Below are 54526 nucleotides of genomic sequence, written 5' to 3' on the forward strand. Positions count from 1 at the left end.
GCCAGAGCGGTCAGCAACTCCCGCCCGATCAGCTCCGAACTCGACTTCGCCGGCGACTTCTTCAGCGAACAACTCAGCACCAGCGCCCGTAAGGTCGTCATCTATCGAATCCCCATCCCGATCAGAAGCAGTGCGGCCCGAGCGGCAGCCGGGTGGCCGGGGCCGGATCTCCTCCCCTCAGTAGCCATTCGCCAATGGCCAGAAACCTGGCGCTCAGCAGTTCGCGGCAGGAGTCGGCCGGCGCCGGCGGGTTCGGCGTACCGGGCTCGCCTGGCGGTGCCGGGCAGCGGCTCGGATCGGGCGGGGAAATAGCACGCCTCGTGGGGAGAGGGTCGCGCGACCCGGCGCCCCGATCGAGCTGGCCGGTTGTTGGGGACCGACCGCCAGGCGAACATTTGCCACGGTATGCCTATTACGGAGTGAGCCAGTCCGGAATACCCCGATCGACCGCTTACCGGACAGGTCCGCTCAGCGGGGGAGTTTTCGGGTGTTGACCAGCTGGTTCGCGACGTCGCGGAGTTTGGTGTTGGTGTCCTGGGAGTAGCGGCGCAGGACGGCGAACGCCTGATCGGCGTCGAGGTCGAAGCGTTCCATCAGGATTCCCATCGCCTGTCCGACCAGCTTGCGGGCATCCACCGCCTGCGTCATCGCGACCTCGTGCCGGGCCGTGGCGACTGCGACCGAGGCGTGCCGGGCCAGGATGTGCGCGATCGCCTCGTCGTCGAAGGAGAACGCGTCCGGATGGTCGTTGTACAACGAGAGGACGCCGATGGTCCGGTCGCCGGCAGTCATCGGGACATGCAGCGCACTTCCGATCCCGGCCTCCGCGGCTGCGGTCTGCCAGTGTGGCCAGCGGTTGTCGGTCGCCACGTCGGGCACGGCGATCGTGATGCCGGTCAACGCGGCCAGAGTCGGACCGTGAGCTGCCGCGATCTCTACGCCGTACATGGTGTCGACGGCCGGATCGGTGACGACTCCGATCTCGGCGCGGCCACTGCGGACCGCCAGTACGACGCCTGCATGAGTGCAGTTCTCCGCCTTGAGCGCGAACTGGACCACCGCCTCGAGGGTCTCGTCCACCCCAGGAGCGTCGTGTAGGTCGATCGCCAACTGCGCGTACATCCCCGCGTCGGATGTGTTGGCGGGATCCAACAGCGTCATCTCGGTCTCCAAGCGAAATGTGGTTGGTGCGTGCGGAACCCCGGTTGGCCGATCCCCCCGTACCGTGGTGTTAGTTCTCGCCGCGCATCTCTTCGTTGATGCGTAGGGCTTCGGCGAGCTGATCTTCCAGGATGATGATTCGACAGGCCGCCTCGAGTGCGGTGCCCTCGTCGACGAGTTCACGAGCTCTGGTGGCCAGACGCAACTGGTACCGCGAGTAGCGGCGATGACCACCGTCAGAACGCTGCGGGGTGATCAGCTTGACCTCGTCCAGGCTCCGTAGGAACCCCGGCGTGGTGCCGATCATCTCCGCTGCCCGCCCCATCGTGAAGGCGGGGTAGTCGTCATCGTCGAAACTGGCAGGCCCGGTCTCCCGGTCTGAGCTCATCAAATCTCCGTACTCGGTCACAATGTCCTTCACTCTCAACACGAGAAACTCTACCCAAGCCGCGACCGAATATCTACCCCCATCACAGTAGATATTTCTGCCCGGGCAGATCCGGCCGAAGCTGACTCGCGGGAGGGTGGCGTGGGTACCTGAGGGGGATGGGTTTCCAGTGTGGTGACGAGGTTGCGGCTGCGATCGACCTCGGCGGGTTCTGGCAGGGAAAGATCCCGGCCGGCACCCCCGGCGTGATCGACGAGATCGACGAAACGGACGGGTCGCCGGTCTACACAGTGACGTTCACCATCGAGCAGGAGGACCTGCTCACCCCCCACCGAACGACGGTGACTGGGCTGACCGCTACCGAGCTCTCCGGTGGAGCCGGGTAACCGAGGCGCGCTGACTCACGAAGGTGATTGGTGCTCGGCATTCCTGGGTACCGGCCGGACAATAGAGCATCTGTTCGAGGGAGGAAATCATGGATGTGCACCCGGTGCCGGAGAAGGATCCCGCTGACTGGGCCACGGGGGACGAGCCGATGACCGGCCCGCAGGCGTCGTACCTCGGGACCCTCGCCCAAGAGGCGGGAGTCGAGACTCCGGGCGAGTTGACCAAGGCGGAGGCGTCCAGGCTGATCGACGAACTGCAGGCCAAGACAGGTCGAAGCAACCAGACCTGAGATCTCGCTGCCATCAATCACGAGCCGCTCACCGCTCTAACAGCCAAAAGGGCTAATGGCTGTTAGAGTGGGGTGCTGGAGGTGGTTGCGGGTGGTGTATCGGCCGGAGTTGATCGGTGGGCAGCTGGCGCTGGATCTGGTGAATACGGTGGCGTGGCGGTTCGATCCGGCGCGGGTTGTCGATCGGTTCGACGAGCTGGCGAACGTGGAGAGTTGGCTGGTCGCTGCCGGTGTGATCACGGATCGGGCGGTGGTGACGCGACGGTTGCGCGACGAGCTGGTGGCTGCGCGAGGTGTCGCGTTCGACGTACTTGGACCTCTCGCGGTCGGGGATCGGCCGGACCACACCGCGATCGATGCGCTGCACGGACTCATCTCCGAGGTCGTCGGGTCGGCAACCATCGACCTGCTTCCGTTCGGGTGGCGAGCCGATGATCCGGCCGGCGTGGTCCGGCTGGCGGTGTGGCGGCTGTTCGAGGATGAGGATCTGAGCCGCCTGCGTCGGTGCGCGGATGACGGTTGTGGCTGGTTGTTCCTGGATCGGAGCAAGAACGGCTCGCGGCGGTGGTGCAGTTCGGGTGACTGTGGCAACCGGGCTCGCGCTCGACGGCACTACCAGCGGAGCCGAGACGGAGCGACAGCATGACCGGGGCTACGCGGCGGTCGTTCACCCAAGGGCTTCGGCTCGGCGTCGGGCCGGCGCTCGCGACCGGCGTACTGGCGCTGAACTTCGGCGCCGAAGCGCGGGCACGAGGCTGGGGGACCGTCGTACCGGTGTTCTTCTCTGCGTTCGCGTTCACCGGCTCGGCCCAGTTCACGTTGCTCAGTTCGTTGTCTGGGGCAACGGTTCTGGCGGCGATCGTCGCGGCGATGGTGATCAACGTGCGCTATCTGGTGATGAGCGTGGCGATCACGCCGAGCCTGCACGGAAGCCGGCTGGCCCGCATGCTCCAGGCGCAGGCGATCGTCGACGCCTCGTTCGTGGCCGCGCACGACGAGGGCGATCGGTACGACGTCTGGCGGATGATCGGAGTCAGCGTCCCGCAATGGATCTTCTGGACCGGAGGCACCGCCGTCGGCGTGCTGGCCGCTCCGTCACCGGATCTCATGCACAAGCTGGGCCTCGATGTGGCGTTCCCGGCGTTCTTCATCGTCCTACTGATCGAGGAAGTACGCCGATCCCGCCGCGCAGTCGCTGCATGTCTGCTCGGAGCGGTGATCGCCGCCGGTCTGTTGTTCGTCACCAGCCCCAGCTACGCCTTGCTCGGCGCGGCTGCGGCCACCCTGATCGGCCTGATCGGAAGGAGATCTGATGAAGCTGTGGCTGTGCGTACTGGCGGTCAGCGCCGCTAACTGGTTGATGAAAGCCGCCGGCCCACTCGTACTCGGGAAGCGGAAGCTGCCGCCGGCCGTGGTCCGTGTCACCCAGCTGACTGCTCCGGCGCTGCTCGCCGGACTCATCGTCACGGACCTCGGCGGCCGCACGATCGACTGGACCCAACTCGTCGGCGTAGGCGTTGCCGGCGTACTCAATCTCCTGCGAGTGCCGATCCTGCCGGCCGCGGCAGCAGGCGTCGCCGCCACGGCCCTCGTCCGCCTGGTATCGGCCTAGTAGCCCGGGAAGACCTTGCGGAGGTCGTCCAGGGTGACGTTGCCGGTCACGGTTACGCCGGCGGCGTGGTCGGCGCCGAGCCGTCCGGTCAACAGCCGTGCCACGGCCTCTGCGGGACCCTCGAAGGTCGCCGTCGGTTCGTCGAAGGTGTCGGTCACGGTGACCGCGTCGGCGATCTTGATGCCGCCGCCCGGGATCGCCAGGCGGACCTCCTGCTCGACCTGATCCGCCTTGCCGGAGAAGCCGAGCAGAAAGGCCAGTGGTCCCTGCAGGAGTTCGATGAGCAGCTCGGCCGAGGCCGCATCCACGGTGGCCGACGGGTCGACCCCGACGCGTACGTCCCAGCCGTGGTTGGCGACCTCACTGACCCGCATGCCGAGTGCGACCAGCAGAGGTACCGGCTCGGGCATGAAGCCCAGGTCGACCCGGAGCTCGCGCTGCTCGGCATCCAGTGCTTCGACGGTGTCGACGTACGCCGCGTCGTGTTTGACGAACTCGGCCGCCTGGTCGACCGGAGGCAAGGCGTTCCACCGGTCCCAGATCGCCTGGTTGTCCTCGGCGTCGACCTGCTCGCCGGCGGCGATCGCGATGGGTTTGCGGTTGATCTCGGCACCACTTCCGAGGTGCGAGAGCGCATCCGCGACGGTCCACTCCGCCGCCCCACTCCGCCCCTTCAACTGTTCCTCGGACAAGGTCGACACCAGTGCGGCGAGGGTGTCGTGGTTGGAGCGCAGGACCGCGATGGCGCGGTCGACAAGTGTGGTCATACCGGACTGCAACCGCCCGGCCTGCGGCTTTCTTCCGGCTGACGAGGATCTGGCGCGAACGCAGCCGGCAGAGGATTGTGGGTGACCCGCACCTCAGGAGGCACGATGCCGGAGCTGTTGATCGTCGGTGCGGGGCCGTACGCGTACTCCGCGGCCGCCTTTGCCCGGGACAACGGAATCGAGACCCACCTCGTCGGCCGCCCGATGGCCTTCTGGCGCGATCACATGCCGGCCGAGATGTTCCTGCGTTCAGGCCCCGACTGGCATCTCGACGCACGCGGCGAGGACACGTTCGAGGCCTTCTTCGAGGACCGGGGGACGCTACCCGAAGACCCGATCCCGAGGTCGGTCTTCCTCGACTACACCGACTGGTTCCGCGCACGAAAGGGCCTCGATCCGGACGACCGCCTCGTGACCGACCTGACCAAGCCGGCCGCGAGCTTCGTGGCCACGCTGGCCGACGGTACGACGATCACGGCGGAGAAGGTACTCGCGGCACCCGGTGTCGGCTACTTCCACAACCTGCCGGAGTGGTACGCCGGCATCCCTCCGGATCGCCGGTCGCATACCCGCGATCTGGTCTCCTTCGACTCACTCGCCGGCGCCCGGGTCGTCGTCATCGGCGGCCGGCAAAGCGCCTATGAATGGGCGGCGTTGCTGTGTGACCACGCCGTCGAGCACGTGGACGTGGTGCATCGCCACAGCACGCCGAAGTTCGCCAAGGTGAGCTGGAGCTTCGTCGACCAGTACGTCGAGCAGACGCTGACCCACCGTGGATGGTGGCGAGGACTTCCGCTCGACCAGCAGCGAGCGATCGCCGCCGAGTTCTGGCAGGTCGGCCGGCTCACCCTCGAACCGTGGCTCGTGCCGCGGCTCACCGATGCCGTGACCAGTCATCCGGGCTGCGCGGTGGTCGACACGGCGGTCAGCGAACACGACGTGAGGCTGACGCTCTCCGAGGGCAAGGCGCTGTCAGCCGATCACGTGCTCTTCGCTTCCGGGTACCGAGCCGACCTTGCCCGCGTGCCCTACCTGAGCGGTGTCCTCGGTCGAGTCTCGGTCAGCGAGGGATTCCCCAATCTGACCGAGGGCCTCGAGACCTCCCTGCCCGGCCTCTACCTGACCGGATTCGCCGCGACTCGCGACTTCGGCCCCTTCTACGGCTTCACCAAGGGCTGCCCTTCAGCCGCCCACATCGCGATCACCGACATGCTGTCCCACTGACCTTCACGAGGAGGGTTGCTGGGTCAGGAGGTAGGAGTCGACGGCGGTGGGGCGGAGGGCGTGTTCGACGACCATCATGGCGGCGCCGTACAGGCCTGCGTCGGCGCCCATGGTGGCCGGTTCGATCCGGATGTCGCCGGCCGGGCCGGACTGGGCGGAGCGGGCGATGCTCTCGCGGATCCCGGCGATCAACTGTTCCTCGGCCTCGGCCAGGTAGCCCCACAGGCTGATCACCGCAGGGTTGAGCAGGTTGACGACACCGGCGAGCACCTCGCCGATATCCCGGCCTGCCATCCGTACGGCGTGACCGGCCTCGACGTGACCGGATCGGGCCAGCGCGGCAACGGCTCGGGCATTGGGTGCGTCGACCCCGTTCGCTCGCAGCCGCCGAGCCAGCGCGCCACCGCTCGCAACCGCGTTGAGGCAGCCGAGATTGCCACAGCTGCAGGGCTCCTCGGAGGCACCGACCCGCGTGTGCCCGATCTCGCCGGCGAGTCCCGACGTACCCTGCACGACCGTTCCGTTGACGACGACGCCGCACCCGATCACGGTGCCGACCTTGAGGCTGATGAGGACCTCGATGTCGTCGGCGCGGGTGCAGTGCTCGCCGAACGCGAGCAGGTTGACGTCGTGGTCGACGAAGATCGGGACCGGGAGCCAGTTCGACAGCTCGGCGCAGACGGCCTCGCTCGACCAGTCGGCGTCGCCGGCGTGCGGGGCCAGCTCGATCTTGGCCGGCATTCCGACGCCGATCCCGTGCACCTGCGCCGGATCCGTACCGAGATCCCGGAGGGTCTCGTCGAAGCTGGTGGTGACCAGTTCGAGGACGGCGGCCGGACCTGTGGTCAGGTCGATGTCGATCATCTTGCTGGTGAGGATCTCGCCGGCCAGGTCGGTGACGGCCAGCCGCACGCCGGAGATGCCTAGCTGCGCGGCGAGCGTGACACCGGACCGAGGGTTGAAGCTGAGCGTCGAGGCCGGTCGGCCGCGGGATCCCACGGAGGCCGCCGCGTCGAGCGTGAGCATGCCGGAGGCAAGGAGAACCTCGACCCGGTCGTTGACCGTCGACCGGGCGACGCCGAGCTGATCGGCCAGTTGGCCGGTCGTCCGCGCCTGGCCGTGCCGCACCAGCTCGAGGATCTCGCCTGCCCGCACGATGCGGGACGGCGACAGCCGACGCCGGCCGGCCTGGACCTGCCCGGCCTGGACCTGCTCAGTGCTCATCCGCATCCCCTCAGAACCAGAAGCCGACAGCGTACGACGAGCCAATTATGCCATCGATCTCCACCTTTCTGTTGACGGTCGACATTAAAGCTCCTACGCTCGCCGAAAAGCCTCCCGGCGGGTCCCGCCCGCCGCTCCAGGAACCGAGGAGCTCGCGATGACCAGTTCAGGATTGACCCGGAGACAAGTCCTGCTCCGGACCGGCGGTGCCGCCGTCGCCGCCGGACTGGGCCCGGCCCTGCTGGCCGGCTGCGGCGGATCGGATGACGCCGGCGGGAGCTCCGGCCCGCTCACGTTCATGTACTGGGGATCGGCCTTCGAGAAGAAGGCGATCGACGAGATGCTGAAGAAGTACGCCAAGGAGCACGACGGCGCGAAGGTCGACCCGATGTTCGTGCCGGTGTCGAACTACCCGACCAAGGTGTCCAGCCTGGTCGCCGCCAACACGCCCCCTGATCTCGGGTACCTCGGTACGTCGCAGATGTACGACCTGGCGCAGAAGGACCTGATCCTCAACCTGTTCCCGTACCTGGACAAGTACCCGGACCTGAAGGACCGGTTGCCGAGCAGCTACTTCTGGTACGGCAAGGACAAGCTGGCCGCCAACCAGCTCGCGATGGGCGTGCAGATCCTCTACTACAACACCGATGCCTTCAAGGCGGCCGGTGTCGACCCGGCGCCGTTCACCGCGGAGACGGCGTGGAGCTGGGACGACTTCGTCCATGCCGCCGACAAGCTGACCGTCGACCAGAACGGCAAGCACCCGTCGGAGGACGGATTCGACAGCGGCAAGGTGAAGCAGTTCGGCACCATCGCGCCCTTCGGCGGCGGTGGGTTGTACAGCCTGCTGCGGTCCAACGGCGCCGACGTCGTGAACGAGACCGGTACGACGTTCGCACTCGACTCGGCCGCGGCGATCGACGTACTGAAGAAGATCCAGGACCTGATCTACGTCCACCGGGTCGCCCCGACGCCGGCTCAGCTCGGCAAGAACGCACCGACCACCGCCGTGCAGTTGCAGACCAAGCGGGTCGGGATGGTGATCGACGGGAACTGGCAGATGCTCGACCTGATGGAGAGCAAGGTGCCGTTCGGCGTCGCCGTACTGCCCAAGTTCCAGGAGTCGCTCACGATGACCGGTGGCGCGGCGGGCGCGATCTTCGCGAAGTCGAAGCACCCGGAGGAAGCGATCGAGCTGTACCTCTACTACAACGACCCCGCACACGTCGACCTGTTCAAGGACGGGCTGTGGGCGCCGCTGCAGAAGAAGTACTACACGGACCAGGCGGAGATCGACAAATGGGTGCTGAAGGACAAGTACCCGCCGAACTTCCAGTCCGCCGTCGTCGAGGCCACGCTCAAGCACGGCGTGACCGACTGGGGTCAGCAGATGAAGAACTCCGAGCGGATCCATCAGGTGCTCGATCCCGCGATCGAGCAGATCAGCCTGAACAAGGGCGCCCCGGTCGACATCGTGAAGGCGCTGAAGCCGAAGATGCAGGCGCTGCTGCAGGGCAAGTGGCCCGTCCAGGAGCTGTGATGGCGAGCCCGATGAAGCAGGAGGCGCGCTGGGGCGTGCTGATGGCGCTGCCCGCGATCATCGGCTTCGTCGCGTTCACCTTCCTGCCGATGATCGCCTCCGCGGTGATCAGCCTGACCGACTGGACCATCGGTGCGACGCCGAAGTTCATCGGTTTCGCCAACTACAAAAGGATGTTCACGGCCGACGACAGCTTTTTCAAGTCGTTGTGGGCGACGCTGTACTACACGCTGGGCGCCGTACCCCTGCTGCTGATCGTCGCGTTCGCGGTCGCGTTGTTGCTGAACCAGCCGGTCCGTGGGCAGGCCGTGTTCCGGGTGATCTACTACCTGCCCGCGATCGTGCCGATCGTGGCGAACTCGATGCTGTGGATCTGGCTGTTCAACCCGGACTTCGGTCTGCTGAACACGCTGACCGCCAAGGCCGGGCTGCCCCGTTCGCAGTGGATCTTCGACGAGAGTACGGCGATCCCGTCGCTGATCCTGATGTCCGTGTGGGGCTTCGGCAACGTCGCTGTCATCTTCCTGGCGGGACTGCAGGGCGTGCCGCGTCAGCTCTACGAGGCGATCGCCGTGGACGGCGGCGGGGCGTGGCGGCGGTTCCGGCACATCACGCTGCCGATGATGACACCGACGATCTTCTACAGCCTGGTGACGAGTGTGATCGGGGCACTGCAGGTGTTCGTGCAGGCCGCGGTGATGACCGAAGGCGGGCCGAACGACTCGACGCTGTTCTACATCTACTACCTGTACCGGACCGCGTTCACGAACAACGAGATGGGATACGCCAGTGCGCTGGCGTGGATCCTGTTCCTGGTGATCATGGCGATCACCGTGGTGCTGTTCCGGAACTCGAGCCGCTGGGTCTACTACGAGGCCGGGAGCACCCGATGACCGCCGTACTGGACAAGCCCGAGGTGGTCGCGGCCGTGCCACGGGCGGCGCGGCCGCTGGCACCACGAGGCCTGGGCAAGAAGATCCTGACGTACCTGCTGCTGATCGCCGGTGCGGTGCCGACGTTGCTACCGCTGATCTGGCTGGTCCGCAGCGCGTTGATGGACTCCGGGCAGATCTTCGTCTCGCCACCGCAGTGGATCCCGAAACCGTTTGCCTGGGACAACTTCTCCGGCGCGCTCACCCAGGTGCCGTTCGCGCGGTACTTCCTGAACACCCTGGTGATCGAGGCCGGCGTCCTGGTCGGCACCGTGCTGTCCTGCTCGCTGGCCGCGTTCTCGTTCGCCCGGTTGCGCTGGAAGCACAAGAACCTCGTCTTCGGCATCCTGATGTCCGGCGTGATGCTGCCGTACGCCGTGACGCTGATCCCCACGTTCCTGTTCTGGCAGAAGCTCGGGCTGGTGAACACCTATGTGCCGCTGATCCTGCCGCACTGGTTCGGCACCGGCGTGTTCAACATCTTCCTGCTCCGCCAGTTCTTCCTGTCCATACCGTACGAGCTGGACGAGTCGGCGTACATCGACGGGGCGACGCCGTTCCAGGTGTACTGGCGGATCATCCTGCCGCTGTCGAAACCGGCCCTGGCCGTGGTCGGGGTGTTCACCTTCCTGGGCGTGTGGAACGACTATCTCGGGCCTTTGATCTACTTGAACGACTCGGACAAGTACACGCTGGCGATGGGACTGGCGTCCTTCCAGGGCACCTACACCGCGCAGTGGGGCTATCTGATGGCCGCGGCCGCCGTGGTGCTGCTGCCGATCGTGGTGTTGTTCGCCTTCGCGCAGAAGTACTTCGTCGAAGGCATCGCGCTGACCGGACTGAAAGGCTGACATGTACAAGGTGACCGTCCTGTACGGACCGCCGGACTCCGCGGAAGAGTTCGACCGGTACTACGACGAGACGCACATCCCGCTGGCACAACGGATGACCGGCCTCAAGCGCTGGACCGTGTGCCGGTTCGAGCCCGCACCCGACGGGACGCCGCCGCAGTACCACTACCAGGCGGAGCTCTACACCGACAGTCGCGCCGACCTCGAGCTCGTGCTGGACTCGCAGGCCGGCGTCGAGGCGAACCAGGATCTCGACAACTTCGCCACCGGCGGAGCGGTGTTCCTGTTCGGACCGGAGCGGGAGGTGCCGGTCCGATGAGTGTGGACGTGATCGTCGTCGGCCTCGGCTTCGGTGCCGACTTCGCCCCGATCTATCAGGCCCATCCGGACGTCGGCCGGGTCGCGGTCGTGGACGCGGATCCCGCGCGTACGGCGGAAGTCGCCGACCGGCTCGGGATCACCGAGCGGTTCGCGTCGCTCGAGGACGCGCTGTCCGCGCCAGGGTGGGACGCCGTACACCTGCTCACGCCGGTGCGGTTCCACGCCGAGCAGGTCCAGCAGGTGCTGAAGTCGGGGCGGCACTGTGCCTCCGCGGTGCCGATGGCAACGACCCTGGAGGACCTGGACGCGTTGATCGCGGCCCAGGACGATGCCCAGCGCAACTACATGATGATGGAGACCGCGGTGTACTCGCGGGAGTTCTTCCACGCCAAGGAGTTGCTGGACACCGGGAGGCTCGGCCGGCTCACCTACTTCAAGGGTGATCATCTGCAGAACCTCGACGGCTATCCGGAGTACTGGCGCGGCTACCCGCCGATGCACTACGTCACGCACGCACTCTCGCCGGCCCTCGCGTTGGCGGGCACCCGGGTCGAGTCCGTGCGCTGCCTCGGCTCGAGCCGGCTGACGCCTGATCACATCGGTGTGGCCGGGGACGGATTCGGGACCGAGGCCGGGCTGTTCAAGTTGGCCGGCGATGACTTGGTCGCGAACGTGACGATGTCGTTCTTCCAACTGGGGCGCAGCTACCTCGAAGGCTTCTCGGTGTACGGCGATGAGGGTGCGCTGGAGTGGCCGCAGCTCGAGGGCGGACCGATGAAGGAGTTCAAGCTCGAGCCGCTTCCGGACGGCCGGCGTGGACGGCCCGTGACCGAGGCCGACGTACGACCGGGTGGGGCACCGGAGTTGTTGCCTGAGGCACTCAGACGGTTCACCGACGGCGGTCATGGTGGATCGCACCCGCATCTGGTCCACGAGTTCGTGTCGAGCATTGTCGACAATCGGACGCCGCGGGTCGACGCCCGGACCGCGGCGACGTGGACGGCGCCCGGGATCTGCGCTCACCAATCGGCTCTCCAGGGCGGCGCCGAGATCCAGGTGCCGGACTACAGGGCTCGCTGATGGCTGTCATCGCGCTCGTCGGTGCGCTCGACACGAAGGGAGCGGAGTACGCGTTCCTGGCCGATCGGGTCAGGGCTTTCGGGGCTACTCCGCTCCTGGTCGACGTCGGCGTGCTCGACGTACCGGCGCTGCCGGCGCGGATCGGCCGGGACCTGATCGCGGAGCTCGGCGGTGGATCGCTGGCCGAGCTCCGAGATCGTGGGGACCGGAACGCAGCGATCACGGTGATGGCCCGGGGCGCCGCGTCCGCGCTGGCCGACCTCGCCGCGTCTCGCGATGTCGATGCTGTGCTGGCGGTCGGCGGGTCGAACGCGGCGTACGTGATGGCGGAGATCTGCGCGCGGCTGCCGTTCGGGTTCCCGAAGGTGCTGGTCTCGACCATTGCCGCCGGCGACACCCGGGCGTACGTCCGCGAGGCGGACCTGACCCTGATCTACCCGGTCGTCGACATCAACGGCCTCAACCGGCTCAGCCGGCCCGTCCTCGCCAACGCCGCGCAAGCCTGCGTCGGCATGGCGACGAGCCGGTACGTCGATTCCGACGACGGCCCACCGCTGGTCGGGGTCAGCATGTTCGGGGTGACGACGGACTGCGGCTCGGCCGTGGTCCGAGGGCTTGGCGATCGCGGGTTCGAGGCGCTCACCTTCCATTGCACCGGGGTCGGCGGCCGGACCCTCGAGTCCCTGGTTCGCAACGGCACCATCCGTGGCGTCGCGGACCTGACCACGACCGAGCTCGCCGACGAACTGGCCGGGGGAGTCTGCACGGCCGGGCCGGATCGACTCACGGCTGCGGCCGAGGCCGGCGTACCCCAGGTCGTCAGTGTCGGCGCGCTCGACATGGTCAACTTCCACGACTCCGTGCCCCCGGAGTTCTCCGGGCGGTTGTTCCACCCGCACAACCCGGCCGTGATGCTGATGCGGACCACGGCCGCCGAGTGCGCCGAACTGGGTCGCCGGATCGCGGCTCGGCTCAATCCCTCGACCGCGCCCGTCGCGGTGCTCTTCCCACACCGCGGGCTGTCGCAGCTGTCCGTACCGGGTGGGGTCTTCCACGATCCGGTGGCGGACGAAGCGCTGTACCAGGCTCTGCGCGACGGGCTGCGGCCCGGCATCGAACTGCACGAATTCGACACCGATATCAACGACCCAGCGGTCTCTGCGGCCGCCGTGGATCTGCTGGCCACCTGGCTGGAGAAGGAGACACCGTGAACACACTGACCCGCGCCGAGCTGCTGGACGGTTACCGCCGCAAGGTTGCCGAGGGCCGCCCGATCATCGGCGGTGGCGCCGGGACCGGCCTCTCGGCGAAATGCGCCGAGGCGGCCGGCCTCGACTTCGTGGTGATCTACAACTCCGGCCGCTACCGGATGGCCGGCCGGTCCTCGATGGCAGGCCTGATGCCGTACGGCGATGCCAACGCGATCGTGATGGAGATGGGCACCGAGGTGCTCCCGGTGACCGACCGGCTGCCGGTGATGGCGGGAGTGTGCGGGACCGACCCGTTCCGGGACATCCCGCGTTTTCTCGACCAGGTGAAGGCGACCGGATTCGCCGGCGTACAGAACTATCCGACCGTCTGCCTGTTCGACGGGATGATCCGGGCGAACCTCGAGGAGACCGGACTGGGCTTCTACCGCGAGGTCGAGATGATCGCTGCCGCCCGCGAACGCGACCTGGTCACGCTGGCGTACGTCCACAGTGAGGACGAGGCGACCGCGATGACCGAGGCCGGCGCGGACATCCTCGTCCCGCACATGGGGTTGACCACCTCTGGCATGATCGGCGCGCAAACGGCCCTCAGCCTGGACGACTCGGTCGAGCTCGTCACCCGGCTGCGGGACGCGATCTTCGCCGTCCGCCCCGACGCCCTCGTGGTCTGCCACGGCGGCCCGATCGCCACCCCCGAGGACGCCGGTCACATCCTGGAGAAGGTCGCCGGAATCGTCGGCTTCCTCGGTGCCTCGAGCATGGAACGCCTACCCACCGAGACCGCCATGGTCAACCACATGCGCAGCTTCCAGACCATCCGCCCATCCAGCTAGCGAGCTCCAGATGGGGTCACGCCGGCGGCTTCCGGGTCAGTGGTGAGTGCATCGGGTAGCCGCGCTCGGCGTAGTTGAATCCGCCGAGTTCGAGGCAGTCCAGGTCGGCCGCCTGAGGTGACGCGTAGTACGCACGGATCTCGCGGATGAGCCCGGTCCGCTCGTCGAACAGGTACCACTCGTCGCCTCGCAGCATCTTCTGCTGATAGGTCTTGAAGTGCGTCCACTCGATCACCGCGCGGGCCGAGGCGGGATCGGTCACCAGTTGGTCGATGGTCCAGACCGAGCCGAGGGTCTCGACCGCTTCGACCCACCTGGTGGCCAGGGTCTCGGCGCCGACGAACGGTCCGCGATACATGCCCGGCGGGAAGTAGTGGACGGCGTCGTCGACGAAGCAGGACCGGATCTTCGTCGCGTCGGCCTCGTTGCAGCCGTCGAAGTAGATGCGGATGGTCTGCTCCATCCGCTCGTGCGTGAGCGCTCGCGGCATGCGAGTTCCTTTCAGTTGAAGTGGCAGGAAACGCTGCCCAACGTGGTGAATTCGGCGACGTAGGTCTCGCCGCGCTGTACGGGTGCCGCGCGGCTCATCGAGCCGGACAGCACGTAGTCGCCCGCGCGCAGGGCCCCGCCGTACTCGGCGATCGCATTGGCCAGCCAGGCGACCGCGGTCGCCGGATGCCCGAGTACGGCGGCGCCGTCACCGCGGTCGAACTCGTCACCGTCGCGGAGCAGCCGGACCTGTTCACCGACGAGATCGATCCCGGCGTCGTACGCCGTCGCCGGGCCGAACACGCACCGGGCGCTGCTGCCGTTGTCGGCGACCGTGTCGGCGAACACGATCCGCCAGTCCTGGATCCGGCTGTCGATGATCTCCAGCGCGGGCAGCAGACTCACCGTCGCGCGCAGGACGTCCTCGGCCGTGACGTTCGGCCCGCGCAGGTCCTCGCCGAGTACGAAGGCGATCTCCGGCTCGACCATTGGCGCGATCAAACCCGAGCCGGCGATAGCACCGCCGTCGGGCACGACCATGTCGTCGAACAGCACGCCGTAGTCGGGGGTGGTGATGTCGAACAGCTCCTGGATCGCCTTGCTGGTGCAGCCGATCTTCCGACCGACCAACCGGGCACCGTGCTCTTCTCGGAGACGTACATACTCCTCTTGCACGGCGTACGCCGCAGCGGAGTCCAGATCGGGATGCCGCCCACTCAGCGGCTCGAGTGCAACGGCCTTCTGCTCGGCGAGGTAGATCTCGCGGCCGAGCTCCGCCACTGTCTTCGTGTCCATGGTCAGGCCACCCGGTACTGCGCGAACGCTTCGTCGGTGAACGTGGTCGACGCCCCGGGTGTCTCCGGCACGTAGAACACACCGGACCGGATATCGGCCGGCTCCTGGAAAAGTTCTTGCAGCCAAGGGATGCACTCGATCATCGGAGACCCTGGGTGAGCGACGCCCAGGTGCTGGTGCACCCGCATCATGTCGGCATGGTGCGGTATGACGGGAACGTGGTACGCGTGGGCCAGGTCAGCGACAGCGAGCCACTCGGTGATGCCGCCGACCCGGGTCGCGTCGACCTGAACTATGCCGATGTTGCCGCGGACAATCAGGTCACGGAACGCCGTCCGGGTGTAGACGTGCTCGCCGACGGCGATCGGGATGCTTGTCGCGTCCGCGATCCGGGCGTGTCCCTCGACGTCGTCTGGGTCGATCGGTTCCTCGAGCCAGCCGATGTCGAACTCGGCGAACCGTTCGGCCCAGGCCACCGCCTGGGTCCGGTTCCAGCGCTGGTTGACGTCGATCATCAGGTCGATGTCGGGTCCGAGCGCGTCCCGCACCGCGGCGACGCGGCGCAGGTCCTCGCGCGGATCCGGCAGGCCGATCTTCATCTTGACGCCGTTCCAGCCCTGCTCGACGATCTTCGACATCTCGTCGACCAGCCGGGGAACCTCGAAGTTCAACCAGCCGCCGTCGGTGTTGTACGAGCGCACCTGTCCCTGCTTGTGACCACCGGCGAGCCGCCACAGCGGCAGTCCGCAGGCCTTTGCCTTGAGGTCCCACAGCGCGATGTCGACAGCTGCCAGCGCCATGTGCGTGATGCCGAGACGGCCGACCCAGTGAGCGTCGGACCAGTAGAGCCGGTCCCAGTGCCGTTGGGTGTCGAGTGGATCCTCACCGACCAGAAGCGGTGCGTAGATGCGGTCGATGATGTCCTTGATCGCGAAGTCGCCGTGGGTCAGCGTGCTCGTGTAGCCCGTTCCTTCCAGGCCGTCGTCGGTTCGGATCCGGATTCCCGGCAGTCCCCATTTGTCCGCCTGGTTGAACGCGTCGGTCACCCGCCGCGGAATCGGTGCGTGCAGAACGAACGACTCCACATCGATAATCTTCATCGTGATCGGCCCTCCATGGTCAGGTCGTGAAGCTCTTGCACAGTGCGGCGGAAGCCGGCACCGGCCATCGCGATGTCGGCGGACAGCGCGGCCAGCCGGGCACCCGCGCGCTGCCAGCGAGCGGCGGCGTGCGGTGTCGGGCAGTAGATGCCGGTCCCGACGCCGGCCGTCGCGAGCCGGTCCATCAGGTCATGGACCTTCTCGAGTACGAGCGGATGCTCGGGCTGGCCCGGTAGTCCGAGCGAGGTCGACAGGTCCACCGGGCCGACGAAGACCGCGTCGACACCGGCGACCGCGGCGATCTCGTCGAGGGCGGCGAGGCCGTCCTTTCCCTCCACCATGACGAGAACGGCAACGCCGGCGTTCGCCGTACGGAGGAAGGATTCGTGCCCGTCGTAGCCCGCGGCGCGGACGTACGGGTTGAGGCTGCGGGATCCGTCGGGCGGGAAGCGGGCGGCATCGACCGCGGCGCGGGCGTCGTCGGCGCTCTCGACGTGGGGGAGGACCACTCCGTCCACCCCGCAGTCGAGCACGCGGCCGATGACGGCCGGGCTCCGTTCACCCAACCTGGCCAGGACATGTACGCCGGCACCGTGGCCTGCGGCAACTAGCGCCGGGAGGTCTGCGACCTCGATCGGTCCGTGTTCCAGGTCGACCACGACGCCGTCGAACCCCGCGTTCGCCAGGAGTTCCACCAGTTCCAGGCGCGGGATCAACAGGAACGACATCGTCAACCGGGTGGTGGGATCCGCCAGCGCTTGCCGGAGCGGGCGCCGTGGACCGTCGTCCGCAGTCACGCGAAGGTCTCCAGCAGGCGTTCCGCCACGTCCCAGTCGCCGCGGTAGAACGCCAGGCCGAGTTCGTCGAAGCGCAGCAGACCCAGTGAGTCGCCGTTCTCGCGAGCACGTCTGGCCGTCGCGATCATCCGCTCGTACAGGTCTTCGTGACGCGGGTCGAGTGGCGGCAGCAGATCCGTCCGCGACGGCAGTTCGGGTTGGCGGGTCGCGATCGGGTCCTGGTACCAGTAACCGACCGACGCGTAGCCGTTGGCGAAGTTGTTGGCGTGCCCGTGCTCGATCGTCCACCGGATGTTCTGCTCGAAGCGCAGCGGGTCGTGCACGTACCAGCGGTACATGCCGGTCAGTCCCGCGAAGTCCGGCGACTCGATCATGTGGAACCCGGTGTACGCCGACGAGTACTCGACGTTCGGACAGGCTCCGCCGCCGAAGATCTCCTCCGTACCGGTGCCGTGGATGCTCGGCGGCCAGGTCGCGCCGTCGATGAACACCATGTCGTCGCCCTCGCCGTACCAGCCACCGGCCTTGTTGTTCACCTGCAGGTGCAGGCCGACCATGTGACCTCTGCCTTCGGCCTCGAGTACGACGTAGTTCTCCGCGCCGGTGAGGTTGACCGCATCGTGCAGGGTCTGGTTCGGCTCGTCGCCGATCGCTTCGGTGGTGAGCTCCTGCCGGAACTGGGCGTGGAAGTGCAGCGTGTCGTCCGGCAGCGGCTCGGCGTACGCGTCGTAGTCGACGTGGAACCACAGTGCTCCGTGCGGGCCACCCAGCGTGTGCTCGCCCCGGTTCTCCAGCGTGATCAGCGCGTGCTGGGAGAACGGCATCGGGAAGTAGCAGTTGAGTCCGTGCGAGGGGCCGTAGCCGGGGTTGACTGCCATCATCTGGCTGGAGAACTCCCGGATCCGGGCATGCGAGAGTCCGAAGAAGTCGCCGAGCGGCACCTCGACCGACGGGACGCTCGAACCCTCCCAGTAGCACCGGACGATCGCGTCGCGGTAGTCGGTGATCCGCGGCATGATCATCGCCGCGTAGAAGTGGGTGACGCAGCCCGGGCCGTCGTGCTCGAGCAGCGTGACGGTCTCACCGGCACCGACCGATACCCAGTCGTGGTTGGCCCCGGTCCGGTCCCACGAGCTCGAGCGGCGCGAGTTCGCTCGTACCGGCCGGAGCAAGTGACCGGCCTGCAGGGAGTTGAGGGGATGAGCATTCGCGAGCACAGTCATTCAGATCTCCTCGGGTAGCGGCGCGTCCTCGCGGAGGAGGCGTTCGCGCTTCAGGTCGTGCCAGAGGTCGGCCGGGATGGGGATGTTGAACAGAGCAACGTTCTCCTCGACCTCGGCCGGGGAGCGAGCGCCGGTGAGGACGCTCGCGACCGCAGGATGGCCGAGCGGGAACTGCAGAGCTGCAGCCTTGACGGGAACGTCGTGGCGCGCGCAGACCGCACCGATCCGCCGAGCGCGCTCGACGATCTCGGGCGCGGCATCCGCATAGTTGTAGTAGGCCTGCTGATCGGGATCGATGAGTACGCCGCTGTTGAAGACGCCGCCGGCGATCACCGAGATGCCGCGGTCGGCGCACTCCGGCAACAGGTTGTCGAGGGCACCCTGTTCCAGCAGCGTGTAGCGGCCGGCGAGCAGGAAGCAGTCGAAGGCGTCCGTACGTGCGAACCGGGTGAGCATCTCGGCCTGGTTCATGCCGGCGCCGATGGCGCGGATCCGGCCCGCGGCCTTGAGCTCCTGCAGCGCTCGGAGAGCTCCCTCGACGGCAGTGTCATAGTGGTCATCCGGGTCATGAATGTGGGCGACATCGACACTGTCCAGGCCGAGCCGGCCGAGGCTTTCCTCGTAGGACTGCAGCACGCCGTCGTAGCTGAAGTCGTAGACCGGGTTGACCGGGGGAGTGCCGTGGAACAGCGACGGCTCTTCCGGTTCGACCGACCGCAGCAGCCGGCCGACCTTCGTCGTGACCACGAACTCCTCGCGCGGAAGCTTCGACAGCTTCTGCCCGAGCCAGGTCTCGGACAGACCATGCCCGTACAGCGGAGCCGTGTCGTAGAACCGGATTCCGGCATCCCACGCGGCCTGGATGGTGTCGTCCGCGACAGCCGGATCGGTCCCGTCCGGCCAACCCCCGAGCGGAGCGGTCCCGAGCCCGAGCCGGGGCACGTGTACGTCGGTGTGACCGAGCCGGACCCGTTGTTCGCTCATCGTTGTCTTCCGAGGATCGTGGTCAGCCGCGGGCAGACCTTGTCGACCGCCTGCTGAGCGGTCTCCTGACCCACGACGGCCACCTTGAACTCGTTGTTCCACAGGGTTTGTGCCTCGGCGCCGTTAGCGAACGCCACCGCGGGCTTGCGGTTCGAATCCGTCATCTGGTTGAGGATCGCCTGGTTGTCGGCACGGTGTTTCGCGCCGCCGTAGCTGAGCCACTGCTCGCCCAGCGCGAGGTTCTTCATCGGCGTGATCGAACGGCCGCCGTAGATGTCGAGCCAGCTCTGCAGGCCCTCCTTGCTCGACAGCCACTTCACCAGCGTCCAGGCGTCGTCCTTGCGCTTGGTCGTCGCCGAGATACCCCACATGTCGGTGAACACCGGAATCACCGGTTCCTGACCCTCCGGACCGCGCGGCACGGGCCGCACCGCCCACTCCATGCCCTTCGTCGCGATCAGGCCCGGCCGCAACCACGGTCCGAAGATCCCGAACCCGATCGCCCCACCCAGGAAGGCGGCCTGCTCCGCGTTCTGCGTTCCGAATGAGGCCAGCGCTCCGGGAGTCGGTGCGGCGTTGTCCTTCGTCCTGAGCCCGAAGTAGTAGTCCAGCGCCTCCACGGATTTGGGGTCGGCGAGCTTGCAGTCCTTGCCCTCGTAGACCTCGCCGCCGTTGGTCCACACGAACGGCGACCAGTTCCAGTCGGCGTTCACCAGGATCGTGCCCCACTTGGTGACCTTGGAGCCGGTGTTCAGCTTGGCCGTCAGTTCCTTGGCGGTGGCGCGGTACTGCTCCCAGTTCCAGTCGGCAGGCGGCAGCGGTACGCCGGCCTTGGCGAACAGGGTCGTATTGAGATAGACGATGACGTTGCTCAGGTCCTTCGGCATCCCGTAGAGCTTGTCGTCGAACTTGCTGCCGGTGATCGCCTGCGGCCAGTACGCGGACAGATCAACCTTGTCCTTGGCAACGAGATCGTCCAGCGGAAGCAGGGCCTTGCGGGACGCGAACGACTCGAACTGCCCCGAGTTGAGCATCATCACGTCGGGGGCGGCGCCACCGGCGATCATCTGCTGCAGCTTGGTCGACCCGTACGGCCCGCCGTTGACGATGTTGATGAGCTCGACGCTGATGTTCGGATGCGCGGTCTCGAACTGCTTGAAGAACTTCTGGGTCGCCTTCAGTTCCTCCGCCCCCAGCCAGACGGTGACCTGGAGCTTGCCACCGCCGCCCTGGGCGGCACTTCCACCCGAACTGCAGGCGCTGAGGAGCGCGGCGCCTGACAGTGCCACACCGCCGGCGAGCAGCCCGCGACGGGTCAGTGTCCTTTCCATGAAATCCATCTCCCTTTGCAGGTGTGCGCCGACAGTCAGCGTCCGGCCGTGGCACTGAGTGTGATGCCGCGGACGAAGTACTTCTGGAACGCGAAGAAGACCAGTACGACAGGAACCGTCATGACCGCGGCGTACGCCATCATGAGGTTGTAGTTGATCCGGAAATCGCCCTGGAACAGGTTGACCGCGAGCGACAGCGTCCACTTGTCCTCGGTGTTCAGGTACACCAGCGGCGCGATGAAGTCGTTCCAGTGCGTGAGAACCGACAGGATCGCGACCGTGGCGAGACCGGGCCGCGCCAGCGGGAGCGCGATGCTCCACCAGGTCCGGAGGAATCCTGCGCCGTCGAGCCGGGCCGCGTCCTCGACCTCCACCGGGATGCTCTTGAAGAACTGCCGGAGCAGGAAGATGTAGATCGGATGCCCGAACATCGAGGGGATGATGAGGGGCCAGAGGCTGTTGACCAGGCCGAGATTGCGGAACAGCACGAACTGCGGGATCAGCGTCACGACGTACGGCAGCATGATCGTGCTGAGCACCACCACGAACAGCGCGTCCCGGCCTGGGAAACGCAGCCGGGCGAACGCGTACGCCACCAGCGCCGAGACCATCACGTTGCCCACCAGGGTCACCAGCGTGATGATCATCGTGTTCTGGAAGAACGTCAGCAGCGGCGCGACCTGGAAGATCCGCAGGTAGTTGCCCCACTCAACGGGTTGCGGGAGCCAGCGGACCGGGATGGTGAGTTCCTGCCCGTCGGGCTTCAGTGAGGTGCTGATCGCATACGCCATCGGGACCAGTGCGCAGAGCGCGATGACGGTGAGAGCGACGTACGCCGCTGTGTGCCCTGACAACCTGATCAGCATCCTGCGCCGCCGGCCGTCCGGCGGGGCCGGGATTTCCACCTTCGCCATCACGCGTCTCCTTCGTAGTAGACCCAGCGCCGCGCCAGCCGGAACTGCCCGAGGGTGAGGAACAGGATCACCAGGAACAAGATCCACGACAGCACCGACGCGTAGCCCATCGAGAAGTTCTGGAATCCGGTTTGGTAGATGTAGAGAACGCCCATCAGGGAAGAGTTTCCGGGCCCGCCACCGGTCATCACGTACGGCGGAACGAAGACCTGCAAGGCGCCGATCGTGCCGATGATGAGGTTGAAGAAGATCGTCGGCGACAGCATCGGCAGCGTGATGTGCCAGAACCTCCCGATGATTCCCGCGCCGTCGATCGCGGCGGCCTCGTGCAGGTGGATCGGAATGTTCTGCAGGCCGGCCAGGAAGATGATCATCGCGTTCCCGAACGCCCAGACGCCCATGATGATCAGGGCCGGCTTGACCGTGTGACTGTCGTCGAGCCAGTTCACGCTGCCGATGCCCACCTTGCCGAGCAGTTCGTTGGCCAGGCCGGAGTTCGGGTTGTAGATGATGAACCAGAGAATCGCGGTCGCGACGAACGGGATCTGCGACGGCAGGAACACCGCGGCCCGGTAGACGTTGCGGCCGATGATGTCGAGGTTGAGCAGCAGGGCGACCGCGAGTGCGACCACCAGCTGGAGCGGGACGGTCAACGCGGTGTACATGACGGTGTTCCACAGCGCTTCCCGGAACACGTCGTCGTGCACGAGCCGCGAGAAGTTGCCGAACCCGATCCACTCCGGGCTGGAGATCAGGTCCCACTGGGTGAACATCAGGTACGCCGAGAAGGCCATCGGACCCGCGGTCAGCAGGAGGAACCCGAGCAGCCAGGGGAGGATCGCGGCGTACCCGGTCAGCGCCTCCCGGCGCCGGAGTGTCAGCCATGGAGCACGGCTCGGTGGCGTGGTCGCCGGTGGCGTGGTCGTCGTACGGCGGCTCTTGCTCACCACCGCGGTCGTGCCTGTCTGGCCCTGACGGTCAACCATGACCCAGCACCCGCTCGGCTGCCGAAGTTCCGTGCATCCTATATGGAAGCGGCATGTAGTTCTCCTCAGCTCGATGGAGAAGGTATGGAGGAGGTCGCGCACAGGCTCGATCGAGGAGGGTGTGCGCGGAGTGTGACGTCGGTTGGTCGGTCCGATCATCTTTCGGCCGGGAAGCGGCCCGTTCGGGGTCGCCTGCTTCCGCCGTGTGCGTTACCATATAGGATATGAAAAACGCTGACAAGGGGTCGCGTTCCTCGTTGCGCACGCACCGCCCATCCCGGCAGATCCTCACCGACGGCGCGTACGAGACCGTCAAAGAGCTGATCATGGACAACCAGCTCGAGCCCGGTGAGCGGATCAACATCGAGGAGCTGGCGCGCCAGCTGGAGATCTCCACGACACCGGTGCGCGAGGCACTCGCCCGCCTGGAGTCCGACGGCCTGGTCCGCAAGCGGGCCCTGACCGGCTATGCGGCCGCGCCCTTGCTCAACCTGGCCTCACTTGGTCACTTGTTCGAGATCCGCCGGCTGCTGGAGCCGCACGCGGCCGCCAAGGCGGCGAAGCTCGCGACTGACACCGAGATCGCGAGCCTGCGCGAGATGGTCGCGCTGATGCGGGCCGACGACATCGGCGACGACTACAGCCACTACCGGACGTTCGCGGCCCACGACACCGAGTTCCACGCGCTGGTCGCCCGCTACTCGGGCAACCCGGTGCTGGAGCAGACGTTGGCCGGACTCCATTTCCACTGGCACCTCTACCGGCTCCGCTTCGAGCCCGAGGTAGGCGTGGACACCATCGCCGAACACGCCGACATCGCAACAGCCATCGCCGACCGAGACCCGACGGCCGCAGGCGAGGCCATGCGAGCCCACCTCCAAACCTCCGAACAACGCCTCCTCCCAGTAGCCCAAAGAGAGGCGTCAGCACCCGAAGACTGACCTGAACCGCACCGGGTCATACCGGTGGGGTGCGGGCGGCACGCGCAACGGGTCGTGGCGGTGGTGGTGCGGCCGGCAGGGGGCACCGGGTTGTGGTGGTGGTGTGGGTGGTTATTGGGGGGCGTCTTCGTGGAGGCTGGTTAGCATTTCGTCGCGGAAGTGGATGAGGTGGCGGCGCCAGACCTCGGCGGCTTCGGTGGGGTTGCCGTCACTGACGTGCTGGATGATCTGGCGGACCTCGTCGACGTGACCCTCGCGAATGACCTCCGGGCGCAGCGCCGACGAGCGGAGCTCGACCCAGCGGCTCGATTCGGTGTGGCGCAGAGCTTCCTCGAGGGCGGTCTCAAGAACCGGGTTGCGAGCGGCGCGGGCGACGGCCCGGTGGACCGGGAGGTCGCTGCGGTAGTGCCCGGTCTCGGCGAACTCCTTCTCCAATTCCGCCCCGGCCTGCTGGAGTGCGGCGATGTCTTCCGGGTAGCGCTTCTCCGCCGCGAGCCGAGCGAGCTCGGGCTCGATCACCAGCCGGGCCTCGAACACCTGGATCGGCGTGACCTCCGCACCCCAGTTCGCGACATGCGCCGGTGACGCGATCACGACCGTGCCATGGCCCTGCCGCGAGCGCACCAGGCCGGCGAGCTCCAGACCGGCGAGCGCCTCGCGCAGGGTTGGTCTGCTCACGCCGAGGAGCCGGGCCAGCTCGCGCTCGGCCGGAAGCCGCTCGAACCGCTGGATTTGGCCGTCCCGGATCGCGGCCACGACCTGGTCCGCGACCTGAGCGGGTGCGCTCCGGGGCGTGACCACCGGAGCGAAAGGGGTCTCATCGGACGTCTTCACACCAAAAGTCTAGAACAGGTTGACAGGTGGTCAGGCCAATCGCCATAGTCCTGTTCATGAATTGGTCTGACCACCTGGCGAATCTGAACGGCGGTGAGATCTTGTACGGCGCTCAGACCGCACAAGCTCTCGCGAACTTCCCGCTGGCCGGGCCGCGGCTGTCCGAGCGGCCGGAGCTGGTCAAGGCGGTGGTCGCGGTGAAGATCGCGGCCGCCCGCGCCAACGTCGCGCTCGGCGAGCTGGACGAGGACCGCGGTCGCGCAATCATCGCGGCCGGCGAGGAGATACTGGCCGGCCGCCACCTCAGCCAGTTCGTGCTGCCCGTGGTCCAGGGTGGCGGTGGCACCTCCACCAACATGAACGTGAACGAGGTCCTCGCGACCCGAGCCGCCCAACTGGCCGGCCTCGTCGTACACCCCAACGACCACGTGAACCGCGGCCAGTCCACCAACGACGTGATGCCGACGGCCATCGCGATCGCGGTCATCCCGATGATCGACCAGGCGCTCGTGAGCCTGCGCAAGGTCGCAGAATCCCTGGAAAACAAGGCGTTCGAGTACGACGACCTGAAACACCTCGGCCGCACCTGCCTGCAGGACGCCGTGCCGATCCCGGTCGCCGACGTCCATCGCGGACAAGCGGCGAGCATCGCCCCGGCACTCGACGCCTTGGCCGCCGCCGGTGATGCGCTGTACGCCGTACCCCTCGGCGGCACCGCGGTCGGGACAGGTCTAGGGGCCGCGCCCGGTTTCGCGGCGGCCGCTCTCACCGAGCTTCAAGAGACCACCGGCCTCCCGTTGACCGCTGCACCGAGTCCGTCGTACGCATTGGCTTCGCTCGAACCGCTGACCGCGGTCACCGAGGCCGCGAGCCGGGCAGGCCGGGTCCTCGCGCGGATCGCGCGGGACTTCAGGCTGCTCGCTTCCGGGCCGGTCGGAGGGATCGGGGAGATCGAGCTGCCCGCGATGCAGGCCGGCAGCTCGATCATGCCGGGCAAGATCAATCCGGTCATCCCGGAGCTGGTCATGCAGGTGTCGTTCCTGCTCAACGGCGCCACCAGCGCCGCGCGCGGTGCGACCGAGGTCGGCGAGCTGGAGGTCTCGGCGATGGCTCCGGTCGTCACACTCGGACTGATGGACGGACTCACAAACTTGCGCAGGGTGTCGGAGGTCTTCGCCGAGCGCTGCATCGCCGGTCTGCGCTGGCGCGAGGACACGGTTGCCCGCAACCTGGCCGGCTCTCTCGAGCCCGCCGTACTGACTGCCACGACCGACGGTTACGAATCCGCGGCGCGGGGCGTACATCGATAAGGAGACGTCATGACGCATCGATCGCAGGGCTACTGGGGACGCCTGCTCGTCGCAGGCCTGATGTTGACCACCGCTGCCGCGTGCGCGGATCCCACCACCGTGTCCGATGCGGCCTCCACGCCGGAGTCGTCGGCCGCGACGTTGCCGCAGACAACGGCCGATCCAGCCGTCCAGGCGCTGGTGCCGGCGGAGCTGAAACAGAAGGGCAAGCTCGTCCTTGCGACCAATGCGCCGTACGCGCCGCTGGAGTACTTCAAGGAGGACAACAAGACCCTGATCGGGTACGACATCGATCTGGGCAACGCGATCGGCGCCGCGATGGGGCTGAAGGTCGAATGGAAGAACATCTCCTTCGACTCGATCATCCCGGGGTTGCAGGCCGGCAAGTACGACGGCGGGATGGCCGGGTTCAGCATCGAGCACGAACGCCTCGACACCGTCGACTTCGTCTCGTACTACCTGTCCGGTGGTGGGTTCCTGATCAAGAAGGGCAGCGGGATCAAGGTCGGCGGGTTCGGCGATCTGTGTGGTTACCGGGTCGCGGTGCAGAAGGGCGTCAGCCAGGTCGACGCACTGGTTGACCACAGCAAGGACTGCGTTGCCCAGGGCAAGAAGCCGATCACGATCAACCAGATCCCGGACCAGAACGTCGTCGTCCTCAACCTGACCTCCGGCCGGGCGGATGTGGTCGTCGGTGACAAACCACAGGTCGAGTACGCCGCCGGCCACGCCGAAGGTGTCTGCGTCAGCAGCACCTACCAGACCAGTCACAGCATCGCGGGGATCGCCGTACCGAAGGGACACGAGGAGCTGACCGCGGCGCTCGAGGCCTCGGTCAACCACCTGATCCAGAACGGCGACCTGGCGAAGATCTCCAAGGTCTGGAACGTCGGCGTGGCGGTCGAAGGTGCGACCCTCACGTCCGATTACCAGAAGCTCAGCGAGCCGTGGGGCGTCGGTCCGGACGGCACCGTGAGCAAGTCGCTGACCTTCACTGACCCGGCCTGGATCCGGCCCGGACACACGTACTTCTACCAGCCGATCCACGCCGGCTGCTCATGATGGCCACCGAGGTGCGGGACACATCGCGGACCGGCGAGCTGGAGATCCGGGCGATCCCGCCGAAGCACCCGTGGCGGTGGGCGGCCGCGGCTGTTGTCATCCTGCTAGCGGCGATGCTGGTCTACTCGATGCTGACCAACCCGCGGTACCAGTGGGACGTGGTCTTCTCGTGGCTGCCGGCAACGACCATCATCCGGGGCTTGCTGCTGACGCTGGCGCTGACCGCGGTGTCGATGCTGACCGGCGTTGTCCTCGGCATCGTGTTGGCGATCATGCGTGGTTCACCCAATCGTCTGCTGACCGGAGCGGCCGGTGTCTACATCTGGTTCTTCCGGGGTACGCCGTTGCTGGTCCAACTGATCTTCTGGTTCAACCTCAGCGCGCTCTACCCGCGGATCGCGATCGGAGTCCCGTTCGGCGGTCCGGAGTTGACCTCGCTAGACGCTAACGCGCTGATCTCACCGATGACCGCCGCGTTCCTCGGACTCGCGCTGAACGAGGCGGCGTACATGGCCGAGATCGTCCGGGCCGGCATCGTCTCGGTCCCGGCCGGCCAGATCCAGGCGGCGAGCGCGCTCGGTTTCACCCGGATGACGACGATGCGCAAGATCGTGCTGCCGCAGGCGATGCGGGTGATCATCCCACCGACCGGGAACCAAACGATCTCGATGCTCAAGACCAGCTCGCTGGTCAGCGTGCTGGCGATCCCGGAACTCTTGTACAGCGCTCAGATCGTCTACGCACGGACCTTCCAGACCATCCCGCTGCTGATCGTGGTCAGCATCTGGTATCTGGTCCTTACCTCTGTGCTGACCGTTGTCCAGGGCAAGATCGAACGCCGGTTCTCGCCGGACGCCGATCCGGTCCGGCGCTCCTGGCGGTTGGGAGTGCGCGCATGACGCAGCCGTTGCTCCGCGCCGAGCGGGTCTACAAGGACTACGGCACGAACGAAGTACTGAAGGGCATCGACCTCGATGTGATGCGGGGAACGGTGGTCTGCATCCTCGGGCCGTCCGGCTCCGGCAAGAGCACGTTCCTGCGCTGTATCAACCATTTGGAACGGATTCGATCCGGCCGGATCACGATCGACGGTGACCTGATCGGCTACCGGCAGGACGGCGACAGGCTGCACGAGCTGGACGAGAAGGCGATCAGCAAACAGCGGGCCGAGGTCGGGATGGTGTTCCAGGACTTCAACCTGTTCGCGCACTACACCGCGGCCGAGAACGTGATGGCCGGGCCGGTGCTGGTCCGCGGGGAGGAACGGCCGGCGGCGCGAGCCAGAGCGGTCGAGCTGCTGACCCGGGTCGGTCTCGCGGACAAGGTCGATGCGTATCCCCGGCAACTATCTGGTGGCCAGCAGCAACGAGTCGCGATCGCGCGAGCGTTGGCGATGCGGCCGAAGCTGATGCTGTTCGACGAACCCACGTCGGCGCTGGATCCGGAGCTCGTCGGCGAGGTGCTCGACGTGATGCGGACGCTGGCCGCAGAGGGCCAGACGATGGTCGTCGTCACCCACGAGGTCGGCTTCGCCCGGGAGGTCGCCGATGTCGTCGTGTTCATGGATCGGGGCGTGATCCTCGAGCTGGGGCCGCCGACCGCCGTACTGAACAATCCGTCCAATCCACGCACCCAAGCTTTCCTCTCGAAGGTGTTGACATGACCTCGTACGACGTTGCCGTCCTCGGACTCGGAGCGATGGGGGCGGCCGCGGCGTGGCGTGCCGCAGCGCGCGGAGCTTCGGTGATCGGTTTCGAGCAGTTCACCTCGGCGCATGCGCGGGGTTCGTCACACGGTGGGTCGCGGATCTTCCGCAAGACCGTGTTCGAGGGGATCGACTACGTACCCGTCGTCGGCCGCGCGGAGCGGCTGTGGGCGCAGCTCGAGCAGGAGAGTGGCGCCACGGTGTTCCGCCGCTCGGGTGGGCTGTGCATCGGAGCCGCTGATGGCGAGCTGGTCCGGGACGCGATGCGGTGTGCGGACGAAGGCGATGTCGAGATCGAGCTGCTCGATGCCGATGCGTTGGCCGCCCGGTATCCACAGTTCGCGGTGGCGCCGGGCGATGTCGGCGTGCTCGAGCCGGGTGCCGGCGTACTCGATCCGGAAGGGTGTATCCGGGCGGAGCTGGACTTGGCCAAGACGGCCGGGGCCGAGCTGTGGTTCGAGACACGGGTGACCGGGTTGCGGTACGACGAGGACGGCGTACGGATCTCGGTGGGGGAGGAGACGATCACGGCGCGGCGGGCGATCATTGCCACCGGCGCCTGGTTCACGGATCTGGTGCCGGAGCTGGAGCTGCCGTTGCGGGTGCAGCGGTCGCCGCTGGTGTGGTTCGCGGGCGCGGACCACGCGGCGTACGGTCCGGAGCGGTTTCCGACGTTCATCTGGGAGAGCGGCGAGCTCGACGGCTGGGGGATACCGGACGTGGATGGGCGTGGGGTGAAGGTGGGTGCGGGCGGTTCGGCGCGCAAGCCTTGGCTGGAGCATGCCTCGGACAACGATTATCCGATCGGACCGCGGGACACCGATCCGGTGCAGGCGTTCGTACGGCGCGCCTTCCCCGGGCTCGACCCGGTCCCGGTGGCGGCGACGCCGTGCATGAACTCGAAGTCGCCGGACGGGGACTTCCTCATCGGTGTGCCCGCCGCGGCGCCGTCACTCGTGCTGGCGGGTGGGTTCTCTGGGCACGGGTTCAAGCATTCGGCCGCGGTCGGCGACATCGCCGTCGACCTCGCGCTGGACGGTGCTTCCGAGATCGGGCTGGGGCGGTTCTCCCCGGACCGATTCCTGGGGACAGCATGAAGACTTTGGGGCGAGCCGGCGTTCGGGTGAGTCCGATCGCGCTGGGGACGATGAACTTCGGGCCGGTGACCCCTGAGGACGAGGCCCACACGATCCTCGACGCCGCGACCGACGCCGGCGTCAACCTGATCGACACCGCGGATGTGTACGGCGCGGACGCGAACCGGACCATCGCGGACGACTCCGCGGAGAAGGGCCGGACCGAGCGGATCATCGGCAACTGGCTGACCCGGCGACCCGGTCGACGTGACCAGATTGTCCTTGTTTCCAAGGCTTATGGACGGATGGGGCCGGGTGTCAACGACCTGCACCTGTCGTCGGTCCACCTGCGGCGGGCCTGTGACGCGTCGTTGCGGCGACTTCAGACGGATTACCTCGACGTGATCATGCTGCATCACGTCGACCGCTCGACGAGCTGGGACGAGATCTGGGAGACGCTGAGCGATCTCCGGCAGGCGGGCAAGGTCCGGTACGCGGGTACGAGTAACTTCGCTGCGTGGCAGTTGGTCCAAGGTCAGGAAGCAGCCGCGCGGCGTGACCTGCTTGGCATTGTTGTCGAGGAGAGCATCTACAACCTGATGGAACGCACGGTCGAACTCGAGGTGCTTCCCGCGTGCGCGGCGTACGGGATCGGGGTGATGCCGTACTCGCCGCTCAACTCCGGTCTGCTCGCGGGCATCCTGTCGAAGACGGACACGGCGTCCCGTAGCGCGAGCAGTCGGGCAACCAGCAATCTCGTCACCCATCGGGACAGGCTGGAACGGTTTGAGAAGCTCTGCCGCGACCTCGGTCACCCGCCTGCCGTGGTCGCGCAGGCCTGGCTCTGCGCTCAACCCACGGTCGTTGCACCGGTCGTCGGCGCCCGTACGCTCCAACACCTGCAGGATGGCATCGCCGCGGCAGAGCTCGCGCTGCCCCAGGAAGTTCTCACCACGCTCGATGAGATCTTCCCGGGGCCAGGCGCCGCGCCCGAGGCCTATGCCTGGTAGTTCCGTAGGACCTTGGTGATGTTGTTGAGCGCCGCGTCCAGGTACGCGGGCTCCAGGCCGTGGGTGATGCGGAGGTGGGACTCGATGCCGAAGTGTTCGCCGGCTCCGACCAGGACGCTGCCCTCCGTGCGGAGCAGGTCGGCGACCACCGCAGTGGTCAGCGGTAGGTGGTAGCGGACGAACGCCAGCGCGGTCGCGTCGGGCCGGATCACGGACAACAACCCGTTGCTCTCGGCAACCCACTGCTCGAGGCGGGAGTAGCCGGCCCGGATCAGTGCCCGGTTGCGGGTGAGCAGCCGATCCTGCGAATCCAGCGCGAGCTCGGCGAGGTGCATGGACAGCGTGCTAGTGGCGATGGTCGCGTACTCGTGCCGTCGCCACGTCGACTCCACCTGTTCCGCCGGCGCCACCAGCCACCCGAGGCGAAGGCCGGGGAGACCGAACGCCTTCGACAGACTGCCGACGCAGATCAGCTTGTCGTACTGCGACCACAGGCTCGGCGTGATCTCCTCGGTCCAGAGTTCGGTGCCGCGATAGACCTCGTCGGCCAGAACCCAAGCGCCGACCCGCTCCGCCGCTGCCACGACCGCGTCGAGCTCTTCCGGCGTCAGGATCGTCCCGACTGGATTGTTCGGATTCGTGATCGCGATCAGCTTGGTGTCCGGGCCTACGACGCTCTCCAGCGCGGCGAGGTCTGGCCGCCAGCCGTTGTCCGGGTCCAGCGGGAACGCGTCGACCTCGGCACCCGCGTTCAGCGCGAGACCCCGCACCTGCCGGTACCCGGGCTCCATCACCACCACATGATCGCCGGCCGACACCAGACTCGCCACGGTGATCGCATTCGCCTCAGCCGCGCCGACGGTGACCAGGACGTTGCCCGGATCGGCGCCGTGCCACGCGGCGATCAATGACCGCAGCGGATCGGTCCCGCCGACCGGCGGGTAGTGCAGGTCGATCGCGAGCATCCGGCGTACCGCCTCGGGATCGTCGCCGAGCAACTCGCCCAGCGCGACCGGATGGCAGCCGCTGTCGGCGAGGTTGTAGGCGACCGAGTGCTCGTAGTGCGACTGCCACTCTTCGAGCGCGAAAGCAGTGAAGGACATCTGAGGCCTCTCAGGTGGACGGGACGAGGAGACGGGCGATGGCCAGGTCTTCGATGCCCAGGCCGATGGAGCGGAAGAAGACCGGGCGCTCTCCGGACGGGCGCTCACACGTGCCGGTCAGTAACTCGGGCAGATCACCCCGTAGCTGCTCTGGCGACCAGATGCCTTGTTCCGCGGCGATCACCAGCTCCCCGGCGGAGGCGGTGACGGTCGGCCGATAGTCGCCGTACACCTCGAGCTTCGGCAGCTCTGTAGGTGCGATCTCGTGAGCCTTGGGGACGTTGGTGCTGATCGACGTCACGAGGGTGCCGGGGGAGAGCGCGGTGACATCGATGACCGCTTCGGCGGCCGACGTACAGAGCAGTACGACGTCTGCGCCGGCGGCCGCCTCGTCCGCACTGGCGGCGAGCGTCGTGCCATCGGGTGCCTCGCGCAACGATCGGCTGTAGATCCGTACGTCGGTGAACGAGCGAACGGCGCGGGCGTACCGCAGGTGTGCGTGCGCCTGGGGGCCGGCGCCAATCACCGCCAGCGTGGACGCGTCGCTCCGCGCGAGCAGGTCGACGGCGAGGGCGGTCGTCGCCGCGGTCCGTTCGACGGTGAGGGCCGCAGAATCGCACAACACCACCGGCCGCCCGGTCCGCGTACTCAGGACCACGGTCCACGCGGTCACAATCGCTGGACCGTCCGGTTGCGGCAGGTACGGCGACACCTTGGCGGCGTACGCATCACTCGTGGCGGCCTGGTAGGCGATCACGTCACCGCCACCCGGCAGTAGCGTGACGGTCTGTGCCGGCTGGACCGCGGTCCCGGCTGCGAGCTCGGCGAAGGCCGACCGCACCGCGGACAGCACCTCTTCGGTCGGCAACGTGGGCAACTGCTCTACAACGGGTATGCTAGTGCTCATAATGAGAAATATAGTGCGCATCTAGGAGGGCTGGTGTCAACGGACGAGAACCGGAGTACGGCGTTCATCGAGCGAATGGGCCGTGAGGTCCGGCGCCGTCGCCAGGCCGGCGGGATGACCGTGCAGACCCTCGCGGACCGGGCCGGATTGAGCCGGCGGATGCTCACCCAGATCGAGCAAGGTACGGCGAACCCCAGCCTGGTCACCGTCGACAAGATCGCCAACGCACTCGGCGTCGACTTCGCCGCGCTCGCCGCCCCCTCGTCGACCGAACCGCTCCAGCTGTCCGAGCCGGTCGAGGTCTGGCGCAACGACGCCGGCAGCCGTGCCGTCCTGCATGTCGCCAGCGCACACAAGGGCGGCCCCGAACTCTGGGAGTGGACCCTGCAACCAGGCGACCGCTACGACGCCGAGCCCGACCCGTCCGGCACCGAGGAACTCCTCCTCGTCACTTCAGGCACCCTCGTCCTGACAGCCGAGGACCAGGCCCTCACCCTCACCACCGGCACCTCCGCCCGCCTCGCCAGCGACCGCACCTACTCGTACGCCGCCCGCACCGACCCAACCACCTTCGTCCGCGTCGTCCAGCTGAGCCAATAGCTGGTCAGCCGCCGGTGGGGTTTAGGCGGTAGCCCATGCCGCGGATGGTTTCGATTGCGTGGCGGTTGAAGGGGGCGTCCAGTTTCAGGCGCAAGTAGCGGATGTAGACCTCGACGACGTTCGGGTCGCCTTCGAAGGCGGGGTCCCAGACGTTGTCGAGGATCTCGGACTTGCTGACGATGTCGCCGCGGTGCCGCATCAGGAACTCCAGCAGGCCGTACTCGCGCGGCGTCATGCTGATCTCTTGGCCACCACGCTCGACCCGGCGTCGGGCCGGATCGAGGATCAGGTCGCCCGCGGTCAGGGCGACCGGCCGCTCTGGTCCGCCGCGACGGATCAGCGCGCGGAGCCGGGCCACCAGGATCAGGAAGCTGAAGGGCTTGGTCAGGTAGTCGTCCGCGCCCAGGTCGAACGCGTCGGTCTGGTCGTACTCGCCGTCCTTGGCCGTCAGCATCAGCACGGGCGTCCAGACCTTGCGCGAGCGCAGCTCTTCGAGCACTTTGTACCCGCTGAGCTTGGGCAGCATGATGTCGAGCACGATCACGTCGAAGCTCTGCTCGGTCGCCGCCCACACCGCGTCCTCGCCGTTGTGCACGACCTCGACGACGAATCCGGCGTCGCTCAGACCGCGGCGTACCGTCTCGGCCAGCCGGACCTCGTCCTCGACAATCAGCACCAGCATGGTTCCAGTGTCATCGGTCGCCGCTGAGAATCCCCTGAGCGGCTCACTGCACCGGGAGAGTGACCGTTGCGGTGGTGCCGCCGGTGGTGGGGGAGTCGAGGGTGATCGTGCCCTGATGTGCCTTGGTGATCTCGTGGACGATCGCGAGGCCGAGACCGGAGCCGCCGCTGGCACGAGCACGGCTGGTGTCGAGACGAACGAAGCGTTCGAAGACCCGGACGCGATCGGCCGCGGGGATGCCGTCGCCGTCGTCCTCGATGGTGATGACCGCGCGACCGTTCTGCTCGGCGGTGGCCAGGCGGACGCTGCTGTGGGCCGCCCTGGCCGCGTTGTCGACCAGGTTCCTGATCACCTGGCTGAGTCGCAGTGGATCTCCGACGACGCGAACGGGATGGATGTCGCCGGTCACGGTGAGGTCGGTCGCGGACCGGCGCAGCCGCTGGACCTCGTCCTGGACGAGATCGTCGAGATCGACGTCGGTCCGCTGCATCCGCAGGCCGGCATCGTCGGCCTTGGCGAGCAGGAGGAGATCCTCGACCAGGCGCCGCATCCGCTCGGTCTCGGCTTCCATCACCTCGTGCAGCTCCTGCCACGCCTGTCCGGTCGTATCCGCCTCGACCACCTCCAGGGCCGCGGTCAAGGTGGCCAACGGTGACCTGAGCTCGTGACTGGCGTCGGACACGAAGCGCCGCTGCGTCGCCTGACCGGTCTGCAGACGGTCGAGCATCTCGTTCATGGTCACCGCGAGTCTCGCGATCTCGTCCTGCGTCTCCGGAACCGGAACTCGCTCCGTCAGGTCGTTCGACTCGATGCCCTGCACCCGGACCCGGATCCGCTCGACCGGCCCGAGCGCCTGACCGACCAGGAGCCAGCCGGCGACGCCGACCACGATCAGCAGTACGGGGAATCCGACCAGGAGGTACTTCGTCACCGTGGTGACCGTCTCGCGCTGAGTCTCGACCGACGATGCGACCACCACGGTGTACGACTGTCCGCCGTACTCGGCGCCCTGGGTCACGATCAGGTAGTCCTGGTCGTCGTCGATCAAGGGCATGTCGCCGACTTCAGCCCGCTGTACGACGCCTGGGCCGGGGCGCAGATCCGTCAGCGCGGTGTTGTCCGCCCGGGCTGAGGACGCGGCGACAACCCGGCCGGACCCGTCCAGTACCTGGATCAGCTGGCTGGTTCGGGTCGATTCGGCCAGGTCAGAGCTCAGCGTGGCGACACCTTCTTTGCCGACCTGCGAGGCCACCTCAGCGACGCGCCCGTCCGCGGCGTCCGACACGCTTGTGATCAGTGCACGCTGGAGAAGGAGCAGGAGTACGGCGGCACCCAGAGCCATCGCGACCGCGACGACGATGACGGCCGCGGCGGTGGACCGGCTGCGCACACTGGCCCGATTGAGCCGCAAGCCGGCCTTCCGCAGTGCGGCCAACCCGCTCGCACCCTGCCGCCTAATGATCGTCCTCCATGCCTCCATCGTCGCAGGCCAGGGCGAACGACAGACTGGTTGATTGACGGATGCGGGGGGCAGGGCGCTGTTCCTAGCGTGATGGGTCATGAAGATCCTTCTTGCCGGTGCGACCGGCGCGATCGGTACGCCGCTGACCCGGCGACTCGTTGCCCGCGGTCACCAGGTGCTCGGGCTGACCCGCCAGGCGGACAAGTCCCGGGCGCTGCGTGAGCTGGGCGCCGTTCCCGTGGTCGCCGATGCGATGAACAGGGAGTCGCTCCTGCGCGCGGTCGACGGTCTGACCGCGGACGCCGTGCTGCACGAGCTGACCGCACTCACCGATGCTCCGACCCGGCACGCCGGGATGGAGACGACCGACCGGCTGCGTTCCAAAGGGTCGGCGAACCTGCTCGCGGCGGCCGAGGTCATCGGCGCGACCGTCTTCGTCACCCAGTCGATCGTGCTCGGCTACGGGTATCGCGACCACGGCGACAAGGTCCTCACCGAGGACGACCCGTTCGGTCAGCCGGCCGGCACCGCGAGCGACCCGCACCTCGCGGCGATGCGGTCCGCGGAAGAGCAGGCGTTCACGGCTCCGGTCGGGATCGCGTTGCGGTACGGCATGTTCTACGGCGGCGACGCCGAGCAGATGCGCCCACTGCTCGCGAAGCGCAAGCTGCCGGTGGCCAAAGGCGGTCTGCTGCCGTGGATCCACCACGAGGACGCGGCCGCTGCGACGATCGCCGCGCTGGAGCACGGCAAGGCCGGCAACGCCTACAACATCGTCGACGACCTTCCCGTCAGCTGGGCGGACATGTTCACCACGATGGCTCAGCGCTTCGGTGCACCCGCGCCACGGAAGATCCCCCGGTGGGCGATGCGGATGGCTGCGCCGTACGTCGCCTCGTTCGCGACCGACACGTCGATGCGGGTCGCCAACACCAAGGCCAAGAACGAACTGGACTGGACCCCCGGCTACCCGACGTACCAGGACGGGCTGCGGGCCGTCAGCCGGCTGCACATCAACTGATGGAGGCGCTGTGAAACGGCAGCCCTGGGTGGTCGGATCCGTTGTGCTGGGAGCGCTGGTGTTCCTGGTCCCCGGGATCTGGGCCTTCTTCTGGCCGGAGAGTTTCCACGAGACGATCGCGACGTTCGATCCGTTCAACCTGCACCTGTTCCACGACGTCGGTGCGTTCCAGATCGGGATCGGCGTCGCGATGCTGGCGGCGCTGTACTGGCGCGACGCCCTGGCGGTCGCGCTCCTGGGCGGGACCACCGGATCCGTTGTGCACTTCGCCTCGCACGTGCTCGACCGCGACCTGGGCGGTCGATCCAGCGATCCGATCGTCCTCGGCGTCGTGTCGGTGATCCTCCTGGTCGCACTGGTCCTGCGTCTGCAGGCCCTCCGCAGCAGGGATTCCTCGGGAAAGGTTGTCGGTTGATGAAGTTCGGTGTCGAGACTCCGACCTGTCTGGCCGGGATGATGTACCCGACCCCGTTCGCCACCGCCCAGGACGTGATCCGGGTGGCGGTCGAGGCCGAGCAGCTCGGGTACTACGACGTCGGCGGCAACGACCACCTGAGCACGATGCGCTTCATCCGCGAGGCGTGGACCGAGCCGCCCGACTTCTTCGAACCGTTGATCACGCTGTCGAACATCGCCGCGCGTACGTCGGTGATCCGGTTGACCACCGGGATCATGGTGCTGCCGATGCGCGACCCGGTGCTGCTCGCGAAGCAGGTCGCCACGCTCGACCAGCTGAGCAGCGGCCGGGTGATCCTCGGCGTCGCGGTCGGCGGCTACCGGGACGAGTTCGAGGGGGTCGCGCCGGAGTTGGCGGAGGCGTCGCGCGCGAAGCTGACCGTGGAGGGGCTCGAGGCGCTACGGGCGCTGTGGACGGATCGGGATGCGAGCTACGCGGGCAAGTACCGCCGGTTCGACGGCGTCGAGTCGTACCCCAAGCCGGTGCAGGACCCGCTGCCGATCTACTCCGGCGGCAACGTCGAGGGATCGCTGCGGCGGGCGGGTGAGCTGTGCGACGGCTGGCTGCCGGCCAAGGTCGGCCCGGACAAGATCCGCGAAGGCAGGCAGAAGGTCGATGCGTACGCGCGGGCCGCGGGCCGGGACCCGTCGATGATCACCACGGCGCTGCAGTCGGTGGTCTGCCTCGGCGACACGGCAGACCAGGTCCGGGAGCGGTTCGAGCGGTCGGCCTTCGACCTGTTCCGGCGGTCGCTGAACACGACGATGACCAAGGGCATGGATCTGGACGCGTACTTCGACGCGAACCTGATCGGGACGCCGGACGAGGTGTGCGCCAAGGTCCAGGCGTACCAGGAGGCCGGGCTGGAGCACTTCTGCGCGAGTCTGTTCGTCGGCAACACCGTCGACGAAATGCTCGAGCAGATGCGGTTGTTCGCGAAGTACGTCGTACCTGCTTTCTCCTGATGGGGTACCGCCGCGGGGGCGGTGGACGCAGTAGTTTGTGGTCATGCTGTACGGGAGGGCGCCGGAAAGAGTCCGGCTCCAGCAGTTCGTCCAGGCGGCCGAGGACGGTCAGCCTGGTCTGCTCGTATTGCGTGGCGAGGCAGGCTCAGGTAAGTCCACGCTGCTCGCCCACGCTGCCTCATGTTGTGCCGACGGCACCCTGGTCCTGCGCGCATCCGGTGGCGAGAGTGCGGCCGAGCTGCCGTTCGCCGGGCTGCACCAGCTGGTCCGCCCGTTGCTACCGCGGACCGATGACCTGCCGCCGCCGCAGGCCGACGCACTGCGGAGCGCCTTCGGTACGACGCCGGCCCGGTCCGCCGATCGCCTGCTGGTCGGACTGGCTGCGCTGACTCTGCTCTCGGAGGCGGCCGACGAACAGCCGGTCCTGTGCCTGGTCGACGATGCGGACAAGCTCGATCAGCCATCGGTGTCCGCACTGCGGTTCGTCGCGGACCGGTTGCTGACAGAGCCCATCGGCCTGCTCCTGGCCGCCCGGGACGACACCGAGGCGCTCCTGACCGGTACGCCGGAGCTCCGGATCGCCGGTCTGGACACCGAGGCGGCGAGATCGTTGCTCACGGCCCGTTATCCGGCGCTGGCCGAGGACGTCGCGGGCCGGCTGATCGAGGAGACGTCGGCGAACCCGCTGGCTCTGGTGGAGGTACCGACCGCGCTGTCCGACGCACAGCGGTCCGGGCAGGAACCGGTGCTTGGACCGTTCCCGATGACCGAGCGGCTGCAGAACATCTACAGCGCGCAGGTGAACGGTCTGCCGGCCGGGACACGGCAGTTGTTGCTCCTGGCAGCTGCCGAGGACAGCGGCGACCTGGCTGTAGTCCTGCGGGCGGCTCAGCACTGGGCGGTCGCTCCGGTGGCGCTGGACGCGGCCGAGCAGGCCGGGCTGATCAGGATCGACGACGACGTCCGTGGCGCCCGGGTGCTCTTCCGGCATCCCTTGGTGCGCGCCGCCGTCTACCGGTCGGCGACGCAGAGCGCTCGCTGCCGCGCACATTCCGCCCTGGCCGACGCGTTGGACCCGGCGCTGGACGCAGACCGTCGCGCTTGGCAACTGGCCGCGGCCGCATCCGGCCCGGACGACCGGATCGCCGATGAACTCGACAGGTGCGCCGTCCGGGCGCTGGAACGCGGCGGTCCGTCGACGGCGGCGACCGCGTACGAGAAGGCTGCCTGGCTGACGAACTCCGAGCTGATACGCGGCCGGCGCCTCGCCTCCGCCGCGGAGGCCGCGGACGTGGCCGGTCGTCCGGCGCAGGCGTTGCGGCTGGCAGACCAGTCCGATCAGTTGACCACCGATCTGGTCGTCCGCGCCCGCAATCGGCGGCTGCGGGCCAACGTCGCCTTCGACTCCGGCTCGCCGGTCACCGCACACCAGTTGCTGATGACGGATGTCGACGCGGTGGCCGGGGCGGATCCCGGCCTGGCCGCGATGATGCTGGTCGATGCGGTGAAGAACGCTTGGTTCACCAGCGAACTCGAGTGGTCCCGCGAGGCCATCGGTGCCCTGCGGATGGTGAACCTGCCGGAGTCCAGTCCGCAGCGGTCCGGTGTCCAGGTGGTTCTGGAGTTGGCTGATCGGTTGGAGGTGATGACCGGCGGACAGCCGCTGTCCAAGTCGTCGTACGACGATGCCGTCGAGAGCACGGAGCCACTCGAGCTGGTGCTGCGCGCCGGCGCGGACCTCTCGCTGGCGGACGACGATCACGCGCTGGGTTGTGCGGAGACCGCAGTGCGGGTGTGCCGAGCCCGAGGTCAGTTGTCTCTGCTCGTGTTGTCGCTGCAGATTCTGGCCACGGTCGAGACGATCACCGGTCGCTACCGGTTCGCCCGGGCCAACGCGTACGAGGGACTCGAGTTGGCGACGGCTCTCGGTCAGTCCAACCGCGGCTGTCACTTCGAGGCCTTGCTGGCCTGGCTGGACGCTGTCTCGGGTGCGGAGGAGTCGTGCCGGAAGCTCGCGGCAGCGGCGCTCGGACATGCGCGGTTGCAGCGGATCGCTCCGGTGGTTGCGCTCGGAGACTGGGCACTGACCCTGCTCGATCTTGGCCTTGGGCAACCAGAGCGGGCCTTGGAGCAAGCTGCTTTCCCGGACGCCCAGCATCCAGTCGTTGCGATGCGCCACAGTCCCGATCTGATCGAGGCCGCGGTTCGCGGTGGCCGGCGCGGGGAGGCCCAGGAGCGGTTGGCGGGGCTGACGTCCTGGGCCGAGGACGGCGGCCGGCCGTCGGCACTGGCAGTCAGCCTGCGCTGCCGCGCCCTGCTCGCGGAGGACGCGGTGGCAGGTGACCTGTATCTGCGGGCGCTGGAACTGCACGACGAGGCGAGCCGCGGCGGAGAGATCCGTCCGTTCGACCGAGCGCGCACCCAGCTGCTGTACGGCGAATGGCTGCGACGTCAGCGCCGACGGTCGGACGCGCGCGCACCGCTGCGGGCAGCAGCGGACACCTTCGATCAGCTCGGTGCGATCCCGTGGAGCCGGCGCGCGACCAGCGAGCTGCGCGCGGCCGGCAGCCCGGTGCACACGACCCGGTCGATGCCGCTGGAGGCCCTGACTCCGCAGGAGCTCCAGGTGGCCCGGCTGGCGAGCGAGGGAGCGAGCAACCGGGAGATCGGCGCGCAACTGTTCCTCAGCCCACGGACGGTCGGGTACCACCTGCAGAAGATCTTCCGGAAGCTGTCCATCCGCTCGAGGGTCGAGCTGGCCCAGCTGGCCGCCGAAGAGTCCTCCGGCGGCCAGTCCTGACGGCTAGATCGAATTGGGGATGGGGTAGCGGCCCTTCAACAGGGGTTGGATCTTGGCTTGGAGGCCGTCGAGGACGGTCTTGGCGGGAACCTTGCCGGTGGCAATCTGTTCGATCGCCGGCGTCAGCACCTCTTGGATGGCGGGGACGTTCTTGAGGACCTGGGTGAAGTCCCGGACCGAGTTGTTCAGGCGGTAGTCGACGGCCGCCGTGCGGTATTCGGCGGGGTGTACGTCGTTCTTGGTCCAGGCGTCGATGGCCGAGGAGTCGGAGTAGTACTTGGTCTCGACCGGCATCCAGAGGCCCTTCTTGAAGAGGTCGCTGTTGCTGCCGTCGACGCTGTACGCGTAGAGCTCGATCGCCTGCTCGGGGTGCTTGGTGGAGGAGGACATGACCCGGCAGCTGCCGGCCTCCTGGGTGATCGGCTCCTGGTAGGAGGGGAGGACCCCGATGCCGTACTTGAGGTCACTCTCGCCCATGTCGAGCAGGGTCCACTGACCGTCGATCGCCATCGCGACGCGCTTGGTCTGCAGCTGGACCGTCGTGGTCGGGGCGTTGGCGGTGTCGCCGCCACCGAGCTGCGCCGGGCTCGGAGCCACGCGGTGCTTGTAGATCAGGTCCTGCAGATCCTGGAACACCTTGACGCATTCCGGGCTGTTGAGGGTGTACTTGGTCCCGCTCTCGTCCGTGACATCGCCACCGTTGCTGCGGATCAGCGGATACCAGGTCCACTGCGTCGACAACGGTGCCGACAGCCCGAACTGACGGATGCTGTTGGCTTTGAAGCCCGAGTCGCTCGGCCGCTTGCCGTTCTGATCGAGGGTCAGTGCGGTCGCAACCTCCAGCAGTTGGTCCCAGGACCAGGCCTTGTCCGCCTCCGCCGGGGGAGTCATCGACGCGTCGGTGAAAAGGTCCTTGTTGTACCAGAGCAGGCTGATTTCGCTCGCCGCCGGAGTTCCGGCCACCTTCTTGTCGCCGTACCAGAAGAAGTTCTGCGGCTTCCGGCCGGACAGCTGGGCGTACTTCTCGATGTAGGGATAGATATTGGCGATCTTGCCCTGCTCGGCCAGCCGGTACGCCGTCGGCGCGGTCATGTAGGCCACGTCCGGGAGATTGCCACTGGCAACGAGTGTGTTGACCTTGGTCTCGTAGTCACCGGGCACGTGTACGGGTTGCACGGTCGTGCCGGAGTGCGACTTCTGGAACTCCTTCGTCATCTGCTCGATCGCGGCCTTCTCGTTGGCCGAGCCCCAGTACATGAACTGCAGGTTGGCCGCGCCGCCGCTCTTGGTGGTTGATTGCCCACCGCAACCGAAGAGGCCGAGGCCGGCGGTGGCGAGGACGCCGGCGCCGAGGAAGGACCGGCGGGACAGGCCGTGCGGCCGGGCCGGCGGCAGGGAACGTGGATCGGTGGGCATCGCTGGCTCCTTCGAACGCGATGAGAAAGCTGGTACCGCGGTGGGTCAGCCCTGTGGCAGGTGCTGACCGAGGAAGTCGCGCGAGACCTGCAGACCTTCGAGGATCTCGGCGCGGCTCTCTTCGTCGACGCACAGGGTGGTCCCCGGGTCGAGCTTGGCAATGGTGTCCAGGACGCTGGTCAGCTCCACCGACCCCTGTCCCAGCAGACGGAATTCGCCGTCCTCGTAGTCCTTGAGGTGGATGTTGTCGATCACCGCGGCGAAGTCGGTGAGCAGCCCGGAGATGTCGGTCACCCCGGACTTCAACAGGTGGCCCGTGTCGACGGTGAGCCGGAGAGTGTTGTCCCGGACCGCGCCGAAGAACACCTCGAAGTCGCGACGATGCATCACGGGCTCGCCGGTGTGATGATGCAGGGACAGTACGACGTTCTGCCCGGCAGACTCCTCGGCCAGATCGGACAGCTCCCCGGCGAACCGGATCAGATCACTGTCCTCCAAGCCTTCCCGAGGTACGTCGTGACACAACACGACCCGCTGTGATCCCACCGCACTGGCGAAGGCGATGATCGCGCGCAGGCGCTGCTTGCCCTCGGCATCGAGCGGGTTCATCGTGATCAGCGACGACACGTGCCCCGGCTCGGTTCCCCAGTCGGTCCGGAACTGTGAGGCACCGGAGACCGGGTCGTCGAGGTAGTCGCCGTACTGGTTGCCCTTGAGTTGCAGGCCGGCGAAGCCGAACTCGGTGTATCGATCAAACAGCAGCCGCTGCTGCTCGGCACCACGGGTCGGTTTGGAGAACGCGATCATCACCACGGCAGACCGTCCTTCAGTTCGATGGGGGCGCCGGAGTCGGCCGATCGGTAGGCGCCGTCGAGGAGCGCGATGGTCCGCAGGTTGTCCCCGCCGCTGTTCGGCGCCTCGACGCCCGTCTCCGCGGCGGTCAGCAGGCGATCGAGCCCGAGGAACATGGCCTCCGAGCGCCCACTCCCCACGAGCGGGTTGGGGATCGTCTTGGTCTCACCATCGCGATGCAACTGGGCTTCGGCGTACCCGAGCTGCAGGGTGCCCGCCGAACCGAAGACGACTGTCTCGGTGCGATCGAGCCGGCTGGAGAAGCTCTGCACGTAGGTGACCGGCGTGTCGCCGAAGAAGATCTGGACACTGGCGTCGGTCTCGCCGGCCGCGTCGACGGCCGGTGACGAGAAGGTGCGCGCCGACAACCAGGTCGCCTCCTTGCCCAGCAGCAACCGGAACCCGTCGAACCAGTGGATTCCCATCACCGACAAGGCGTGCCGCTCCTGCGTCAGCCGCCAGCCCTTGTCCTGCCGGAACATCAGCTCCTGCTGGGAGATCGCGAGTACGTCGCCGATCTCACCCTGCTCGATCAGCTCACGGCCGAGGCCGAAGGCGTAGCTGTCCCGGAAGTTCTGATTGACGGCGAGCTGAACCCCCGCCGCGGCACAGGCGTCCACGATCGAACGGGCGTCGTCGAAGTCGAACGAGAGTGGCTTCTCGACGAAGATGTGCTTGCCGGCGGCAGCAAGCTCGAGTACGGCGGAAGTCCGAACGTGGCTCGGTGTGCACACCACGGCGACATCCCAGCCACCGGCCTCGATCATCTCGCCGACGGTCTCGTATGTGCGCTGGACCCCGAACGTGTCGCGTACCCATTCACGTCGTTCCGCGAGTGGATCGGCGGCCGCGACGACCTCGACCCGGTCGGTGTGGTTCGCGTAGCTGGTCAGATGAGTGCGGGAGATGTTGCCCGCTCCGACAAGAGCGATCTTGTGTACGGTCATGTGCCTTCCCGTGCAGTCGGCGGAGGGATGGGTCAGCCCTTGACCCCCGTCAGGGTGACGCCTTCGATCAGGTAGCGCTGGGCGAAGAAGAAGAGGATGACGATCGGCAGGATGGTCGCGGTGGCGGCCGCCATCAGGTAGCCCCACTGCGCGTTGTAGGTGCCCTGGAACGAGGCGAGGCCGAGGGCGAGGGTGAACTTGTTGCTGTCGTTGAGATAGATCAGCGGATCGAGGAACTCGTTCCAGGTCCGGATGAACGTGAAGATCCCGACCACCATCAGGGCCGGCTTCGAGAGCGGGACGATGACCTGCCAGAACACCCGCAACGGCGAGGCTCCGTCGATGTACGCCGCCTCGTCCAGCTCGTACGGGATGGTCAGGAAGAACTGGCGGAGCAGGAAGACGTTGAAGATCCCGCCGCCGGCGCCACCCAGCCAGGCCGGCACGATCAGCGGGTAATACGTGTTGATGGCCTGGACGGCGTCCCACATCAGGAAGGTGGGGACGAGCAGCACCGCCTGCGGCAGCATCAGCCCGCTGAGCAGGATGCCGAAGACGATATTGCGTCCCCGCCAGCGCAGCCGGGAGAAGCTGAACGCCGCGATCGAGCAGGTGAGCAGCGTCCCGATGACCGTGAAGACCTCGATGACCATCGTGTTGAGGAAGTAGCGGGCGAACGGCTGCGCGGTCAGCGCGCCGCTGAAGTTCGACCATTCGAAGGGTTTGGGGAGCCACTCCGGCGGCGCGATGAACATCTGGTTGTTGTCCATCAGCGCGCTGCGGACCAGCCATACGAACGGCAGCAGGGTCGGGACCACTCCGACGACGAGTACGGCGTACAGGAGGATGCGTCGCCCTCGGACCTTGGTCATCGGGCGGCTCCCATCTCGTAGTAGACCCAGCGGTTCGAGGATCGGAACAGGGCCACCGTGATCACCATGACGATCACGAACAGGGCCCAGGCCAGCGCGCTCGCGTAGCCCATCTCGCTCTTGGTGAAGGCGGTCGTGTAGAGGTAGTACACGTAGAAGGTGGACGCGTTGTTCGGGCCGCCCTGGGTCATGATGTAGGCCTGGTTGAAGACCTGAAACGTGCCGATGATGCTGGTGACGAGGTTGTAGAACAGCACCGGCGTCATCATCGGCAGCGTGACGTGCCGGAACTGCCGCCAGGCGCCGCCGCCGTCGATGGCGACCGCCTCGTAGAGATGCCGCGGCACGCCCTGCAGCCCGGCCAGGAAGATCACCATGATGTTCCCGAAACCCCAGCTGCTCATGAGGATCAGCGACGGCACCACCGCGGTCTCGCTGAAGACCCAGTTGGAGGTCGGCGCACCGAGTTGCCGCAGGGTCGAGTTCAGCAGGCCGAAGTCGGGGTTGAAGATCCAGAGCCACAGCACGGCGTTGGCGACGCTCGGCACCAAGGTCGGCAGGTAGTAGATGGTGCGGTAGATGCCGAGACCGCGGACCTTCGAGTTCAGCAGCATCGCGATCGCGAACGCGACCACGAGGGTCAGCGGCACCGCGCCGAGGGTGTAGTACGTCGTGACGCCGAGCGACTTGAGGAACAGCGGATCGCTGGTGAACATCCGCGTGTAGTTGTCGACCCCGACGAACGACGGCGACGAGCCGATCGTCCAGTCGGTCAGGCTGAGGACCGCCGAGACCGCCATCGGCGCGAGGCTGAAGACGACGAATCCGATGATGGCCGGCAGGGCGAGCAGCAGACCCCACCGGCGTTCGAGCCGGCTCTGCCCGCTGACTCCGGTCCGTCGCGTCCGGGCGACGCGCGACAGGGCTGAACGGCGTACGACGAGCTCTTCGGTCATGTCACCTCCCGGCGTCTCGGGGCACAGCGGTTACTCGCCGATGACCTTCCGGTCAGGCGTGGAGAAGGCGATCATCATGACGGCGGCGTCCGTACCGACGTTGCGGGCGTTGTGCACGGTCCCCGCCGGGATCGAGATCGTGTCGCCCGCGGACATTGGCAGCTGGGTGTCGCCGAGCCGATGGTCGATCGTCCCGCTGATGACGTGCAGCACCTCGTCGCAGTTCGGGTGGTAGTGCGGGGGATTCTGCTGGCCGGGCTCGATCGTGCAGCGACCGATCGTCATCGTGTCGGAGTTGCCGATGGCCCCCGACACCATCCACTCCAGCTTGCCCCAGAGCTGGGGTTCGACGACGACCTTGTCGGCAGGTGTCAGTCCTCCACGGCCCACGATGTGCCTCCTGGCGTTGCTGTCCGGTTCTGTTGTCCTGCCATCCTGAAAGCAGCAGGGAGCAGAGGACAGTGCCAATTCGGCACTCGTGGGCTTAACGACCTTCAGCTCAGGCGCGGTTGGCGACGATCCGCCAGGCCTTGGCGAGGGCGCGCACCCCGGCGAGCAGTTCGGTGTGACTGGCCGCGAACCCGATCCGCAGATGGTCGTCGAAGGCATCGACGCAGCTGAAGGTCGGACCAGGCAGGAGCTGTACGCCGAGCCGTTCGGCCCGCTGGACCAGAGTCGTCGCGATCGGCGCCGGGAGCCGGACCCACAGGGATGCGCCGCCGACCGGGATCACCGGCTCCCACTCCGGCAGGAGCTCCGCCAGCTCACCGAGGACGAGGTCGCGCGCCGCCCCGAGCACCCGGCTGCGCTCGGCCCTGGCTTCGTCGATGCGGGGGAGCAGCCGGGCAGTGGTCACCTGCGCGAGCAGCGACGTACCGAGATCCTCGCCCGCCTTGATGGAGGCCAGCGCCGCAACAGTGGCCGGATCCGCCCGCAACCAACCGACCCGCAGGCCACCCCAGAAGGATTTGCTGACCGAGCCGACGGTGATCACCCCGGGACCCCAGGCGGCCATCGGGGTCGCCGGTGGTTCGTCGATCATCGCGTCGGCCAGCGTCGTGTCATCGAGCACGGTCAGTCCGAGGTTCGTGGCGGTGATGGCGAGCTGCCGGCGCCGGCCGCTGTTCATCACCGATCCGGTCGGGTTGTGCACGGTCGACTGCATCACGAGCAGCTTGGGCTTGGTACGGCGTACCGCTGCGATCAACTCGGACGTCTCGATGCCGTAGGGCCCCCGCCGGATCGGCTCGAGGCGGGCGCCCGCCGCGCGGAGCACCTCGATCGCACCGCGGAAGGACGGCTCCTCGACCAGTGCGACCGAGCCCGGCTCGAGCATCGACACCGCGGCCATCCGCATCGCCTGCTGGGCCCCGGAGGTGATCAGGATCTGGTCCGCGGTGGTGGGCAGGCCGATCGAGCTGTAGTACCCGGCGACCTCGGTGCGCAGCGCGGGCAAGCCCTCGGGGACGTACCCGTGCGAGTCGACCAACGGCGCGAGCTCGGGACCAACGATCGACGCCGCGTCCACGACGAGACGGAGGCCGGGGAGCGCGGCGCTGCGCAGGTCGATCCGCGGTCCGATCCCGGCGCCGTTCGCCAGGAACGACTCGAACCGGTCGTCACCGCGTACGCCGAGGAACTGGCGGGCCGAGCTCACATACGTACCGTCACCACGGCGGCTGGTGAGGATCCCGTCGCCGCGCAGCTCGTCGAACGCCGCGCCGACGGTGTTGCGGCTGACGTCCAGCGCCTCGGCCAGTGAGCGTTCGGACGGCAGCCGGACCCCGGCCGCCAGCTTCCCGGAGACGACCAGCCCGCGGAGGTGACCGGCCAACTGGGTGTGCAGGGCACCCTCGCCCAGGCCCCACTGTCCCATCAGGCGGACCATCTGGTGAACATTGAGTGGGCTGACCATTCGGGGGGAATTGGCTCTCGTTGGCTTCATACCAGTCCTCCATCATGGGACAGAACGTCGGGAGGAGACCATGGCTACTGTCGCACTCGTAGGCACGCTCGACACCAAGAGCTCCGAGTATCGGTTCGTCGCCGAACGACTCCGCGATCTCGGAGTCGAGGTGATCATGATCGACTGCGGAGTGCTAGGGGAGCCGGGATTCCCACCGCAGATCGACCGCCATCACGTCGCCCGGAACGCCGGTGAGGATCTCGATCAACTGGTTGCCGCGGGCGACCGTGGCGCCGCTGTCCAGGCGATGTCGCGCGGCGCCGCGCGCGTCATCGAGGAGTTGTACGCCGCCGGCAAACTCCAGGGCGCGATGGCCCTCGGCGGCACCGGTGGCACCTCACTCGCCGCGGCCGCGTTCCGGCCGTTACCGCTCGGCGTGCCGAAGCTGATCGTGTCCACAGCCGCTGCCGGAGACAATGCGCCGTACGTCGGTGAGACGGACCTGATCCTGGTTCCGAGCGTGGTCGACGTAGCCGGGTTGAACCGGATCTCGACCCGGATCCTCGGGAACGCCGCCGCCGCGATGGCCGGGATGGTGACTGCTGAGCCGGTCCAGCCGTCGAGCGACGAAAAGCCGCTGGTTGCGGCGAGCATGTTCGGGGTCACGACTCCGTGCGTCACGCGGGCCCGGGAGCAGCTGGAGGCGCTGGGGTACGAGGTCCTGGTGTTCCACATGACGGGTGCCGGTGGGCGCACGCTGGAAGCGCTGGTGTCGAACGGCATGCTCGCCGGGGTCCTCGACGTGACGACGACCGAGCTGGCCGATCACCTGGTCGGTGGGATCTTCGACGCCGGACCCGACCGGCTCCGCGCCGCGGCCCGGACCGGCACTCCCGCGGTGATCTCGCTCGGTGCGCTGGACATGGTCAACTTCGGACCTGTCGACAGCGTGCCTGAGCGCTTCGCGGATCGGCTGACCTACCAGCACAACGCCACCACGACCTTGATGCGTACGACGCCTGCCGAGTGCCGGGAGCTGGGTACTCAACTGGCTGAGCGGGTCCGGGAGTCGGTCGGACCCGCAACGGTCTTCCTGCCCTTGAACGGTATCTCCGCGATCGCCGGCAAGGACGGAGCGTTCTACGACGCGGAGGCCGATCAGGAACTGTTCGACGCGGTCCGCGCCGGACTACGGGACAGCCCGGTGGAGCTGGTCGAACTGAACTACGACGTCAACGCGGTGGAGTTCGCCGACGCCATGGTGCAGCGGCTGCACAGCGCGATTTCCGGTGCCGGATCCTCTGCCCGGCAGTAAGCACGACAGCACCACAGCACGCGAGTACGAGATCACGAGGGAGACCGAGTATGGGCCGAATCGAGCGCCACGACATCCTGCAGCGGCTGCGCGGCAAGGTGGAGCGGCACGAGCCGATCGTCGGCGGCGGGGCCGGCACCGGCCTGTCCGCCAAGTGCGAGGAGGCCGGGGGGATCGACCTGATCATCGTCTACAACTCCGGGCGGTTCCGGATGGCGGGTCGCGGTTCGCTGGCCGGCCTGCTCGCCTACGGCAACGCCAACGACATCGTGCTCGAGATGGCGGCCGAGATCGTCACGGTCGTCGAGCACACTCCGGTGCTGGCGGGCGTCAACGCGACGGACCCGTTCTACCAACCCGAGGCGTTCCTCGCGAAGCTGACCGCGGCCGGGTACTCCGGGGTGCAGAACTTCCCGACCGTGGGCCTGATCGACGGCAACTTCCGGGTCAACCTGGAAGAGACCGGCATGGGGTACCAGCGGGAGGTCGAGCTGATCCGGCTCGCGGCCGAGAGCGATCTGCTGACCACGCCGTACGTCTTCTCAGCCGAGGACGCGGTCGCGATGGCCGATGCCGGCGCCGATGTGATCGTCTGCCATATGGGCCTGACAACCGGCGGCCGGATCGGCGCGGAGACCGCGCGCAGCCTCGACGACTGTGTGCAGCTGAGCAACGAGTGGGCCGAGGCCGCCCGCAGTGTCCGCGACGACGTCATCGTGCTGGTCCACGGCGGACCGGTCGCCGAGCCCACAGACGCCGAGTACGTCCTCCGCAAGACCACCGGCGTCCACGGCTTCTACGGCGCGTCGTCCCTGGAGCGGCTCCCGGTCGAACGCGCACTGATCGAACAGACCCAGGCCTTCACCTCGATCACCTTCTAGGTCAGCGAACCAGACGAAGGAGTGCTCGGAGCCCGGCGCTGACTTCCTGGTTGCTGGTGTCGAGGCGGCGCAGCGTCTCGATCAGGTCGTCACGGGGATGCTTGACGTCCCGCAGCATGGTGGTCAGCCGGCTCGCGCAGGTAGCTGAAGTACGCACCGGCCGGGCGGAAGAACGTGCTGACCAGATAGAGGCCGGCCAGGTAGTAGCCGATCGCGTCGCCGGACAGGTAGGTGATCAGGGCACGATCGTCAGGACCACGGCCCCACCGAACACCAGGATCTTCGACATACCCAGCAGGTTGCCCGACCCCGCCCCCGACGGGATCGGTACAACTACTCAGGAGACGAGGAGGTTGGCCTGCGAGCGGAGGAGGAGGTTGAGAGAGCTGTGGAGGGCCAGGCCGCCGAGAGCACCGAGGGCTCGGAAAGTGAGGGTGGTGTCGACGACCGTCGGTGCGTCGAAGCGGACCCGGATGCCGCCCTCCTGGCGTTCCTCGCCAGTGAGTTCGTGGACGGGTAGGTCGAGTTCGACGCCCGGGACCGGACGGCTCTCGATCACCAGTTGGCCGGTGACGTAGCCGAGGTTGACGATGGTGATGTCGATCGGGTGCCACTCACCAGGGGTCATGGTGCCGAGCCGGGTGGCGGTGCGGGCGACGTTGACCCGGGCCTCGGGGTTGATCGTGACGGAGATCGGCGCTGTGGTGTCGACCGGGCCGCAGCAGCCGGCGGGTTCGCCGTACATCAGTCCACCTCGGATTCGTCGCGACGGGTCAGGTAGGTGGCCTGGGCGGCGTCGTACGCCTCCCGCGCCTCGGTGCGTTCGGCCTCGCGGATGAAACCGGACTTCGCCTTCCAGAGCGCGTCGACCGAGTCGTGCAGCCACTGCGCGCTGCGCCGCGACGCCCGGATCGGCCGGCCGGCGATCTCGACGAAGATCGGCTGGGTGTGCACGCTGCGCAGGATCCGGATCGCCACCCAGGACGATCGCTCCAGGGCTACCTCGAACTCGATCGGCTGCTCGTTGCCATCAGCAAGCAGCTCCTGGGATGCGACCGGGATCCCGTTCACCAGCAGCTCGACCAGAACGTTGCGGGTCCGGCCGATCCTGGACCGCTCGAGGTGCCATCCGACGGGTGCGCTGTACACGGGCTGACCCGCGGCGGGTGCTGCCGGCGGCTGCTCGGGCAGCCAGGCGGCGACCGTCGCGCTGACCCTGGACCGGTCCCGGAGCGTCCGTCGTATGTTCGCGTCCGGTGTCGCCGTCGACGGCGAAGTCGTAGACGTGACTGCGGCCGTCACCGAAGTACGACGCACGCTCCTTGAGACCACCGAGCCACGACTCCAGGGCCTGCTCGCCCTGCGGTGGCTCGGGCAGCTGGACGTACGTACGCCCGACGCCGGGGCCTTCGTCGTAGATGCAGGGGTAGTCGGTCTCGCCGAGCATCAGCGTGCGGTAGCCGAGGTTGAGCAGGTGGTACCAGATGTTGAGCTCGGACGCGGGATCGAACTCCGCACCGCACTGGAAGTCGGCGGCACCGAGCGGTACGTCGACGATGATCTCGTTCGAGCCGATCGACTGGAACTCCGGGACGATGAAGTTCGGCAGCTCGTCGGTGCCGACCGAGAGGCCGAGCCCGCAGTGCGCGTAGCCGACCATCGCGTTCTGGGCGTGACCCCAGCGCATCACCGGCAGGTTCCACGACGGCCAGTCTTCGATCAGCTTGGTGCCGGGGTAGTCCTGGTCGGTGAGCCCGAGCAGAATGACGTGACCGGAGTGGCTGGACGGGAAGCCCGACACCTCCAGGTCGTACCGGAGCAGGCTCTGGCCGTCGTGGTCGGTGTCCTGCGGATCCCAGTTCATGCCTTGCGCCTGCTGCATGGCCGGGTTCTCCAGCTCGGCGCGCGGACTGATCGACGAGCCGCTGAAGAACTGCTTCTGGTGGTAGTAGCACGGACCCCAGGTGAGCACGCTGCCCATCCACAGTCCCTCGCCGCGCACATGCCGGATCATCGTCTCCGGATTCACGCCTTCGCTCGGCACGCTGTAGTGCGAGCAGCCGCCGGCGTGGATGTGCGGGTCGCCGGAGTAGTAGCCGTGACGGGCCGGATCGGTCCAGCGATCCAGCTGGATCGTGACTGCCTCGTCGTCGGCGGAGAGGTCGACGTCGACGCGGACCTCGCGGTACTCGGGTCCGCGACGTGCGGAGATCTCGTACTGGCCGGCCGGGAGCGTGAGCACCTCCCCGGTGGCGCGGTAGACGTGCTCGTGGAAGAACATGTCAGGAGCCAGCCGCATCGCCATCGACGGGTACGCGCGGCGCTGGGAGTCGCGGACGGTCAGCGCCGCCACGCAGCTGCTGCCGTCGGGCTCGCGGATGTCGAACCGGATGTCGCGGGCCGGCAGGCAGTCGAAGTCGTACGACGCTTCGTACTGGCGGTTCTCGAAACCCATCCGCTGCCAGGCCTTCCGGATCGGCGGCCGGGTGATGCTCTCGTTCGCCTCCTCGACCGACAGGATGAAGGCCAGCGCGCCGCTGCGGTTGCCGCCGTCGCGGCTGTACAGGCTGATCACCTTGTACTCGACGTCCAGGCCGGACACGTCGGTCGGACCGGCGAGCTTCACCTGCAGCCAGCTCTTCTCGATCCTCGGGACGATGGTCAGCGTGTCCGGCAGCGTGATCCGCGATGCGTGGCTGTGGTAGTCGATCCCGCCGACCACATGGTTCGAGGGTGCGGACAGATCGCCCAGCAGCCGGTGCGGGTTCTCGATCCGGACCAGGAAGCTGCGCCATCCGTGCTGGACCAGGCGCGGTGCTGCGGCACCCGGCGTACTGGTGGTGAGGCCTTGCTCGTCGATCCGCGCGTTGGCGATGACGTGGGGCCGCAGCAGCTCGTCGAGCTGGGCGGATCGGACGGCGTCGGTCTCGGAATCGTCGGCCAGCTTGGCCAGCCGGCTGGTGAGGTCGTCGGGGAGTGGTTCACCGATATCGCGGAGTTTCTCAACGGCTCGAGTCGCAGAAGCGTGCAGCGGTTGGAACACAGGGCCTCCTCGGGGTGCACCGAGCTTATGCCGGACACCCACCTCGGTCATTACCTTTTCAGCGGGCCACCCAGTAGGTGTTGGGCTGCTGCCTCGGCGCAGACGGTCGCGCTTCCGAAGGTTTGGATCCAGGCGGCGAAACCGGAGTAGTCGGTGCCGGGGACGCCCATGTCCACGACGATCATGTCGGGGTGCTGGGACTGGAGTTCGGCGATGAGTTTCTGTTGCCACTCGAAGCGGTGAGCGCCGCGGACGAGGAGGATCAGCCGGCTGTCGGCGCCGTACTCGGAGCGGAACTCGCCGACCCCGGCCCGCGCCATCCCGGGCCCGTTGTACGTCTGCCCGGACAAACCGATGCTCTCGACAACCTTCCCCGCATCGCGCAGCAATCTCTCGACACCCCATCCAGATGACCCGGCCGCGGGGGAGTGCGTCGGCTCCAACCGGATGATCAGTACGGCGTCACTCCGCACCATCGGATCCCCGTGAACTACTACCACCTGCTCGGCCAGCCGCGACCCCAAAGCGTTGTCCCGCAAGGAAACATCCGCCCGGGGCCGGGTCCCCAGCCGAGCGAGCCGCTCGTTCGCCTCCTGCAGCCGCTCGACCGGCAATCGCTCACTCTCGACCGCGTCGACCAGCGCCGCAGCAGCCACATCCACATCGTCGAGAAACGCCCACGACCCAAGGCACAGCGCATCCGCCCCGGCCTCGATCGCCCGTACGGCGGCCTCCGGCAACGGCGCCACGTCCGCGATCCCGTACATCTCCAACGCGTCGGTGATCACGACCCCGTCGTACCCCAGCTCACCCCGCAAGATGTCCGTCAGCAGCACCTTGCTGATCGTCGCCGGTACGTCGTCCACCTGCGGCACCATGTCATGCGAAACCATGATGCTGTCCACACCGACTTCGATCGCGGCCCGGAAAGGGTCCAGGTAGCTCTCCAGCAGGTCGGCCCGGGAGACGTCGACGAATGGTGTCGCGAGGTGGGCGTCCGTGCCGCTGAGGCCGTGGCCCGGGTAGTGCTTGGCGCAGGCGCTCACCCCGGCTGCCTGCAGGCCTTCCACCCAGGCCGCCGTGTGCCGGCTGACCAGCTCACGATCCGACCCGAAGCACCGAATCCCGTTCGGACTCAGCGGGTTGACGGCCGTGTCGACCGCCGGAGCCAGATCCCAATCCACCCCGGCCTCGACCAGCGACAACCCGATCTGGAAGGCCGCCTGCCGCGTCAGCTCGACGTCGTTCAGCTCACCCAGCGCCCGATTACCCGGCATCGAGAACCCACCGAGATTCGCGAGCCTGCTGACGTCCCCGCCTTCCTCGTCGATCGACAACAGCACGTGGTCGCGCAACCCGTGCAACTCCGCGGCCAACCGCTGGAACTGCGGCCCGTCGACGATGTCTTTGCCGAAGATCACGAACCCGCCGAGCCCGGCGTCGATCCGCGGCCCGACCCAGTTCGGCACCTTGGGTCGGCCGAGCGCGGGGAACAGCACACCGTGGGCGAGCCGCTGGAGTTCTGAGTTCACCACAACACCCTTGTTCACAAGGGTTTTGTGAGTGCGTCCGTGACGGTGGTGACGAAGGCGGCTGCCGTCGCATAGGTGAGCGCCGGCTCCGGGTTCCACGGCAGCACGTTGCCTGCGCGTACGCCGGGGACCTCGGCCCATGCCGGGATGGTGGCCAGCTGTTCGGCGCCGAGCGAGTTGGGCCGCTGGTCGTACAGCAGGAGGTCCGCGGGGTGGCTGGTGGGGAGGTCCTCCCACTTCACCACCTCCCAGCCGCCGGCCGTGGTGGTCGGCGTGAACTGGACGCCGGCCTCGGCGAGCACCCGGAGGCTCGCCCAGTACGCCGGATTCGCGACGTACGCGTCCGTGGGGGTGCCGCCGGACAAGGCGGTGACCTGCGCGGTGGGCGCTGCACTCGTGAGCCGGTCGATCGCTGCGGTGAGGGCTTCCTCG

58 protein-coding genes (1 of these 58 cut by a window edge) are annotated in these 54526 nt (G+C 67.5%); 27 read left to right on the plus strand and 31 right to left on the minus strand.

Annotated features, from left to right (window positions below; translation table 11 throughout):
- Nucleotides 1-468: 468 nt before the first annotated feature.
- Nucleotides 469-1161, minus strand: a complete 693-nt coding sequence (locus AB0L70_RS36740; RefSeq protein ID WP_363691462.1) for a GAF and ANTAR domain-containing protein — start codon at nt 1159-1161, stop codon at nt 469-471.
- A 70-nt stretch (nt 1162-1231) separates the two neighbouring features.
- The gene (locus AB0L70_RS36745) at nt 1232-1549 is read right to left on the minus strand and encodes a MerR family transcriptional regulator (RefSeq protein ID WP_363691464.1); all 318 of its coding nucleotides are present in this window, start codon (nt 1547-1549) and stop codon (nt 1232-1234) included.
- 158 nt (nt 1550-1707) lie between these two features.
- Here AB0L70_RS36745 and AB0L70_RS36750 point away from each other — a divergent pair, with 158 nt between their 5' ends.
- From AB0L70_RS36750 to AB0L70_RS36770, 5 genes are all read left to right on the plus strand, one after another.
- The gene (locus AB0L70_RS36750) at nt 1708-1935 is read left to right on the plus strand and encodes a hypothetical protein (RefSeq protein WP_363691465.1); all 228 of its coding nucleotides are present in this window, start codon (nt 1708-1710) and stop codon (nt 1933-1935) included.
- Between the two features lie 89 nt (nt 1936-2024).
- Nucleotides 2025-2225 (plus strand): DUF3072 domain-containing protein, encoded by a 201-nt coding sequence (locus tag AB0L70_RS36755; RefSeq protein WP_363691466.1) that lies wholly within the window; start codon nt 2025-2027, stop codon nt 2223-2225.
- A gap of 91 nt (nt 2226-2316) precedes the next feature.
- Nucleotides 2317-2871, plus strand: coding sequence for a CGNR zinc finger domain-containing protein (locus AB0L70_RS36760; protein ID WP_363691467.1), 555 nt, complete (start codon nt 2317-2319; stop codon nt 2869-2871).
- Entirely contained in the window at nt 2868-3578 is a 711-nt protein-coding gene (locus AB0L70_RS36765) for an AzlC family ABC transporter permease (RefSeq protein ID WP_363691468.1), read from the plus strand. The genes AB0L70_RS36760 and AB0L70_RS36765 overlap by 4 nt, the downstream gene beginning before the upstream one ends.
- A complete protein-coding gene (locus AB0L70_RS36770) occupies nt 3538-3837 on the plus strand; it encodes an AzlD domain-containing protein (protein WP_363691469.1) in 300 nt (99 codons plus the stop codon). Before AB0L70_RS36765 ends, AB0L70_RS36770 begins: the two co-directional genes overlap by 41 nt.
- Here the strand turns inward: AB0L70_RS36770 and AB0L70_RS36775 are convergent.
- A complete protein-coding gene (locus AB0L70_RS36775) occupies nt 3834-4604 on the minus strand; it encodes a maleylpyruvate isomerase family mycothiol-dependent enzyme (protein WP_363691470.1) in 771 nt (256 codons plus the stop codon). The genes AB0L70_RS36770 and AB0L70_RS36775 overlap by 4 nt on opposite strands.
- Before the next feature lie 105 nt (nt 4605-4709).
- Between AB0L70_RS36775 and AB0L70_RS36780 the strand changes: the two genes are divergently transcribed.
- Entirely contained in the window at nt 4710-5828 is a 1119-nt protein-coding gene (locus tag AB0L70_RS36780; protein WP_363691472.1) for an FAD-dependent oxidoreductase, read from the plus strand.
- 3 nt (nt 5829-5831) lie between these two features.
- On the opposite strand, the gene AB0L70_RS36785 is transcribed toward AB0L70_RS36780, so the two are convergent.
- Nucleotides 5832-7052: an ROK family transcriptional regulator gene (locus AB0L70_RS36785; protein WP_363691473.1), complete on the minus strand. Its 1221-nt coding sequence runs from the start codon at nt 7050-7052 to the stop codon at nt 5832-5834.
- Between the two features lie 157 nt (nt 7053-7209).
- On the opposite strand from AB0L70_RS36785, the gene AB0L70_RS36790 reads away from it, so the two are divergent.
- Genes AB0L70_RS36790 through AB0L70_RS36820 form a run of 7 tightly spaced genes read left to right on the plus strand, consistent with a single transcriptional unit; the run spans nt 7210 to nt 13820 of the window.
- Entirely contained in the window at nt 7210-8592 is a 1383-nt protein-coding gene (locus AB0L70_RS36790; RefSeq protein WP_363691474.1) for a sugar ABC transporter substrate-binding protein, read from the plus strand.
- The gene (locus tag AB0L70_RS36795; protein WP_363691475.1) at nt 8592-9485 is read left to right on the plus strand and encodes a sugar ABC transporter permease; all 894 of its coding nucleotides are present in this window, start codon (nt 8592-8594) and stop codon (nt 9483-9485) included. The genes AB0L70_RS36790 and AB0L70_RS36795 overlap by 1 nt, the downstream gene beginning before the upstream one ends.
- The gene (locus tag AB0L70_RS36800) at nt 9482-10375 is read left to right on the plus strand and encodes a carbohydrate ABC transporter permease (protein ID WP_363691476.1); all 894 of its coding nucleotides are present in this window, start codon (nt 9482-9484) and stop codon (nt 10373-10375) included. Before AB0L70_RS36795 ends, AB0L70_RS36800 begins: the two co-directional genes overlap by 4 nt.
- Before the next feature lies 1 nt (nt 10376).
- Nucleotides 10377-10694 carry an EthD family reductase gene (locus AB0L70_RS36805; protein ID WP_363691477.1) on the plus strand — a complete coding sequence of 106 codons (318 nt, stop codon included), beginning with the start codon at nt 10377-10379 and terminating at the stop codon, nt 10692-10694.
- Entirely contained in the window at nt 10691-11776 is a 1086-nt protein-coding gene (locus AB0L70_RS36810; RefSeq protein ID WP_363691478.1) for a Gfo/Idh/MocA family oxidoreductase, read from the plus strand. Before AB0L70_RS36805 ends, AB0L70_RS36810 begins: the two co-directional genes overlap by 4 nt.
- Nucleotides 11776-12987 (plus strand): Tm-1-like ATP-binding domain-containing protein, encoded by a 1212-nt coding sequence (locus AB0L70_RS36815; RefSeq protein ID WP_363691479.1) that lies wholly within the window; start codon nt 11776-11778, stop codon nt 12985-12987. Before AB0L70_RS36810 ends, AB0L70_RS36815 begins: the two co-directional genes overlap by 1 nt.
- Nucleotides 12984-13820 (plus strand): phosphoenolpyruvate hydrolase family protein, encoded by an 837-nt coding sequence (locus AB0L70_RS36820; protein WP_363691480.1) that lies wholly within the window; start codon nt 12984-12986, stop codon nt 13818-13820. The genes AB0L70_RS36815 and AB0L70_RS36820 overlap by 4 nt, the downstream gene beginning before the upstream one ends.
- Before the next feature lie 16 nt (nt 13821-13836).
- Here AB0L70_RS36820 and AB0L70_RS36825 read toward each other — a convergent pair whose 3' ends face one another.
- The 9 genes from AB0L70_RS36825 to AB0L70_RS36865 are packed head-to-tail and all read right to left on the minus strand — an operon-like array spanning nt 13837 to nt 22439.
- Nucleotides 13837-14310, minus strand: a complete 474-nt coding sequence (locus AB0L70_RS36825) for a nuclear transport factor 2 family protein (protein WP_363691481.1) — start codon at nt 14308-14310, stop codon at nt 13837-13839.
- Nucleotides 14311-14321: 11 nt separating this feature from the next.
- Complete coding sequence (locus tag AB0L70_RS36830; RefSeq protein ID WP_363691482.1) at nt 14322-15104, minus strand: fumarylacetoacetate hydrolase family protein; 783 nt, start codon at nt 15102-15104, stop codon at nt 14322-14324.
- A 2-nt stretch (nt 15105-15106) separates the two neighbouring features.
- Nucleotides 15107-16204: a mandelate racemase/muconate lactonizing enzyme family protein gene (locus tag AB0L70_RS36835; protein WP_363691483.1), complete on the minus strand. Its 1098-nt coding sequence runs from the start codon at nt 16202-16204 to the stop codon at nt 15107-15109.
- Entirely contained in the window at nt 16201-17001 is an 801-nt protein-coding gene (locus tag AB0L70_RS36840) for an aldolase/citrate lyase family protein (RefSeq protein ID WP_363691484.1), read from the minus strand. The genes AB0L70_RS36835 and AB0L70_RS36840 overlap by 4 nt, the downstream gene beginning before the upstream one ends.
- On the minus strand, nt 16998-18224 hold the full coding sequence (locus AB0L70_RS36845; RefSeq protein ID WP_363691485.1) for a glycoside hydrolase family 172 protein: 1227 nt from the start codon (nt 18222-18224) through the stop codon (nt 16998-17000). The genes AB0L70_RS36840 and AB0L70_RS36845 overlap by 4 nt, the downstream gene beginning before the upstream one ends.
- Nucleotides 18225-19208, minus strand: coding sequence for an aldo/keto reductase (locus AB0L70_RS36850; RefSeq protein ID WP_363691486.1), 984 nt, complete (start codon nt 19206-19208; stop codon nt 18225-18227).
- Entirely contained in the window at nt 19205-20539 is a 1335-nt protein-coding gene (locus AB0L70_RS36855; protein WP_363691487.1) for a sugar ABC transporter substrate-binding protein, read from the minus strand. The genes AB0L70_RS36850 and AB0L70_RS36855 overlap by 4 nt, the downstream gene beginning before the upstream one ends.
- Before the next feature lie 35 nt (nt 20540-20574).
- Nucleotides 20575-21453 carry a carbohydrate ABC transporter permease gene (locus AB0L70_RS36860; RefSeq protein ID WP_363691488.1) on the minus strand — a complete coding sequence of 293 codons (879 nt, stop codon included), beginning with the start codon at nt 21451-21453 and terminating at the stop codon, nt 20575-20577.
- Entirely contained in the window at nt 21453-22439 is a 987-nt protein-coding gene (locus AB0L70_RS36865) for a sugar ABC transporter permease (protein WP_363691489.1), read from the minus strand. Before AB0L70_RS36865 ends, AB0L70_RS36860 begins: the two co-directional genes overlap by 1 nt.
- Nucleotides 22440-22663: 224 nt before the next feature.
- Between AB0L70_RS36865 and AB0L70_RS36870 the strand changes: the two genes are divergently transcribed.
- Nucleotides 22664-23380 (plus strand): GntR family transcriptional regulator, encoded by a 717-nt coding sequence (locus tag AB0L70_RS36870; RefSeq protein WP_363691491.1) that lies wholly within the window; start codon nt 22664-22666, stop codon nt 23378-23380.
- 111 nt (nt 23381-23491) lie between these two features.
- Here AB0L70_RS36870 and AB0L70_RS36875 read toward each other — a convergent pair whose 3' ends face one another.
- Nucleotides 23492-24214 carry an FCD domain-containing protein gene (locus AB0L70_RS36875; protein ID WP_363691492.1) on the minus strand — a complete coding sequence of 241 codons (723 nt, stop codon included), beginning with the start codon at nt 24212-24214 and terminating at the stop codon, nt 23492-23494.
- Nucleotides 24215-24270: 56 nt separating this feature from the next.
- Here AB0L70_RS36875 and AB0L70_RS36880 point away from each other — a divergent pair, with 56 nt between their 5' ends.
- Genes AB0L70_RS36880 through AB0L70_RS36905 form a run of 6 tightly spaced genes read left to right on the plus strand, consistent with a single transcriptional unit; the run spans nt 24271 to nt 30377 of the window.
- Nucleotides 24271-25524 carry a lyase family protein gene (locus AB0L70_RS36880; RefSeq protein WP_363691493.1) on the plus strand — a complete coding sequence of 418 codons (1254 nt, stop codon included), beginning with the start codon at nt 24271-24273 and terminating at the stop codon, nt 25522-25524.
- Nucleotides 25525-25533: 9 nt separating this feature from the next.
- Nucleotides 25534-26586 (plus strand): ABC transporter substrate-binding protein, encoded by a 1053-nt coding sequence (locus AB0L70_RS36885; protein WP_363691494.1) that lies wholly within the window; start codon nt 25534-25536, stop codon nt 26584-26586.
- A complete protein-coding gene (locus tag AB0L70_RS36890; protein ID WP_363691495.1) occupies nt 26586-27485 on the plus strand; it encodes an amino acid ABC transporter permease in 900 nt (299 codons plus the stop codon). The genes AB0L70_RS36885 and AB0L70_RS36890 overlap by 1 nt, the downstream gene beginning before the upstream one ends.
- On the plus strand, nt 27482-28249 hold the full coding sequence (locus AB0L70_RS36895) for an amino acid ABC transporter ATP-binding protein (protein WP_363691496.1): 768 nt from the start codon (nt 27482-27484) through the stop codon (nt 28247-28249). Before AB0L70_RS36890 ends, AB0L70_RS36895 begins: the two co-directional genes overlap by 4 nt.
- On the plus strand, nt 28246-29388 hold the full coding sequence (solA, locus tag AB0L70_RS36900) for an N-methyl-L-tryptophan oxidase (RefSeq protein ID WP_363691497.1): 1143 nt from the start codon (nt 28246-28248) through the stop codon (nt 29386-29388). Before AB0L70_RS36895 ends, solA begins: the two co-directional genes overlap by 4 nt.
- Complete coding sequence (locus AB0L70_RS36905) at nt 29385-30377, plus strand: aldo/keto reductase (RefSeq protein ID WP_363691498.1); 993 nt, start codon at nt 29385-29387, stop codon at nt 30375-30377. Before solA ends, AB0L70_RS36905 begins: the two co-directional genes overlap by 4 nt.
- Here the strand turns inward: AB0L70_RS36905 and AB0L70_RS36910 are convergent.
- Both AB0L70_RS36910 and AB0L70_RS36915 read right to left on the minus strand, forming a co-directional pair.
- Nucleotides 30365-31480, minus strand: coding sequence for an aminotransferase class I/II-fold pyridoxal phosphate-dependent enzyme (locus tag AB0L70_RS36910; protein WP_363691499.1), 1116 nt, complete (start codon nt 31478-31480; stop codon nt 30365-30367). The two genes, AB0L70_RS36905 and AB0L70_RS36910, sit on opposite strands and share 13 nt — an antisense overlap.
- 10 nt (nt 31481-31490) lie before the next feature.
- Nucleotides 31491-32387, minus strand: coding sequence for a hypothetical protein (locus AB0L70_RS36915; protein WP_363691500.1), 897 nt, complete (start codon nt 32385-32387; stop codon nt 31491-31493).
- A 33-nt stretch (nt 32388-32420) separates the two neighbouring features.
- Here AB0L70_RS36915 and AB0L70_RS36920 point away from each other — a divergent pair, with 33 nt between their 5' ends.
- Nucleotides 32421-32987 carry an XRE family transcriptional regulator gene (locus AB0L70_RS36920; protein WP_363691501.1) on the plus strand — a complete coding sequence of 189 codons (567 nt, stop codon included), beginning with the start codon at nt 32421-32423 and terminating at the stop codon, nt 32985-32987.
- A 4-nt stretch (nt 32988-32991) separates the two neighbouring features.
- Here AB0L70_RS36920 and AB0L70_RS36925 read toward each other — a convergent pair whose 3' ends face one another.
- Nucleotides 32992-33669 carry a response regulator transcription factor gene (locus tag AB0L70_RS36925; RefSeq protein ID WP_363691502.1) on the minus strand — a complete coding sequence of 226 codons (678 nt, stop codon included), beginning with the start codon at nt 33667-33669 and terminating at the stop codon, nt 32992-32994.
- A 43-nt stretch (nt 33670-33712) separates the two neighbouring features.
- Nucleotides 33713-35149, minus strand: coding sequence for an ATP-binding protein (locus AB0L70_RS36930; RefSeq protein WP_363691503.1), 1437 nt, complete (start codon nt 35147-35149; stop codon nt 33713-33715).
- A 79-nt stretch (nt 35150-35228) separates the two neighbouring features.
- Between AB0L70_RS36930 and AB0L70_RS36935 the strand changes: the two genes are divergently transcribed.
- Genes AB0L70_RS36935 through AB0L70_RS36950 form a run of 4 tightly spaced genes read left to right on the plus strand, consistent with a single transcriptional unit; the run spans nt 35229 to nt 40374 of the window.
- Nucleotides 35229-36152 carry an NAD(P)-dependent oxidoreductase gene (locus AB0L70_RS36935; protein WP_363691504.1) on the plus strand — a complete coding sequence of 308 codons (924 nt, stop codon included), beginning with the start codon at nt 35229-35231 and terminating at the stop codon, nt 36150-36152.
- Nucleotides 36153-36162: 10 nt separating this feature from the next.
- Complete coding sequence (locus tag AB0L70_RS36940; RefSeq protein WP_363691505.1) at nt 36163-36567, plus strand: hypothetical protein; 405 nt, start codon at nt 36163-36165, stop codon at nt 36565-36567.
- Nucleotides 36567-37574 (plus strand): LLM class flavin-dependent oxidoreductase, encoded by a 1008-nt coding sequence (locus AB0L70_RS36945; protein WP_363691506.1) that lies wholly within the window; start codon nt 36567-36569, stop codon nt 37572-37574. Before AB0L70_RS36940 ends, AB0L70_RS36945 begins: the two co-directional genes overlap by 1 nt.
- A 43-nt stretch (nt 37575-37617) precedes the next feature.
- Complete coding sequence (locus AB0L70_RS36950; protein WP_363691507.1) at nt 37618-40374, plus strand: AAA family ATPase; 2757 nt, start codon at nt 37618-37620, stop codon at nt 40372-40374.
- Nucleotides 40375-40377: 3 nt separating this feature from the next.
- Here the strand turns inward: AB0L70_RS36950 and AB0L70_RS36955 are convergent, their stop codons facing one another.
- The 7 genes from AB0L70_RS36955 to AB0L70_RS36985 form a co-directional block, all read right to left on the minus strand.
- A complete protein-coding gene (locus AB0L70_RS36955) occupies nt 40378-41790 on the minus strand; it encodes a sugar ABC transporter substrate-binding protein (RefSeq protein WP_363691508.1) in 1413 nt (470 codons plus the stop codon).
- A 45-nt stretch (nt 41791-41835) separates the two neighbouring features.
- The gene (locus tag AB0L70_RS36960) at nt 41836-42597 is read right to left on the minus strand and encodes a sugar phosphate isomerase/epimerase (RefSeq protein ID WP_363691539.1); all 762 of its coding nucleotides are present in this window, start codon (nt 42595-42597) and stop codon (nt 41836-41838) included.
- Nucleotides 42597-43589, minus strand: a complete 993-nt coding sequence (locus tag AB0L70_RS36965; RefSeq protein ID WP_363691509.1) for a Gfo/Idh/MocA family oxidoreductase — start codon at nt 43587-43589, stop codon at nt 42597-42599. Before AB0L70_RS36965 ends, AB0L70_RS36960 begins: the two co-directional genes overlap by 1 nt.
- Before the next feature lie 32 nt (nt 43590-43621).
- A complete protein-coding gene (locus AB0L70_RS36970) occupies nt 43622-44461 on the minus strand; it encodes a carbohydrate ABC transporter permease (RefSeq protein ID WP_363691510.1) in 840 nt (279 codons plus the stop codon).
- A complete protein-coding gene (locus tag AB0L70_RS36975) occupies nt 44458-45417 on the minus strand; it encodes a sugar ABC transporter permease (protein ID WP_363691511.1) in 960 nt (319 codons plus the stop codon). Before AB0L70_RS36975 ends, AB0L70_RS36970 begins: the two co-directional genes overlap by 4 nt.
- Nucleotides 45418-45447: 30 nt before the next feature.
- A complete protein-coding gene (locus AB0L70_RS36980; protein ID WP_363691512.1) occupies nt 45448-45807 on the minus strand; it encodes a cupin domain-containing protein in 360 nt (119 codons plus the stop codon).
- 109 nt (nt 45808-45916) lie between these two features.
- Entirely contained in the window at nt 45917-47305 is a 1389-nt protein-coding gene (locus tag AB0L70_RS36985) for a PLP-dependent aminotransferase family protein (RefSeq protein ID WP_363691513.1), read from the minus strand.
- Between the two features lie 97 nt (nt 47306-47402).
- On the opposite strand from AB0L70_RS36985, the gene AB0L70_RS36990 reads away from it, so the two are divergent.
- Both AB0L70_RS36990 and AB0L70_RS36995 read left to right on the plus strand, forming a co-directional pair.
- On the plus strand, nt 47403-48638 hold the full coding sequence (locus tag AB0L70_RS36990) for a Tm-1-like ATP-binding domain-containing protein (RefSeq protein WP_363691514.1): 1236 nt from the start codon (nt 47403-47405) through the stop codon (nt 48636-48638).
- Between the two features lie 50 nt (nt 48639-48688).
- Nucleotides 48689-49519: a phosphoenolpyruvate hydrolase family protein gene (locus AB0L70_RS36995; protein ID WP_363691515.1), complete on the plus strand. Its 831-nt coding sequence runs from the start codon at nt 48689-48691 to the stop codon at nt 49517-49519.
- A gap of 1 nt (nt 49520) precedes the next feature.
- On the opposite strand, the gene AB0L70_RS37000 is transcribed toward AB0L70_RS36995, so the two are convergent.
- The 6 genes from AB0L70_RS37000 to AB0L70_RS37025 form a co-directional block, all read right to left on the minus strand.
- Nucleotides 49521-49676: a hypothetical protein gene (locus AB0L70_RS37000; RefSeq protein WP_363691516.1), complete on the minus strand. Its 156-nt coding sequence runs from the start codon at nt 49674-49676 to the stop codon at nt 49521-49523.
- A gap of 180 nt (nt 49677-49856) precedes the next feature.
- Complete coding sequence (locus AB0L70_RS37005) at nt 49857-50264, minus strand: hypothetical protein (protein WP_363691517.1); 408 nt, start codon at nt 50262-50264, stop codon at nt 49857-49859.
- The gene (locus AB0L70_RS37010; protein ID WP_363691518.1) at nt 50264-50590 is read right to left on the minus strand and encodes a hypothetical protein; all 327 of its coding nucleotides are present in this window, start codon (nt 50588-50590) and stop codon (nt 50264-50266) included. Before AB0L70_RS37010 ends, AB0L70_RS37005 begins: the two co-directional genes overlap by 1 nt.
- Nucleotides 50550-52562: a CehA/McbA family metallohydrolase gene (locus AB0L70_RS37015; RefSeq protein WP_363691519.1), complete on the minus strand. Its 2013-nt coding sequence runs from the start codon at nt 52560-52562 to the stop codon at nt 50550-50552. Before AB0L70_RS37015 ends, AB0L70_RS37010 begins: the two co-directional genes overlap by 41 nt.
- Nucleotides 52563-52612: 50 nt before the next feature.
- Nucleotides 52613-54094: a glycoside hydrolase family 3 N-terminal domain-containing protein gene (locus tag AB0L70_RS37020; RefSeq protein WP_363691520.1), complete on the minus strand. Its 1482-nt coding sequence runs from the start codon at nt 54092-54094 to the stop codon at nt 52613-52615.
- A 14-nt stretch (nt 54095-54108) separates the two neighbouring features.
- Nucleotides 54109-54526, minus strand: partial view of an ABC transporter substrate-binding protein gene (locus AB0L70_RS37025; protein WP_363691521.1) — the 3' portion only. It continues 419 nt past the right edge of the window; the window shows 418 of its 837 coding nt (coding positions 420-837); its start codon lies beyond the right edge, outside the window; the stop codon is at nt 54109-54111.

This window comes from Kribbella sp. NPDC051952 (assembly GCF_040680855.1).
Taxonomy (GTDB): domain Bacteria; phylum Actinomycetota; class Actinomycetes; order Propionibacteriales; family Kribbellaceae; genus Kribbella.

Bases quoted from the DNA above. Each gene is read 5' to 3' on its own strand.
- AB0L70_RS36740 (WP_363691462.1), bottom strand. From the start codon at position 1,161: ATGACGCTGTTGGATCCCGCCAACACATCCGACGCGGGGATGTACGCG.
- AB0L70_RS36870 (WP_363691491.1), top strand. From the start codon at position 22,664: ATGAAAAACGCTGACAAGGGGTCGCGTTCCTCGTTGCGCACGCACCGC.
- AB0L70_RS36950 (WP_363691507.1), top strand. From the start codon at position 37,618: ATGCTGTACGGGAGGGCGCCGGAAAGAGTCCGGCTCCAGCAGTTCGTC.
- AB0L70_RS36905 (WP_363691498.1), top strand. From the start codon at position 29,385: ATGAAGACTTTGGGGCGAGCCGGCGTTCGGGTGAGTCCGATCGCGCTG.
- AB0L70_RS37005 (WP_363691517.1), bottom strand. From the start codon at position 50,264: ATGTACGGCGAACCCGCCGGCTGCTGCGGCCCGGTCGACACCACAGCG.
- AB0L70_RS36985 (WP_363691513.1), bottom strand. From the start codon at position 47,305: ATGGTCCGCCTGATGGGACAGTGGGGCCTGGGCGAGGGTGCCCTGCAC.
- AB0L70_RS36945 (WP_363691506.1), top strand. From the start codon at position 36,567: ATGAAGTTCGGTGTCGAGACTCCGACCTGTCTGGCCGGGATGATGTAC.
- AB0L70_RS36930 (WP_363691503.1), bottom strand. From the start codon at position 35,149: ATGGAGGCATGGAGGACGATCATTAGGCGGCAGGGTGCGAGCGGGTTG.
- AB0L70_RS36895 (WP_363691496.1), top strand. From the start codon at position 27,482: ATGACGCAGCCGTTGCTCCGCGCCGAGCGGGTCTACAAGGACTACGGC.
- AB0L70_RS36765 (WP_363691468.1), top strand. From the start codon at position 2,868: ATGACCGGGGCTACGCGGCGGTCGTTCACCCAAGGGCTTCGGCTCGGC.
- AB0L70_RS36855 (WP_363691487.1), bottom strand. From the start codon at position 20,539: ATGGAAAGGACACTGACCCGTCGCGGGCTGCTCGCCGGCGGTGTGGCA.
- AB0L70_RS36915 (WP_363691500.1), bottom strand. From the start codon at position 32,387: ATGAGCACTAGCATACCCGTTGTAGAGCAGTTGCCCACGTTGCCGACC.
- AB0L70_RS36750 (WP_363691465.1), top strand. From the start codon at position 1,708: ATGGGTTTCCAGTGTGGTGACGAGGTTGCGGCTGCGATCGACCTCGGC.
- AB0L70_RS36830 (WP_363691482.1), bottom strand. From the start codon at position 15,104: ATGGACACGAAGACAGTGGCGGAGCTCGGCCGCGAGATCTACCTCGCC.
- AB0L70_RS36890 (WP_363691495.1), top strand. From the start codon at position 26,586: ATGGCCACCGAGGTGCGGGACACATCGCGGACCGGCGAGCTGGAGATC.
- AB0L70_RS36800 (WP_363691476.1), top strand. From the start codon at position 9,482: ATGACCGCCGTACTGGACAAGCCCGAGGTGGTCGCGGCCGTGCCACGG.
- AB0L70_RS36815 (WP_363691479.1), top strand. From the start codon at position 11,776: ATGGCTGTCATCGCGCTCGTCGGTGCGCTCGACACGAAGGGAGCGGAG.
- AB0L70_RS36925 (WP_363691502.1), bottom strand. From the start codon at position 33,669: ATGCTGGTGCTGATTGTCGAGGACGAGGTCCGGCTGGCCGAGACGGTA.
- AB0L70_RS36990 (WP_363691514.1), top strand. From the start codon at position 47,403: ATGGCTACTGTCGCACTCGTAGGCACGCTCGACACCAAGAGCTCCGAG.
- AB0L70_RS36935 (WP_363691504.1), top strand. From the start codon at position 35,229: ATGAAGATCCTTCTTGCCGGTGCGACCGGCGCGATCGGTACGCCGCTG.
- AB0L70_RS36975 (WP_363691511.1), bottom strand. From the start codon at position 45,417: ATGACCGAAGAGCTCGTCGTACGCCGTTCAGCCCTGTCGCGCGTCGCC.
- AB0L70_RS36770 (WP_363691469.1), top strand. From the start codon at position 3,538: ATGAAGCTGTGGCTGTGCGTACTGGCGGTCAGCGCCGCTAACTGGTTG.
- AB0L70_RS36850 (WP_363691486.1), bottom strand. From the start codon at position 19,208: ATGAGCGAACAACGGGTCCGGCTCGGTCACACCGACGTACACGTGCCC.
- AB0L70_RS36790 (WP_363691474.1), top strand. From the start codon at position 7,210: ATGACCAGTTCAGGATTGACCCGGAGACAAGTCCTGCTCCGGACCGGC.
- AB0L70_RS36965 (WP_363691509.1), bottom strand. From the start codon at position 43,589: ATGACCGTACACAAGATCGCTCTTGTCGGAGCGGGCAACATCTCCCGC.
- AB0L70_RS36825 (WP_363691481.1), bottom strand. From the start codon at position 14,310: ATGCCGCGAGCGCTCACGCACGAGCGGATGGAGCAGACCATCCGCATC.
- AB0L70_RS36970 (WP_363691510.1), bottom strand. From the start codon at position 44,461: ATGACCAAGGTCCGAGGGCGACGCATCCTCCTGTACGCCGTACTCGTC.
- AB0L70_RS36955 (WP_363691508.1), bottom strand. From the start codon at position 41,790: ATGCCCACCGATCCACGTTCCCTGCCGCCGGCCCGGCCGCACGGCCTG.
- AB0L70_RS36995 (WP_363691515.1), top strand. From the start codon at position 48,689: ATGGGCCGAATCGAGCGCCACGACATCCTGCAGCGGCTGCGCGGCAAG.
- AB0L70_RS36845 (WP_363691485.1), bottom strand. From the start codon at position 18,224: ATGACTGTGCTCGCGAATGCTCATCCCCTCAACTCCCTGCAGGCCGGT.
- solA (WP_363691497.1), top strand. From the start codon at position 28,246: ATGACCTCGTACGACGTTGCCGTCCTCGGACTCGGAGCGATGGGGGCG.
- AB0L70_RS36835 (WP_363691483.1), bottom strand. From the start codon at position 16,204: ATGAAGATTATCGATGTGGAGTCGTTCGTTCTGCACGCACCGATTCCG.
- AB0L70_RS36805 (WP_363691477.1), top strand. From the start codon at position 10,377: ATGTACAAGGTGACCGTCCTGTACGGACCGCCGGACTCCGCGGAAGAG.
- AB0L70_RS36785 (WP_363691473.1), bottom strand. From the start codon at position 7,052: ATGAGCACTGAGCAGGTCCAGGCCGGGCAGGTCCAGGCCGGCCGGCGT.
- AB0L70_RS36865 (WP_363691489.1), bottom strand. From the start codon at position 22,439: ATGGTTGACCGTCAGGGCCAGACAGGCACGACCGCGGTGGTGAGCAAG.
- AB0L70_RS36745 (WP_363691464.1), bottom strand. From the start codon at position 1,549: ATGAGCTCAGACCGGGAGACCGGGCCTGCCAGTTTCGACGATGACGAC.
- AB0L70_RS36885 (WP_363691494.1), top strand. From the start codon at position 25,534: ATGACGCATCGATCGCAGGGCTACTGGGGACGCCTGCTCGTCGCAGGC.
- AB0L70_RS36910 (WP_363691499.1), bottom strand. From the start codon at position 31,480: ATGTCCTTCACTGCTTTCGCGCTCGAAGAGTGGCAGTCGCACTACGAG.
- AB0L70_RS36780 (WP_363691472.1), top strand. From the start codon at position 4,710: ATGCCGGAGCTGTTGATCGTCGGTGCGGGGCCGTACGCGTACTCCGCG.
- AB0L70_RS36960 (WP_363691539.1), bottom strand. From the start codon at position 42,597: ATGATCGCGTTCTCCAAACCGACCCGTGGTGCCGAGCAGCAGCGGCTG.
- AB0L70_RS36795 (WP_363691475.1), top strand. From the start codon at position 8,592: ATGGCGAGCCCGATGAAGCAGGAGGCGCGCTGGGGCGTGCTGATGGCG.
- AB0L70_RS36880 (WP_363691493.1), top strand. From the start codon at position 24,271: ATGAATTGGTCTGACCACCTGGCGAATCTGAACGGCGGTGAGATCTTG.
- AB0L70_RS36860 (WP_363691488.1), bottom strand. From the start codon at position 21,453: ATGGCGAAGGTGGAAATCCCGGCCCCGCCGGACGGCCGGCGGCGCAGG.
- AB0L70_RS36775 (WP_363691470.1), bottom strand. From the start codon at position 4,604: ATGACCACACTTGTCGACCGCGCCATCGCGGTCCTGCGCTCCAACCAC.
- AB0L70_RS36810 (WP_363691478.1), top strand. From the start codon at position 10,691: ATGAGTGTGGACGTGATCGTCGTCGGCCTCGGCTTCGGTGCCGACTTC.
- AB0L70_RS36755 (WP_363691466.1), top strand. From the start codon at position 2,025: ATGGATGTGCACCCGGTGCCGGAGAAGGATCCCGCTGACTGGGCCACG.